This window comes from Amycolatopsis sp. NPDC024027 (genome assembly GCF_040638975.1).
Lineage (GTDB): Bacteria > Actinomycetota > Actinomycetes > Mycobacteriales > Pseudonocardiaceae > Amycolatopsis.
Genome location: NZ_JBEZYY010000019.1, coordinates 167,131 through 223,814, shown reverse-complemented (window position 1 = coordinate 223,814; position 56,684 = coordinate 167,131). Strand labels below are relative to the sequence as shown.

50 protein-coding genes and 1 riboswitch (2 of these 51 only partly in view) are annotated in these 56,684 nt (G+C 71.2%); of the genes, 22 read left to right on the top strand and 28 right to left on the bottom strand.

The window, feature by feature from the left end; genetic code table 11:
• From AB0F52_RS37240 to cutA, 6 genes are all read right to left on the bottom strand, one after another.
• Positions 1-1,347, bottom strand: partial view of a PAS domain-containing sensor histidine kinase gene (locus AB0F52_RS37240; protein WP_360181096.1) — the 5' portion only. 75 nt of this gene lie to the left of the window's left edge; 1,347 of the gene's 1,422 nt are visible here — the first part of the coding sequence; the start codon lies at positions 1,345-1,347; its stop codon lies beyond the left edge, outside the window.
• 51 nt (positions 1,348-1,398) lie between these two features.
• Positions 1,399-1,797: an ATP-binding protein gene (locus tag AB0F52_RS37235; protein ID WP_360181093.1), complete on the bottom strand. Its 399-nt coding sequence runs from the start codon at positions 1,795-1,797 to the stop codon at positions 1,399-1,401.
• Positions 1,798-1,868: 71 nt separating this feature from the next.
• On the bottom strand, positions 1,869-2,516 hold the full coding sequence (locus AB0F52_RS37230; protein WP_360181090.1) for a response regulator transcription factor: 648 nt from the start codon (positions 2,514-2,516) through the stop codon (positions 1,869-1,871).
• A gap of 52 nt (positions 2,517-2,568) precedes the next feature.
• A complete protein-coding gene (locus AB0F52_RS37225) occupies positions 2,569-3,033 on the bottom strand; it encodes a DUF6292 family protein (RefSeq protein ID WP_360181087.1) in 465 nt (154 codons plus the stop codon).
• 67 nt (positions 3,034-3,100) lie between these two features.
• Positions 3,101-3,808, bottom strand: a complete 708-nt coding sequence (locus tag AB0F52_RS37220) for an RraA family protein (protein WP_360181085.1) — start codon at positions 3,806-3,808, stop codon at positions 3,101-3,103.
• Positions 3,809-3,817: 9 nt separating this feature from the next.
• A complete protein-coding gene (gene cutA / locus AB0F52_RS37215; RefSeq protein ID WP_360181083.1) occupies positions 3,818-4,147 on the bottom strand; it encodes a divalent-cation tolerance protein CutA in 330 nt (109 codons plus the stop codon).
• Positions 4,148-4,250: 103 nt separating this feature from the next.
• Between cutA and AB0F52_RS37210 the strand changes: the two genes are divergently transcribed.
• Positions 4,251-5,657 carry a hypothetical protein gene (locus AB0F52_RS37210; protein WP_360181082.1) on the top strand — a complete coding sequence of 469 codons (1,407 nt, stop codon included), beginning with the start codon at positions 4,251-4,253 and terminating at the stop codon, positions 5,655-5,657.
• Positions 5,658-5,791: 134 nt separating this feature from the next.
• Positions 5,792-6,943, top strand: a complete 1,152-nt coding sequence (locus AB0F52_RS37205; protein ID WP_360181080.1) for an FAD-dependent monooxygenase — start codon at positions 5,792-5,794, stop codon at positions 6,941-6,943.
• Here the strand turns inward: AB0F52_RS37205 and metH are convergent.
• Complete coding sequence (gene metH / locus AB0F52_RS37200; RefSeq protein WP_360181078.1) at positions 6,925-10,569, bottom strand: methionine synthase; 3,645 nt, start codon at positions 10,567-10,569, stop codon at positions 6,925-6,927. The two genes, AB0F52_RS37205 and metH, sit on opposite strands and share 19 nt — an antisense overlap.
• Before the next feature lie 14 nt (positions 10,570-10,583).
• Positions 10,584-10,662, bottom strand: a riboswitch (S-adenosyl-L-homocysteine riboswitch).
• A 333-nt stretch (positions 10,663-10,995) separates the two neighbouring features.
• On the opposite strand from metH, the gene AB0F52_RS37195 reads away from it, so the two are divergent.
• Positions 10,996-11,859, top strand: coding sequence for an LLM class F420-dependent oxidoreductase (locus AB0F52_RS37195; RefSeq protein ID WP_360181076.1), 864 nt, complete (start codon positions 10,996-10,998; stop codon positions 11,857-11,859).
• 64 nt (positions 11,860-11,923) lie between these two features.
• Here the strand turns inward: AB0F52_RS37195 and AB0F52_RS37190 are convergent, their stop codons facing one another.
• Positions 11,924-13,324, bottom strand: coding sequence for a sugar porter family MFS transporter (locus AB0F52_RS37190; protein ID WP_360181074.1), 1,401 nt, complete (start codon positions 13,322-13,324; stop codon positions 11,924-11,926).
• Positions 13,325-13,624: 300 nt separating this feature from the next.
• Here AB0F52_RS37190 and AB0F52_RS37185 point away from each other — a divergent pair, with 300 nt between their 5' ends.
• Positions 13,625-16,396: a cellulose binding domain-containing protein gene (locus AB0F52_RS37185; protein ID WP_360181072.1), complete on the top strand. Its 2,772-nt coding sequence runs from the start codon at positions 13,625-13,627 to the stop codon at positions 16,394-16,396.
• Between the two features lie 341 nt (positions 16,397-16,737).
• Here the strand turns inward: AB0F52_RS37185 and AB0F52_RS37180 are convergent, their stop codons facing one another.
• The 5 genes from AB0F52_RS37180 to AB0F52_RS37160 are packed head-to-tail and all read right to left on the bottom strand — an operon-like array spanning position 16,738 to position 21,531.
• Positions 16,738-17,739, bottom strand: coding sequence for an NAD(P)-dependent alcohol dehydrogenase (locus AB0F52_RS37180; protein ID WP_360181070.1), 1,002 nt, complete (start codon positions 17,737-17,739; stop codon positions 16,738-16,740).
• Positions 17,740-17,767: 28 nt separating this feature from the next.
• Positions 17,768-18,469, bottom strand: coding sequence for an HAD family hydrolase (locus AB0F52_RS37175; protein ID WP_360181068.1), 702 nt, complete (start codon positions 18,467-18,469; stop codon positions 17,768-17,770).
• Positions 18,466-19,281, bottom strand: coding sequence for a carboxymuconolactone decarboxylase family protein (locus AB0F52_RS37170; RefSeq protein WP_360181066.1), 816 nt, complete (start codon positions 19,279-19,281; stop codon positions 18,466-18,468). Before AB0F52_RS37170 ends, AB0F52_RS37175 begins: the two co-directional genes overlap by 4 nt.
• A gap of 40 nt (positions 19,282-19,321) precedes the next feature.
• Entirely contained in the window at positions 19,322-20,122 is an 801-nt protein-coding gene (locus AB0F52_RS37165) for an AfsA-related hotdog domain-containing protein (RefSeq protein ID WP_360181064.1), read from the bottom strand.
• A gap of 32 nt (positions 20,123-20,154) precedes the next feature.
• The gene (locus AB0F52_RS37160) at positions 20,155-21,531 is read right to left on the bottom strand and encodes a hypothetical protein (protein ID WP_360181062.1); all 1,377 of its coding nucleotides are present in this window, start codon (positions 21,529-21,531) and stop codon (positions 20,155-20,157) included.
• A gap of 598 nt (positions 21,532-22,129) precedes the next feature.
• On the opposite strand from AB0F52_RS37160, the gene AB0F52_RS37155 reads away from it, so the two are divergent.
• Positions 22,130-23,314: a cellulose-binding domain-containing protein gene (locus AB0F52_RS37155; protein ID WP_360181060.1), complete on the top strand. Its 1,185-nt coding sequence runs from the start codon at positions 22,130-22,132 to the stop codon at positions 23,312-23,314.
• A 28-nt stretch (positions 23,315-23,342) separates the two neighbouring features.
• Here the strand turns inward: AB0F52_RS37155 and AB0F52_RS37150 are convergent, their stop codons facing one another.
• Together AB0F52_RS37150 and AB0F52_RS37145 are read right to left on the bottom strand one after the other, a co-directional pair.
• Positions 23,343-24,338 (bottom strand): aldo/keto reductase, encoded by a 996-nt coding sequence (locus AB0F52_RS37150; RefSeq protein WP_360181058.1) that lies wholly within the window; start codon positions 24,336-24,338, stop codon positions 23,343-23,345.
• A gap of 50 nt (positions 24,339-24,388) precedes the next feature.
• Positions 24,389-25,582, bottom strand: a complete 1,194-nt coding sequence (locus tag AB0F52_RS37145) for an AGE family epimerase/isomerase (RefSeq protein ID WP_360181056.1) — start codon at positions 25,580-25,582, stop codon at positions 24,389-24,391.
• Positions 25,583-25,750: 168 nt separating this feature from the next.
• Here AB0F52_RS37145 and AB0F52_RS37140 point away from each other — a divergent pair, with 168 nt between their 5' ends.
• Positions 25,751-26,875, top strand: coding sequence for a lytic polysaccharide monooxygenase (locus tag AB0F52_RS37140; protein ID WP_360181054.1), 1,125 nt, complete (start codon positions 25,751-25,753; stop codon positions 26,873-26,875).
• Positions 26,876-26,939: 64 nt separating this feature from the next.
• Here AB0F52_RS37140 and AB0F52_RS37135 read toward each other — a convergent pair whose 3' ends face one another.
• A complete protein-coding gene (locus AB0F52_RS37135) occupies positions 26,940-27,890 on the bottom strand; it encodes a LacI family DNA-binding transcriptional regulator (protein WP_360181052.1) in 951 nt (316 codons plus the stop codon).
• A 212-nt stretch (positions 27,891-28,102) separates the two neighbouring features.
• On the opposite strand from AB0F52_RS37135, the gene AB0F52_RS37130 reads away from it, so the two are divergent.
• Both AB0F52_RS37130 and AB0F52_RS37125 read left to right on the top strand, forming a co-directional pair.
• On the top strand, positions 28,103-29,374 hold the full coding sequence (locus AB0F52_RS37130; protein WP_360181050.1) for an ABC transporter substrate-binding protein: 1,272 nt from the start codon (positions 28,103-28,105) through the stop codon (positions 29,372-29,374).
• Between the two features lie 48 nt (positions 29,375-29,422).
• Positions 29,423-29,950: a GNAT family N-acetyltransferase gene (locus AB0F52_RS37125; RefSeq protein WP_360181048.1), complete on the top strand. Its 528-nt coding sequence runs from the start codon at positions 29,423-29,425 to the stop codon at positions 29,948-29,950.
• A gap of 188 nt (positions 29,951-30,138) precedes the next feature.
• Here AB0F52_RS37125 and AB0F52_RS37120 read toward each other — a convergent pair whose 3' ends face one another.
• From AB0F52_RS37120 to AB0F52_RS37105, 4 genes are all read right to left on the bottom strand, one after another.
• A complete protein-coding gene (locus AB0F52_RS37120) occupies positions 30,139-31,875 on the bottom strand; it encodes a glycoside hydrolase family 6 protein (protein ID WP_360181046.1) in 1,737 nt (578 codons plus the stop codon).
• A gap of 124 nt (positions 31,876-31,999) precedes the next feature.
• The gene (locus tag AB0F52_RS37115; RefSeq protein ID WP_360181044.1) at positions 32,000-33,532 is read right to left on the bottom strand and encodes a cellulase family glycosylhydrolase; all 1,533 of its coding nucleotides are present in this window, start codon (positions 33,530-33,532) and stop codon (positions 32,000-32,002) included.
• A 10-nt stretch (positions 33,533-33,542) separates the two neighbouring features.
• Complete coding sequence (locus AB0F52_RS37110) at positions 33,543-36,461, bottom strand: glycoside hydrolase family 48 protein (RefSeq protein ID WP_360181042.1); 2,919 nt, start codon at positions 36,459-36,461, stop codon at positions 33,543-33,545.
• A 513-nt stretch (positions 36,462-36,974) separates the two neighbouring features.
• Complete coding sequence (locus AB0F52_RS37105; protein ID WP_285993850.1) at positions 36,975-37,970, bottom strand: LacI family DNA-binding transcriptional regulator; 996 nt, start codon at positions 37,968-37,970, stop codon at positions 36,975-36,977.
• Between the two features lie 249 nt (positions 37,971-38,219).
• Here AB0F52_RS37105 and AB0F52_RS37100 point away from each other — a divergent pair, with 249 nt between their 5' ends.
• The 6 genes from AB0F52_RS37100 (at position 38,220) to AB0F52_RS37075 (ending at position 45,085) form a co-directional block, all read left to right on the top strand.
• Positions 38,220-39,524 carry an extracellular solute-binding protein gene (locus AB0F52_RS37100; protein WP_360181040.1) on the top strand — a complete coding sequence of 435 codons (1,305 nt, stop codon included), beginning with the start codon at positions 38,220-38,222 and terminating at the stop codon, positions 39,522-39,524.
• Positions 39,525-39,528: 4 nt separating this feature from the next.
• On the top strand, positions 39,529-40,524 hold the full coding sequence (locus tag AB0F52_RS37095; protein WP_360181038.1) for a sugar ABC transporter permease: 996 nt from the start codon (positions 39,529-39,531) through the stop codon (positions 40,522-40,524).
• Positions 40,521-41,393 carry a carbohydrate ABC transporter permease gene (locus AB0F52_RS37090; RefSeq protein ID WP_360181036.1) on the top strand — a complete coding sequence of 291 codons (873 nt, stop codon included), beginning with the start codon at positions 40,521-40,523 and terminating at the stop codon, positions 41,391-41,393. Before AB0F52_RS37095 ends, AB0F52_RS37090 begins: the two co-directional genes overlap by 4 nt.
• Positions 41,390-42,802 carry a GH1 family beta-glucosidase gene (locus tag AB0F52_RS37085; RefSeq protein WP_360181034.1) on the top strand — a complete coding sequence of 471 codons (1,413 nt, stop codon included), beginning with the start codon at positions 41,390-41,392 and terminating at the stop codon, positions 42,800-42,802. The genes AB0F52_RS37090 and AB0F52_RS37085 overlap by 4 nt, the downstream gene beginning before the upstream one ends.
• A gap of 148 nt (positions 42,803-42,950) precedes the next feature.
• Positions 42,951-44,717 carry an IlvD/Edd family dehydratase gene (locus AB0F52_RS37080; RefSeq protein WP_360181032.1) on the top strand — a complete coding sequence of 589 codons (1,767 nt, stop codon included), beginning with the start codon at positions 42,951-42,953 and terminating at the stop codon, positions 44,715-44,717.
• 65 nt (positions 44,718-44,782) lie between these two features.
• Positions 44,783-45,085: a DUF3040 domain-containing protein gene (locus tag AB0F52_RS37075; protein WP_360181030.1), complete on the top strand. Its 303-nt coding sequence runs from the start codon at positions 44,783-44,785 to the stop codon at positions 45,083-45,085.
• A 69-nt stretch (positions 45,086-45,154) separates the two neighbouring features.
• On the opposite strand, the gene AB0F52_RS37070 is transcribed toward AB0F52_RS37075, so the two are convergent.
• On the bottom strand, positions 45,155-45,571 hold the full coding sequence (locus AB0F52_RS37070) for a CBS domain-containing protein (RefSeq protein WP_013227025.1): 417 nt from the start codon (positions 45,569-45,571) through the stop codon (positions 45,155-45,157).
• A gap of 87 nt (positions 45,572-45,658) precedes the next feature.
• Between AB0F52_RS37070 and AB0F52_RS37065 the strand changes: the two genes are divergently transcribed.
• Positions 45,659-46,291 (top strand): UdgX family uracil-DNA binding protein, encoded by a 633-nt coding sequence (locus tag AB0F52_RS37065; RefSeq protein WP_360181028.1) that lies wholly within the window; start codon positions 45,659-45,661, stop codon positions 46,289-46,291.
• Between the two features lie 7 nt (positions 46,292-46,298).
• On the opposite strand, the gene ligD (AB0F52_RS37060) is transcribed toward AB0F52_RS37065, so the two are convergent.
• The 4 genes from ligD (AB0F52_RS37060) to AB0F52_RS37045 are packed head-to-tail and all read right to left on the bottom strand — an operon-like array spanning position 46,299 to position 49,246.
• Positions 46,299-47,162, bottom strand: a complete 864-nt coding sequence (gene ligD, locus AB0F52_RS37060; RefSeq protein ID WP_360181026.1) for a non-homologous end-joining DNA ligase — start codon at positions 47,160-47,162, stop codon at positions 46,299-46,301.
• Positions 47,159-48,103: a non-homologous end-joining DNA ligase gene (gene ligD / locus AB0F52_RS37055; RefSeq protein ID WP_360181024.1), complete on the bottom strand. Its 945-nt coding sequence runs from the start codon at positions 48,101-48,103 to the stop codon at positions 47,159-47,161. The genes ligD (AB0F52_RS37060) and ligD (AB0F52_RS37055) overlap by 4 nt, the downstream gene beginning before the upstream one ends.
• On the bottom strand, positions 48,100-49,032 hold the full coding sequence (locus AB0F52_RS37050) for a Ku protein (RefSeq protein ID WP_360181022.1): 933 nt from the start codon (positions 49,030-49,032) through the stop codon (positions 48,100-48,102). The genes ligD (AB0F52_RS37055) and AB0F52_RS37050 overlap by 4 nt, the downstream gene beginning before the upstream one ends.
• A gap of 16 nt (positions 49,033-49,048) precedes the next feature.
• Positions 49,049-49,246, bottom strand: coding sequence for a hypothetical protein (locus AB0F52_RS37045; protein ID WP_360181020.1), 198 nt, complete (start codon positions 49,244-49,246; stop codon positions 49,049-49,051).
• Between the two features lie 178 nt (positions 49,247-49,424).
• Between AB0F52_RS37045 and AB0F52_RS37040 the strand changes: the two genes are divergently transcribed.
• Positions 49,425-49,637, top strand: coding sequence for a hypothetical protein (locus AB0F52_RS37040; protein ID WP_360181019.1), 213 nt, complete (start codon positions 49,425-49,427; stop codon positions 49,635-49,637).
• A gap of 24 nt (positions 49,638-49,661) precedes the next feature.
• Here the strand turns inward: AB0F52_RS37040 and AB0F52_RS37035 are convergent, their stop codons facing one another.
• A complete protein-coding gene (locus AB0F52_RS37035) occupies positions 49,662-50,393 on the bottom strand; it encodes a GAF and ANTAR domain-containing protein (RefSeq protein WP_360181017.1) in 732 nt (243 codons plus the stop codon).
• Positions 50,394-50,685: 292 nt separating this feature from the next.
• On the opposite strand from AB0F52_RS37035, the gene AB0F52_RS37030 reads away from it, so the two are divergent.
• Entirely contained in the window at positions 50,686-51,051 is a 366-nt protein-coding gene (locus AB0F52_RS37030; protein WP_360181015.1) for an STAS domain-containing protein, read from the top strand.
• A gap of 31 nt (positions 51,052-51,082) precedes the next feature.
• On the opposite strand, the gene AB0F52_RS37025 is transcribed toward AB0F52_RS37030, so the two are convergent.
• A complete protein-coding gene (locus AB0F52_RS37025) occupies positions 51,083-52,048 on the bottom strand; it encodes an LLM class F420-dependent oxidoreductase (protein ID WP_360181013.1) in 966 nt (321 codons plus the stop codon).
• A gap of 187 nt (positions 52,049-52,235) precedes the next feature.
• Here AB0F52_RS37025 and AB0F52_RS37020 point away from each other — a divergent pair, with 187 nt between their 5' ends.
• The 3 genes from AB0F52_RS37020 to AB0F52_RS37010 all read left to right on the top strand — a co-directional run bounded on the left by AB0F52_RS37020 (position 52,236) and on the right by AB0F52_RS37010 (position 53,865).
• A complete protein-coding gene (locus AB0F52_RS37020) occupies positions 52,236-52,565 on the top strand; it encodes a plasmid stabilization protein (RefSeq protein WP_360181011.1) in 330 nt (109 codons plus the stop codon).
• A 62-nt stretch (positions 52,566-52,627) separates the two neighbouring features.
• Positions 52,628-53,077 carry an ATP-binding protein gene (locus AB0F52_RS37015; RefSeq protein ID WP_086844481.1) on the top strand — a complete coding sequence of 150 codons (450 nt, stop codon included), beginning with the start codon at positions 52,628-52,630 and terminating at the stop codon, positions 53,075-53,077.
• Positions 53,074-53,865: a SigB/SigF/SigG family RNA polymerase sigma factor gene (locus AB0F52_RS37010; protein ID WP_360181009.1), complete on the top strand. Its 792-nt coding sequence runs from the start codon at positions 53,074-53,076 to the stop codon at positions 53,863-53,865. Before AB0F52_RS37015 ends, AB0F52_RS37010 begins: the two co-directional genes overlap by 4 nt.
• 226 nt (positions 53,866-54,091) lie before the next feature.
• Here AB0F52_RS37010 and AB0F52_RS37005 read toward each other — a convergent pair whose 3' ends face one another.
• Positions 54,092-55,609 (bottom strand): CYTH and CHAD domain-containing protein, encoded by a 1,518-nt coding sequence (locus AB0F52_RS37005; protein ID WP_360181007.1) that lies wholly within the window; start codon positions 55,607-55,609, stop codon positions 54,092-54,094.
• Positions 55,610-55,733: 124 nt separating this feature from the next.
• On the opposite strand from AB0F52_RS37005, the gene AB0F52_RS37000 reads away from it, so the two are divergent.
• Both AB0F52_RS37000 and AB0F52_RS36995 read left to right on the top strand, forming a co-directional pair.
• Complete coding sequence (locus tag AB0F52_RS37000; RefSeq protein ID WP_360181005.1) at positions 55,734-56,255, top strand: hemerythrin domain-containing protein; 522 nt, start codon at positions 55,734-55,736, stop codon at positions 56,253-56,255.
• A 41-nt stretch (positions 56,256-56,296) separates the two neighbouring features.
• Positions 56,297-56,684: the beginning of a GAF and ANTAR domain-containing protein gene (locus tag AB0F52_RS36995; RefSeq protein ID WP_360181003.1), read on the top strand. Its footprint extends 413 nt past the window's final position; the window shows 388 of its 801 coding nt (coding positions 1-388); it begins with the start codon at positions 56,297-56,299; its stop codon lies off the right edge, out of view.

The window sequence follows — 56,684 nt, the reverse complement described above, 5'->3', positions numbered from 1 at the left end:
GTCCACGGAGAGCCAGCCGTGCGCGGCTTCGGCGCGCTCGTGCATCTCGACCAGCCCGAAGTGGCCGGTACCGGCGTCGCCGCCGGCCGTGCCGACGCCGTCGTCGCTGATCCGCACCAGGGTGCCGTTGTCCACAGTGGACAGCGTGACGCCGACCCGGGTGGCGCGCGCGTGCTTGTGGACGTTGCTGAGCGCCTCCTGGCAGATCCGGTAGACGGTGATCGCCGCTTCGGGGGACGGCTCGGCGGTGAGCTCGTCCCGCACCTCGTGCGCCAGTCCCCAGCGGCCGGCGACGTCGTCGGTGTAGGCCGAGACCGCTTCGACCAGGCCTTGCTGGTCGAGTTCCGGCGGTCGCAGCCGGGAGACCAGGCCGCGCAGCCGGGCGACCGCGGCGGTGACCGACTCGTCGAGGGTGCCGATGGCGCTCGCGTGCGGTTCCGGCAGCCGGGAGGCCAGCAGCTGCAGGCGCATGCCGACGGCGACCATGGACTGGATCGACTCGTCGTGGACGTCCCAGGCGATCCGGCGCCGCTCCACCTCCTGGGCCTCGACGAGGTGCCCGACCAGCCGGCGGCGTTCGCGCAGGGCCTGCTCGGCGTTGCGGCGTTCGGTCATGTCGCGGGTGACCTTGCCGAAGCCCTGCAACCGCCCCTGCTCGTCGTACAACGCCGTGATCACCACGTTCGCCCAGAACCGCGTGCCGTCCTTGCGCAGCCGCCACCCCTCGTCCTCCAGCCGCCCCTGCTCGACCGCGACCTCCAGCTCCCGCGCCGGCTTCCCCGCCGCCACATCCTCAGCCGGGTAGAACACCGAAAAATGCTGCCCGATGATCTCCTCGGCCGCATACCCCTTGATGCGCTGCGCGCCGGCGTTCCAGCTCGAAATGTGTCCCCTGGTGTCCAGCATGAAGATCCCGTAGTCCTGGACGCTCTGAACCAACAGGCGGAACCGTTCTTCGCTCTCCCGCAGCGCCAGCTCGGCCGCGCGGCGTTCGGTCACGTCCCGGGTGACCTTCCCGAACCCGTGCAACCGCCCCTGCTCGTCGTACAACGCCGTGATCACCACGTTCGCCCAGAACCGCGTGCCGTCCTTGCGCAGCCGCCACCCCTCGTCCTCCAGCCGCCCCTGCTCGACCGCGACCTCCAGCTCCCGCGCCGGCTTCCCCGCCGCCACATCCTCAGCCGGGTAGAACACCGAAAAATGCTGCCCGATGATCTCCTCGGCCGCATACCCCTTGATGCGCTGCGCGCCCGCGTTCCAGCTCGAAATGTGTCCCCCGGTGTCCAGCATGAAGATCCCGTAGTCCAGTACTCCCTGCACCAACAGGCGGAACCGGTCGTCGTCCATGCGGCAACTCTGCCGGATCGCCGCCCGCCCGGCACGACCACCGGCCGCGGCTCAGCCCACGAACTCGGCGGCCGTGGCGGGCAGGACACACCAGACCACCTTCCCGCGGCCGTGACGCGCGGTCCCCCGCACCGAGGACAGGCGGTCGACGAGGACGAGACCCCAGCCGCCGTCGGCCCCCGCCGGCCGCCGGACCGGCGGCGCCGGGTTGTCGTCGAAGACCTCGACGCGGACGTCCGCGCCGTCCACGCTCAGCCGCAGGACCGGGTCACCACCGCCGTGGCGCAGCGCGTTGGCCGCGAGCTCGGTGACGACCAGCAGCGCGTCGTCGATGGCGACGGCGGCGGTCCAGGCGAGCAGGACGAGCCGGGTGAACCGGCGAGCGACGGCCAGGCCCCCCGCCGAGTCGGTCAGCACGCACTCCGCGGTCAGCGGGCCAGGAATGTTCACGCTGCCAGCCTGCGCGAAGAACACCGGGCGGCGCGAGATGCAAAAGCCCCCACCCGGCTGATGCAGGTGCATCAGCCGATGAGGCCCTCCCGGCGGGCCACCGCGACGGCTTCGAGCTTCGACCGCGCGCCGAGCTTCTCCAGCACGCGCTGCACGTGGTTGCGCGTGGTGTTGCGGGAGACGCCCAGCCGGCGGCCGATCTCGTCGGTGGTCGCGCCTTCGGCGAGCAGGTCGAGGGTTTCGCGTTCCCGCGCGGTGAGCGCCGCGCCCGCGCCGAGACCCCGGCCGGCGAGCCGGTCGAAGACGCCGGGCAGCAGCTCCGGGTCGAAGACCACGCCGCCGGCGGCCACGTCCCGCACCGCGGATTCCAGCACGCCGAGCTGGGAGGACTTCAGCAACAGCCCCGCGCCGCCCGCCTTGGCGACCTGCACGGCGACCGCGGGCGTCGCGTCACCGGTCAGCACCAGCACCCGCGCACCACCCGCATCGAGCTGCGCGATGACGCCGATGGCGTCGCCGTCGGCGAGCCGCCGGTCCAGCACCACGACGTCCGGGGCGTGCTCGCTCGCGTAGGTCACCGCCTCCGCCCGGGAACGCGCCCGGCCGACCACGGTGATCCCGTCGGCGCGGTCGAGGGCCAGCTGCAGCGCCTCCGCGACCATGTCGTGGTCCTCCACCAGCAGGACGCGGACGGGACGGGGCTCATCGGCGCTGCTCACGGTGTTCCCTCACTCCGGTGGTGACTGACCGCCCATCCTAGGCGCCCGCCGGTCACCAGGCGGCGGAACTCGGCCGCAGCAGTCCTTCGGGCCCGGTGACCGGCAGCCAGTCGACGAGGTCCTCGTGGTGGCCCGCCGCGCGGAACACCGGCGGCCGGAACGAGCCGGCGGGCAGCCCGGCGACCCGCAGCACCTCGAGGAACCGGGCGACCGTGCGCGGCGGGGGCAGGACTTCCGGGCCGCCGAGGTAGGCGAGCGCCTTCGCCGCACCTCCGCCCACCGGCTCGACGACCGCCGACCAGCCGTGCACCTCGTCCCAGATGAGGGCCAGGTCGTGCCCCGGCAGGTCCGGCAGTGTGCGGTCGAGGGCGACGTACCCGGAGGTAGGCACGTCGAGGTCGAGCGAACACGATTCGAAGCCGACACCGACCGCCCGGGCGACCCGGGCGAGGTAGGCACGCAGCCCTCGGGCGAAGTGGTATTCGATGTCCCTGCCGAAGCCGATGAGCGTGTTCATGGTTCCGCCTCCCGCACCCGCTGCAGGCGCGGAATACCCGATTCGGGCAGCGATCACACTTTCGTGGTTATTCTTCGATCGCCCCGCCCACGGCCCGGAGGTGCGCACGGAAAGTCAAGGACGGATCCGTTTCCCGCGCCGCAAGGAATTCACCGAACCGCACCTGCTGCCGCAACGGTTCGCCGCCGCGGATCCGGTCGGCCTGGCGGCGTTCGGTGTCGCGGATTCCTTCGGCGAGGGTGAACAATTCACCCGCGCGGGCGAGCGGGACGAAGAGGACGCCGTCGTCGTCGCCCAGCACGAGGTCCGGTGGGCCGATCCGCCAGGTCCCGACGATCGCCTCGGCCAGCCCGCCGTCGACGCGGGGGCCCAGGCTGAGCGGGCCGGTGGGCAGGGAGCCGAGGCTGAACACCGGCAGCCCGATGGCGCGGATGTCCGCGGTGTCGCGGTGCAGGCCCCAGATCACCACCCCGGAGAGCCCGGCGGCACGCGCCTCGAGGACGACGAGGTCGCCGACGCAGCTTTCGTCGAGCCGGCCGCCGTTGTCGACCACCAGGACGCCGCCTTCGGGGCAGTCCTCGAAGGCTTCGAGGAAGACGTCGACGCTGCCGACGTGCCGGGCCGGGACGGCCGGGCCGAACAGGCGGCTGCCCGGCACCACCGCGCGCGTCGGCGCCGGTGCGCAGCGCACCGGGAGCCCGGCGCGGATGCACGCGTCGGCGAGGTGGGCGGTGGTCAGCGTCGCGAAGCGCTGCCTGAGTCCTTCGTGGTCCATGCGCCGAATCTAGCCAGCGTCCCGGGTCTCCCCGGTCAGCCACGCCAGGTACTCCGCGCTGCCGCCGACGATCGGGGTGGCGATCACCTCCGGCAGGTCGTAACCGTGCAGCTGCCGCAGGCGTGCGGTCAGCGCGGGCACGCGGTCGGCGGTCGTCTTGATCTCGACCCGCCACTCCTGATCGGTCCGCACGGCGCCCTCCCACCGGTAGACGCTGGTGATCGGGCCGACGACCTGGGCGCAGGCGCCGAGCCGGGCTCCCACCGCCTGCGCGGCCAGCTCCCGCGCCGCCGCTTCCGAGTCCGTCGTGGACGTCACGATCACGTGTTCTGCCGCCATGGCGCCGAGGTTACCGACTAGGGGTTCACCCGGAATTCGAGACAGCGCCACCGCCCGGCCGCCAGGATGGGCGGCGCCCCGCCGCCGACGTGAGGACCCGAGGATGCGCCGTCTGCCCGCACTCGCCACCGCCGTGCTCACCGCCTCCGGGCTGCTGACCGCCGGAACCGCGCACGCCGCGAGCCCGCCGTTCCCCGCGTCGGTGTTCCGCGCGACCCACAACAGCTATTCGGGCAACGTCGACGGCGCCAAGAACTCCCTCGCCTACCAGCTCGACCACGGCGTGCGCTTCCTGGAACTCGACGTGCACGACAACGGCTACACGACGTCACACGACTACGCCATCGGGCACGACTCCCCCGGCAACCTCGTGGACCACGGCGGCGGCAACCCGGCGTCGAACGACCTCCGCGACTGGCTGACCGTCGTGAACACGTGGTCGGCGCAGCACCCGGCCGCCGCGCCGATCGTCGTCATGCTCGACCTCAAGGACGACCTGACCGACAACCCGTCGTTCGCCGCGGGCAACCTGACCGCGCTGAACCAGGAGCTGGAGTCGGTGTTCGGCGCGCGGCTGCTGCGGGCGCAGGACTACCCGGCGGCGCAGCCGGACGTCGACGCGCTGCGCGGGCGCGTGCTGCCGCTGCTGTCCGGCGACGGCGGCTCCCGCACCGAGTACAAGCGGGACGTCGGCTACCACCCGGCGGTCGCGCTGAACGGCCGCGGCCAGGTGGTCGAGGTGCACGACTCCGGGGCCGGCGCGCTCTGGTACTGGACCGGGACCTACGGCGCCGACGGGCGGGTCACCTGGCTGCGGCACGGCAAGTACGACAGCGGGCAGACGCCGGCCGTCGCGCTCGACGACAACGGCGACCTGGTCGAGGTGCACCAGTCGCCGGGCGCGACCACGCTCTGGTACCACGTCGGCAAGCTCGGTGCGGACGGCGAGATCACCTGGCAGGCGAGCCACCAGTACGACAACGGCGTGCTGCCGACGGTCGCCTTCACCGGCGCGACGCACCTGCGGGAAATCCACCAGAGCCAGAGCGGCAGCCAGAACTGGGCCTGGAACGGCGTGCTGGCGGGGCCCACGGTGTCGTGGACGGGCAACGCCAAGACCTCCGACGCGCGGTTCGCCAAGGCGACGGCGGCCAGCGCCGGCCGCACCGTGTCCGTGTGGACCGGCGCCGACGGCCCGACCTCGGCGCAGACGCTGCGCGCCGACACCGACCGGGTCGGCGGCGACCGGATCCGCTACCGCCAGGTCGCCTTCGACGAGTTCCAGAAGGGTGACAGCGCGGAGCTGCAGCAAGGTGCGCTGTTCTACGGCGCCCCGGCGACGGAGCCGGCGTTCATCACCTCGGCCCGGCAGGCGGGCAAGCTGGTCCGCGGCTGGGACTTCGATTCGGCGAGCCAGGCCACCACTCCCCTGGCGAACTACCCGGCGACGAACCACCCGTACGACGCTTGGTACCAGAACCTGCTCACCCAAGCGGGCGCGGTCGAGTAGCGGGCCCACCGGCGGAGATCCGGAACTGTCGGTGCCCTCCGGTAGCGTGGAAAACGGGGGGCGCCCCCGCGACTGACGGCGGTTGTCAGCGCTTCGCCAGGGAGCGGTAAGCGGCCCTGGCGAAGCTCGGCCGCATGAAGAACCCGACCGTCCTGATCTCCGGCGCGAGCATCGCCGGCCCCGCCCTCGCCTGCCTGCTGACCCGCTACGGCTGCACCGTCACCGTCGTCGAACGCGCGCCCGCGCTGCGCCCCGGCGGCCAATCCGTCGACTTCAAGGGCGCCACCCACCGGACCGTGCTGGACCGGATGGGCATCCTCGACGACGTCCTGGCGCGGCAGACCGGCGGGCAGGACCAGACGATCGTCGACGCCGCCGGACGCGAGCGGGCGGTGATCCCCGGCGAGTTCACCGGCGGCGACGTCGAAATCCGCCGCGGCGACCTCGCCGAAATCCTCTACGCGCACTCCGGCTGCGAGTACCTCTTCGGCGACACCATCACGTCCCTGACCGAGGCCGCGGACGGGGTCGACGTCACCTTCGCCCACGCCGAGCCGCGCCGGTTCGACCTCGTCGTCGGCGCCGACGGCATCCACTCGAACGTCCGGCGGCTGGCGTTCGGCCCGGAGCGCGACTACGTCCGGTACCTCGGCTACCACTACGCCTTGGCCGAGCTCGGCGAAGACATCGCCGACGGCGACGCGGTGATGTACAACGAGCCGGGCCGGATGGCCGCCGTCGGCGGTCCGAAGGCGTCGGCGTTCTTCGTGTTCGCCTCGCCCCAGCTGGACTACGACCGCACCGACACCGGCAAGCAGCGGCAGCTGCTGATGGACGCCTACCGGGGCGGCGGCTGGCGGCTGCCCGACCTGATGGCGAAGATCCCGGGTGCCGGCGAGTTCTACCTGGACTCGCTCAGCCGCGTCACGATCGACCGCTACTCCCGCGGCCGGGTCGTGCTGCTCGGCGACGCGGCCTACGGCAACACCCTCGGCGGCTTCGGGACCGGCCTGGCGGTCGTCGGCGCGTACGTGCTCGCCGGGGAACTCGCCGCCGCCGGCGGCGACCACCGGGTCGCCTTCGCCCGCTACGAGGAGCTGATGCGGGACTACGCGAAGGTCTCGCAACGCGGCAGCGCGGGCCCGTTCCTCGCGCCGCCGTCCCGGCTCCGGATCAAGCTGCGGGACCGGACGTTCAAGTCCCGCTTCCTGCTCGGCCTGATGCTCAAGGCGACCGACAAGTTCGCCACGGACATCGAGCTGCCGGACTACGCCCCGGGCTCGTAGGCCAGGTTCGGCCGCAGCCACTGCTCGACCTCGGCGATCTCGACGCCCTTGCGGCGGGCGTAGTCCTCGACCTGGTCGCGGCCGAGCCGGCCGACGGTGAAGTAGCGGGAGTCCGGGTGGGCGAAGATCAGCCCGGACACGCTCGCCGCCGGCGTCATCGCGTACGACTCGGTCAGGGCCATGCCCAGCTCGTCCGCCTCCAGCAGCTCGAACAGCTCACGCTTCTGGCTGTGGTCGGGGCTGGCCGGGTAGCCGAGCGCCGGGCGGATGCCGCGGAACCGCTCCGCGTGGAGGTCTTCCAGCTTCGGCTGCGCGTCGGGCTCGAACCAGTCGCGGCGGGCCCGCAGGTGGATGTGCTCGGCGAACGCCTCGGCGAGCCGGTCGGCCAGCGCCTTGACCATGATCGCGCGGTAGTCGTCCTGCTCGGCTTCGTACCGCTTGGCCAGCGCCTCGGCGCCGTGGATGGCCACCGCGAAGCCGCCGAGGTGGTCGCCGACCGGGGCGATGTAGTCGGCCAGGCAGCGGTTCGCGCGGTCGGCGGGCTTCGCCGTCTGCTGCCGCAGCATGGGGAACTTAACGTGCGCGAAGTCGCCTTCGAGCACGATGTCGTCGCCTTCGCTGTGCGCCGGCCAGTACGCGTACGCGCCCTTCGCGGTGAAGCTGCCCTCGGCGATGATCTGGTCGAGCAGCGTGTTCGCGTCGTCGAACAGCTCGCGCGCGACCGGCTGCTCCAGGATGGCCGGGTACTTGCCCTTGAGCTCCCAGGCCAGGAACAGGAACTGCCAGTCGACCATCTCGCGCAGTTCGGCGATGCTCGGCTCGAGCACGCGGACGCCGGTGAACTCCGGCGTCGGCAGGCCGTCGAACGCCACCTTCTCGGGGTTCGCGCGGGCCTGTTCGAGGGTGAGCATCGGACGGCGCTGCTTGTTCGCGTGCTGCTCGCGCAGCACCTCCTGATCGGCCCGGTTCTTCTCGGCCAGCACGATCGACCGGTCCGGGTCGAGCAGGTCGGACACCACGCCGACCACGCGCGACGCGTCGAGCACGTGCACGGTGGCGTTGTCGTAGGCCGGGGCGATCTTGACCGCCGTGTGCTGGCGGGACGTCGTCGCGCCGCCGATCAGCAGCGGCAGCTTCAGCCCGCGCCGCTGCATCTCGGTGGCAACGTTGACCATCTCGTCGAGCGACGGCGTGATCAGCCCGGACAGCCCGACCGCGTCGGCGCCCTCGGTGACCGCGGTGTCGAGGATCTTCGCCGCCGGCACCATCACCCCGAGGTCGATCACCTCGTAGTTGTTGCAGCCCAGCACCACGCCGACGATGTTCTTGCCGATGTCGTGGACGTCGCCCTTGACCGTGGCGAGCACGACCTTGCCCTGGCCGTTCGACACGGCGGCGCGGCCCGCGAGCCGGGCCTCCTCCTTCTCGGCCTCCATGAAGGGTTCGAGGTAGGCGACGGACCGCTTCATCACGCGCGCGCTCTTGACCACCTGCGGCAGGAACATCTTGCCGGAGCCGAACAGGTCTCCGACGATCTTCATGCCGTCCATCAGCGGGCCTTCGATGACCTCGAGGGGCCGCGCCATCGTCAAGCGCGCCTCTTCGGTGTCTTCCTCGATGTAGTCGACGATGCCGTGCACGAGGGCGTGCGACAGCCGCTCGGCCACGGTGCCTTCGCGCCACGACAGGTCCACGACGCGCTTGGTGCCGCTGCCCTTGACGTTCTCCGCGAAGCTGACAAGGCGGTCGGTGGCGTCTTCGCGCCGGTCGAAGAGCACGTCCTCGACCAGTTCGAGGAGGTCCTTGGGGATGTCTTCGTAGACGGCGAGCTGGCCGGCGTTGACGATGCCCATGTCGAGGCCGGCCTGGACGGCGTAGAAGAGGAACGCCGAGTGCATGGCCTCGCGCACCACGTCGTTGCCGCGGAAGGAGAACGACAGGTTCGAGATGCCGCCGCTGGTCCGCGCGCCGGGGCAGCGCTCCTTGATCCGGGGCAGCGCCTCGATGAAGGCCTTGGCGTAGCCGTTGTGCTCGGAGATGCCGGTGGCGACGGCGAGGACGTTGGGGTCGAAGATGATGTCCTCGCCCGCGAAGCCCGCCTTCTGCGTCAGCAGGTCGTACGCGCGGCCGCAGATCTCCACCTTGCGGTCGGCGGTGTCGGCCTGGCCCTGTTCGTCGAAGGCCATCACGACGACGCCGGCGCCGTAGTTCCGGATCGTGCGGGCCTGGGCGAGGAACGGCTCCTCGCCCTCCTTGAGGCTGATCGAGTTGACCACGCCCTTGCCCTGAAGGCAGCGCAGCCCGGCTTCGAGCACGCTCCACTTGGAGCTGTCGACCATCACCGGGATCCGGGCCACCTCGGGCTCGGTGGCGATCAGGTTGAGGAAGGTGGTCATCGCCTGCTCGGATTCGAGCAGGTCGGCGTCCATGTTGACGTCGAGCAGGTTGGCCCCGCCGCGGACCTGCTCCAGCGCGACGTCGACGGCGCCCTGGTGGTCGCCGGATTCGATGAGCCGCCGGAACCGCTTGGAGCCGGTGACGTTGGTGCGCTCGCCGATCATGACGAACCCGGTGTCGGCGCCGATGGCGAACGGCTCGAGGCCGCTGAAGCGCATGTGCGTGGGCGGTGCCGGCACCTCCCGCGGCCCGACGGCCTTCGCCGCCTCGGCGATCTTCGCGATGTGCTCCGGGGTGGTGCCGCAACAGCCGCCGACCAGGTTGACCAGGCCGTCGCGGGCGAACCCGCCGATCAGCCCGGCGGTCTCCTCGGGCGTCTGGTCGTAGCCGCCGAACGCGTTCGGCAGCCCGGCGTTGGGGTGGCAGGCGACGTAGGTGCCGGCGATCCGCGAGAGCTCCTCGACGTGCGGGCGCATCTCCTCGGCGCCCAGCGAGCAGTTCACCCCGACGACCAGCGGTTTCGCGTGCTCGATGGAGCTCCAGAACGCCTCGACGGTCTGCCCCGACAGCGTCCGGCCGCTCAGGTCCACGATGGTCACGGAGATCCACAGCGGCAGGTGCGGGGCGACCTCGCGGGCGGCGGCGATCGCGGCCTTGCAGTTCAGCGTGTCGAAGATGGTCTCGATCAGCAGCAGGTCGACGCCGCCTTCGGCCAGGCCGGCGATCTGCTCGGCGTAGGCCGCCTTGACCTGCTCGAACGTGACGGCCCGGTACGCCGGGTCGTCGACCTTGGGCGACAGGCTGAGGGTGACGTTGAGCGGGCCGATCGACCCGGCGACGAACTTGCCACCTGCGTCGTCGGCGGCCTGGCGGGCCAGCTGCGCGCCGCGGACGTTCATCTCGTGGACGTACGCCTGCAGGCCGTAGTCGGCTTGGCCGATGCTGGTCGCGGTGAAGGTGTTGGTCGTGGTGATGTCCGCGCCCGCGGCCAGGTACTGGCGGTGGACGTCGAGGATGACGTCCGGGCGGGTGAGGTTCAGCAGGTCGGGGTCGCCGGTGACGTCGTGGGTGTGGTCGCCGAAGCGATCGCCGCGGTAGTCGGCCGGGGTCAGCCCGGCACCCTGCAGCATGGTGCCCCAAGCGCCGTCCAAGATGGCCACGCGCTGATCGAGCAGCTCGCGCAGGCGTACGGTCGAGCCGAACGCCGTGGACTCGTGCGGGGTGTTCACCGGCAGCCTCCCTCGATCGGGAGGCGCCCTTGGTTGGTCATTCCCGGCCGAGCGTGGCGGACCCCGTGGTCCGTTGCAGCGCCTCTCGGCCTGTGGTCCACGGTATCGGAACCGGGCCCGCGCACGCCATCCCGCCCCGCCGGCGCGTCCACGGACTGGGACTGCGCGAACCGGGACAGCGCGAACCGGGGCACTGTCTGTCCACAAAGGAATGTACTGGCCACGCTGCCTCCTCGTCGCGATCGTTTCGGATCCGTCCACCATGCCGCACCCGGCGGGCGGCACTCTGCTCCCTGCCTGCTCACCCGGACCACTTCCACCATCGCTCGATCGGCGCACAATGTTACTCTCCGCGGTTGTCGTCATCACTTTTCGTACTCCCGAGCCGGCTTGAAAACTGAAACACGTTCTAATACGCTCCCCCGGGTGGACTACGGAACAGTGCTGTTCACCAGCGACCGGGGGATCACCCCGGCGGCCGCGGCGCGCGCCGCGGAAGCCGCGGGGTTCTCGACCTTCTACGTCCCCGAACACACCCACATCCCGGTGAAGCGCGAGTCACCGCACCCGCGCACCGGGGACGCGTCGCTGCCCGACGACCGCTACAGCCGCACGCTCGACCCGTGGGTCGCGCTGGCGACGGCGGCCTCGGTCACTTCGCGCATCCGGCTCTCGACCGCCGTGGCCCTGCCGGTGGAGAGCGACCCGATCACCCTCGCCAAGACGATCGCCAGCCTCGACCACCTCTCCGGCGGCCGGGTCACCCTCGGCGCCGGCTTCGGCTGGAACGTCGACGAGCTGACCGACCACGGCGTGCCCGGGAACCGCCGCCGCACCGCGCTGCGCGAGTACCTCGAGGCGATGAGTGCACTGTGGACGCAGGAGGAAGCCGCCTACGACGGGGAGTTCGTCTCCTTCGGGCCGAGCTGGGCCTGGCCGAAGCCGGTCCAGGCGCACATCCCGGTGGTGCTCGGCGCGGGCCCGACCGAGAAGACGTTCCGCTGGATCGCCCGCCACGCGGACGGCTGGCTCACCACGCCGGCCGACACCGACCTGGACGGGCACGTGGCGCTGCTCAAGGAGATCTGGGGCGCCGAAGGGCGCGAAGGTGCTCCGCTGATCTACGCGCTCGGCGAGCGGCCGGACCCGGAACGCCTGGCACACCTGGATTCCCTGGGCGTGACCGAGACGATCTTCGGCCTCCCCGACCGCGCGCCGGACGAGGTCGAAGCCTGGATCGGGCGGCTGGCGGGCAAGCTCGGCTTGGTCCCGACCCACTCCCGAACGTAGTGAATGACTCATTCCTGTCGTCAGACGACAGGAATGAGTCATTCACTGCAGCGACCCCCCGGGGTCAGCTCTTGGCCGCGACGCCCTGACGCGCCCGCAGGTCGAGTTCGATCTGCTCCAGGCTGCGGCCCTTGGTCTCCGGGACCAGCCACTTGGTGAGCACGAACAGCACCACGTTCACCCCGGCGAACAGGAACATCGAGCCGCCGATGCCGAGGGACTTCGGGTCGGAGATGATCGGGAACACCGCGCTCACGATCCCCGTCGCCGCCCACAGGACCACACTACTGACGCCCATGCCCGTCGCCCGGTACTTCAGCGGGAACACCTCGGACATCATCACCCAGACGACCGCGCCCCAGCCCAGTTCGTACCCGACCAGGTAGAGCACCATCATCACCAGCATCAGCAGGCCGCGCGTGCCGGTGTCGTGGACGTTCAGCACGACCAGGCCGGCCGCCACCAGCGTCACCACCATGATGACGTTGCCGATGAGCAGCAGCGGCTTGCGGCCCCAGCGGTCCACCACGAACACGACCCACGCGGTGAACAGGAACTTCGTCACGCCCAGCAGCACGCCGGACAGCAGCGCCGCCTGGGTGGCGAAGCCGAGGCCGATCAGCATCGTCGGGAAGTAGGCGTTGATCGCGTTGACGCCGCTGAACTGCTGGCCGATCGCGAGCAGCAGCGCCACGACGATCATCGGCCGCACGAAGCCGGAGAACAGGTCGCGGATGCGCGGCTTCTCCTCGGTGTCGAGCCGGATGACCTCGTGGATGGTCGCGATCTCCTCGTCCAGGTTCACGGTGCTGCCGTGCGCGCTGGCCAGCACCCGCCGCGCCTCGTCCTCCTGGCCGTTCTTGACCAGCCAGCGCGGCGTCTCCGGCAGGAACACCAGCCCGATGAGCAGGATCACCGCGGGCACGATCGCGCCGGCGAACATCCAGCGCCACGCCGAGATCGGCCCGAGCCAGTAGCTGACCAGGAACGCGATCAGGATGCCCAGCACGATGAAGATCTGGTTGAGCGCCCCCATCGCGCCCCGCCACTTCGCCGGGGCCAGTTCGGACAGGTAGGTCGGGACGGTCGACGACGAAAGCCCGATGCCCAGCCCGATGATCAGGCGCGAGAGCACCAGCAGCAGGAACGTCGGCGAGAAGCTCGCCGCCAGCGTGCCCACGATGACGATGCCCGCGGCGACCATGATCGTGCGGCGCCGGCCGAGGGCTTCGTTGGTGCGGCTGGACAACAGCGCGCCGACGATCGCACCGACCGACAGGCTGGCGGTGATCACGCCCTTGTCCCAGCTGGTCAGCGCCCACAGTTTCCCGATGAACGGGAGCACCCCGGAGATCACGCCGAGGTCGTAGCCGAAGAGGATGCCGCCGAGCGCGCCGAAGAAGTACAACGTTGTTCGGCCGATGTGCCGTGCCGATGCTGTCTGTGTACTTGACTGATCGGTCATTGCCGGGTCGCCTCTTTCTTGAGTGCAGTCGAGCGTAGGTCCAGTCCAGCCAGCGGCCACCACACTCACACGCCGGAAAATGGCGGGCAAGAAGATCCGCGATAACAATTCAGACACCTGATCGTCATTCATGTATGTGATTCCGACAAAACCGACACACATCGAACGCGAAGCCTGGCCCCGCCCCACCACTGCTCCACTGTGGACAGTGCGGATCGCCGAAATCGTCGAACGCTTTACAACGCTCCGAACACTGGTTTACCGTCCCTCTGGAAGCGCTCCCAGAGTGTGGAGGCAGAGGTGCACAACGTCGTGCCAGAAACTCGTTCCCCCGTCGGGTTCCGGTCAGCGAGACGGCTGCTCGCCGGCGCGCTCGCCGTTCTCGTGCCCGCCGCCGTCGCGGTCGTCGCGGGCGCCCCGGCCTCCCCCGCCGCACCGGCGGCCGCCACCACGACGTGGCGCAACGCCGAGATCGCCGGCGGCGGGTTCGTCCCCGGGATCGTCTTCAACCAGACCGAACCCGGGCTGGTCTACGCCCGCACCGACATCGGCGGGGCGTACCGGTGGAACACCGCCACCGGCCGCTGGCTCCCGCTGCTGGACTCGGTCGGCTGGACCGACTGGGGGCACAACGGCGTCGTCAGCCTCGCCACCGACGCGGTCGACCCGAACCGCGTCTACGTCGCCGCCGGGATGTACACCAACAGCTGGGACCCGAACAACGGCGCCATCCTGCGCTCGGCCGACCGCGGCGCCACCTGGCAGGCGGCCGCCTTGCCGTTCAAGCTCGGCGGCAACATGCCCGGCCGCGGCATGGGCGAGCGGCTGGCGATCGACCCGAACCGCAACAGCGTCCTCTACCTCGGCGCGCCGAGCGGGAACGGGCTGTGGCGCAGCACGGACTCCGGCGTCACCTGGGCGAAGGTGACCAGCTTCCCCAACCCGGGCAACTACGCGCCCGACCCGAGCGACACGACGGGCTACTCCAGCGACAACGAGGGCGTCACCTGGGTGACGTTCGACCCGTCCACCGGCACCCGCGGGAGCACCACACAGACGATCTACGCCGGTGTCGCGGACAAGCAGAACACCGTCTACCGCAGCACCGACGGCGGCACGACGTGGGCGCGGCTGGCCGGTCAGCCCACCGGGTTCCTGGCGCACAAGGGCGTCGTCGACCCGGCCGGCGGCTACCTCTACCTCGCGACCAGCGACACCGGCGGCCCCTACGACGGCGCGAAAGGCGACGTCTGGAAGTACGCCACGAAGACCGGCACCTGGACGCGGATCAGCCCGATCCCGTCCGACAGTTCCGACGACTACTTCGGCTACAGCGGGCTGACGATCGACCGGCAGCACCCGAACACGCTGATGGTGGCCACGCAGGTGTCGTGGTGGCCGGACGTGATCTTCTTCCGCAGCACCGACGGCGGTGCCACCTGGACCCGGATCTGGGACTTCTCGAGCTACCCCGACCGGTCGCTGCGCTACACGCAGGACGTCTCCTCGGTGCCGTGGCTGACCTTCGGCGTCCAAGCCGCTCCCCCGGTGCCCTCGCCCAAGCTCGGCTGGATGACCGAGTCGGTGGAGATCGACCCCTTCGACTCGAACCACCTGCTGTACGGCACCGGCGCGACGATCTACGGCACGTCCGACCTCACGAAGTGGGACAGCGGCGGGAAGATCACGATCAAGCCGGTCGTCGGCGGCCTCGAAGAGACCGCGGTGCTCGACCTGATCAGCCCGCCCTCGGGCGCTCCCCTGCTGTCCGGCCTCGGTGACATCGGCGGGTTCCGGCACGACAGCCTCGACGCGGTTCCGGCCACCATGTTCACGCAGCCGGTGTTCACCACGACCACCAGCCTCGACTACGCCGAACTGAACCCGGCGACGATCGTGCGCGCCGGCACGCTCGACCGGTCCGCGCGGCCGAACGACAACCGGATCGCCTTCTCCACCGACGGCGGGAAGAACTGGTTCCAGGGCGCGGAGCCGGGCGGGAACGCCAGCGGCGGCACGGTGGCCGCGGCCGCCGACGGCAGCCGGTTCGTCTGGAGCCCGGACGGCGCGAACGTCAGCTACTCCGTCGGCTTCGGCTCGTCGTGGACGGCGTCGGCGGGCCTCCCGGCCGGCGCGGTGGTCGAGTCCGACCGGGTCGACCCGAAGCGGTTCTACGGGTTCGCGGCGGGCAAGTTCTACGTCAGCACCGACGGCGGCGCGAACTTCACCGCGACCGCGGCCACCGGGCTGCCCGCCGGCTCCGTGCACTTCAAGGCGATGCCGGGCGTGGCCGGGGACGTCTGGCTGGCCGGCGGCTCCGGTACGGCGTACGGCCTGTGGCACTCCACCGATTCCGGAGCGTCCTTCACGAAACTGGCGAACGTCGCCGAAGCCGACAACATCGGGTTCGGCAAGGCCGCGCCCGGCCGCACGTATGCGGCGTTGTACACGATCGCCGGCGTCGGCGGGGTGCGCGGGATCTTCCGCTCGGACGACGCGGGAGCTTCGTGGACGCGGATCAACGACGACCGGCACCAGTACGGCAACATCGGGGCGGCGCTGACCGGCGATCCGCGCGTGTACGGCCGGGTGTACGTGGGCACGAACGGCCGCGGCGTGATCGTGGGCGAGTCCGGGGGCAGCGAGCCACCGCCGCCGACGAGCACCACGCCGACCACCACCACGACCCCGACGACCACGACTCCGACGACCACCACCACGCCCACGACGACCACCACGCCGGTGCCGTCGGGGTCCTGCACCGCGGCCTACACGATCACCAACCACTGGCAGGGCGGGTTCCAGGCCTCGGTGAAGGTGGGCAACACCGGCACCGCCGCGGTGACCGGGTGGACCGTCACGTGGACCTACGCCGACGGGCAGCGGGTGACGCAGGCGTGGAACGCGCAGGTCACCCAGAGCGGCGCGGCGGTGACGGCGCTGGACGCGGGCTGGAACAAGACCATCCCCGCGGGCGGGAGCGCGGAGTTCGGGTTCACCGGGACGGCGGGGACGACGAACGGCAAGCCCGCGGCGATCTCGCTCAACGGGAAGGCCTGCACGACGTCCTGAGCAGGTGCCGCGAATGACTCATTCGGGACCGCCAAGGTCCCGAATGAGTCATTCGCGACCTTGGGGAACGCGGGCGGGAAGGGGGTTTCAACCCACCCCCAGGCGGTTGAAACCCCCTCCCCGCGCCCCCAGTCCGGGGCCTCCGCCCGAGCAGCCGCAGCCTGCTCGGGGCGACGTCCCCGGTGAGGTCCACTCTTCCCGGTGCCGACGGCAGCCGCCATTCCTGCCCAAAGGGGACTTTTTCGGCGGTTCACAACCCTGCTGAGCTGCGAAAACACGCTGAAGAGGTACCGAAAATACCCACCCGGGCGGGCAAAAGTTACCCGGCGGACAGCGGCGGCTCAGGCACTCTCCAGCACGACCTTCCCGACGTGGGTCCGGGACTCCAGGTGCTTGAGCGCCTCGGCCACCTCGTCGAAGGCGTACCGGCGGTCGATCACCGGCTTCAGGCCGGTCCGCTCGATCGCCCGGTTCATCGCCCGGAACGTCTCGCGGGAGGCGTTCGTGAGGCCGCGCAGGGTCAGCTGCTTGACCAGCACCAGGATCGGGTCGGCGGCGCCTTCGTGGGTCAGGACGCCGGCGACGCTGACGTGCCCGCCGTACCGCGCGGCGAGCATCGACTGGCCGATCGTGCCACCGCCCCCGACGTCGACGACGTGGTCGACACCGCCGCCGGTCAGATCGGCCACCGCGGCTCCCCACTCCGGGGTGGTCGCGTGGTTGAGCGTCTCGGCCGCCCCGAGCGCGCGCAGCCGCTCGAGCTTCTCGTCCGAGCCGGACGTCGAGATGACGTGGGCGCCGCCGAGCGCGGCGAACTGCAGGGCGAACGTGGACAGGCCGCCGCTGCCGAGGGTGAGCACGGTCTGCCCCGGCGTCAGCCGGCCTTCCTCGACGACGGCACGCCAGGCCGTCACGCCGGCGCTGGGCAGCGTGGCGGCTTCGGCGTAGTCGAGGTGCGCGGGCACCGCGACCAGGGCGTCCTCGGCGAAGACGGCGTACTCCGCGAGCACGCCGTCGAGCGTGCTGCCCAGGTCGTCCGCGGTCTTCTCCGGCGTGCCGGGACCGGCCAGCCAGTCCGGGAAGTACGTCGCCGCCACCCGGTCACCCGTGGTCCAGGCCCGCACCCCGGCCCCGACCGCGACGACCTCGCCCGCGCCGTCGGACAGCGGGATCACGTCGGGCTTCACCGGCTTCGGGTAGAACCCCTTGAGGATCATCAGGTCACGGGCGTTGACCGCCCACCCGCGCAGCCGGACCAGGACCTGGCCGGGACCGGGCTCGGGAACGTCCCGCTCGCCCAGGACGAGCCCGGCGCCGGGGCGGGGCAGGGAAAAGAACTTCACAGCAGCTCCAAGAGGTCGGGGACACTCCTCAACGCGGCCAGTGTGTCGAAGCCGCGAGCTCGCCGTCGACGGTCGCCAGCAGTTCCGGGGTGAGTCCGGCGAGCGACGTGGCGAAGTGGCGGACGCCGCGGGCGGCCATGAACTCCCGCTGCCGCGCGTGGGCGGGGCTCGACGGGAACCCGACGAACCCGGCGCCGTGCGCGCGGGCGTCCTCGGCGACCCGGCTGACGTCGTCGACGAACACGATTTCGTCGAAGGCGACGCCGAGCACGGTCCGCGTGATGTGGTCGACGCCCGGGCGGTGCTCGTTGATGCTCACGTAGCCCACCTCGGGATCGAGGAGGTCCGCGAAGTCACCCAGGTACCGGTCGAAGGTGTGCTCGCGGGTCCGGCCGCCGTAGCAGACCAGCCGCGCGGGGAGCTTCGCCAGCGCCTCCAGGCAGTCCCGCGCGCCTTCGGCCACCCGGATCGGGTGCTCGGCCAGGTAGTCCTGCCGCGCGGCCCACAGCTGCTTCAGCGTCTGCTCGGCCGGCTGGTCCAGACCGCAGAGGCGGGTGATCTTTTCGGCGACGACGATGTCGCGCAACCCGATGACGTCCCGCTCGGCCGCGGCGTCGTAGCGCCCGCCGTGCTCGGTGACGAACCGGGCGATCATGGCCAGGTAGGTGTCGTCGATGAGCACGCCGTCGCAGTCGAGCGCGACCACGCGCAGCTTTTCGAACCGGCTCACCGCTGTGCGAACACTTCCCGCGCGGCCGCGATGGCGTTGAGCGCGGCCGGGAAGCCGCAGTAGAACGCCAGGTGCAGCACGGTTTCCACGGCCTCCTGCTCGGTGCCGCCGACGTTGAGCAGCCCGTGGATGTGCACCTTCAGCTGCGGCAGCGCGGTGCCCAGGGCGACGCAGGCGGCGATCGTGACGATCTCGCGGTGGCGCAGGCTCAGGTGCGGCCGGGTGTAGATCTCGCCGAAGGTGAATTCGACGATGTAGGCGGCCAGGTCCGGGGCGATGTCCCGCAGTCCCGCGGCGACCTTCTCCCCCGCCTCGCCGTCGACGGCCCGCATCGCCGCCAGGCCGCGCTCGTAGCGGTCCTCGATGCCCGCCCACGGCACTTCGGCGGCCTCTTCGGCCGGTGCCGGCTCCTCGTCGGGCAGCCCCGCGAAGGCCGCCTTCAGCGCCGTCAGGGCGTTGAGCGTGGCCGGGAACCCGGCGAACGAGCTGACGTGGATCACGGCCTCGATCAGCTGACGGCGGGTGCAGCCGACGTTGAGTGCGGCCTTGGCGTGGAACTGCAGCTGCGAACCGGCGTAGCCGAGGGCGGTGAGCGCGGCGACGGTCGCCAGCTGCCGCTCCGGCAGCGGCAGGCCGGGCCGGTGGTAGACGTCGCCGTAGATGAACCCGACGCACTGCTCGCCGAACTCGGCCTCCCCGATGCTCTCGAACAGGTCCAGCACGGCCGGCCGGTCGGCCCCGCCGAGCTGCTGGATGAGTTTCAGGCCCTGGGCGAAGGACGCGGAGCGGTCCTGCTGCTGCAGGTCGGACATCGTGGAGTGGTTTCCCTTCCGGTTCGGGGCCGGCCGCGGCTCAGCCGAGGTAGGCCCGGGTGGCCTGGCCGGCCTTGCGGCGTTCGAGGGTGCCGACGCGCCCCTGGGCGATCATCGAGTACTCGATGCCGGCGGTGGCCACGGTGCGCCCCTGCTGGCGCACCGACGTCGTGGCGCGGAACTTGAGGTGGGTGTCCCGGCCGAGGTCGGATTCGACGATCAGCGACTCGACCGTGGCCGGCAGCGGGAACAGGAAGTCCTGGAAGGACAGGTCGATCCGTTTCCACACCCCGGCGTAGGCCACCGGGGAGAGCCCGGGGCGGATCGCGGTCTCGAACTGCGCGATGCAGATCTGCCGCATCGCCTCGATGATCACGATGCCCTGCACGTGCTCGCCGGTGTGGTGGTCGAGGACCAGCTCGTTGTCGCGGTGGATCCGCAGCTCGGCCCGGCAGTGCGTGGGGGCCGGGCTGTGCACGCCGGCGAGCAGGACGTTCTCCGGCCGGTCCTTGTGGACGACGACGGGTGGTTCGGACGGCCGCCGGAACATCGCCGGGTCCGCGAGGCACGCCGTTCCTTCGCTCTTCTCGCAAGCGGTTTCGAGCAGCTCGGCGTCGGTCGCATCGATGCCCTGGCCGAAGTGGACGATCCAGTGGCAGCCCGGTACCACCGGACCGCCGGGGCCGAGCAGGGCCAGCAGACCCGACAGCGTGAACACCCGGTCCTCCCGGGCGAACTGCGCGAAGCGGTCGGCCACCACGACGACGTCACGCCGGGTGTGCCCCTCGAACGCCCAGGCCGCGCACGGGGTCATCGGGCACGAGACGTCGTGCGGTGCCACCTCGGGCGCCTCCGTCCGGGTCGGGTCTGGCGTCACGGCCGCGCCGAAGCGTGGGCGTCCAGGAGTGCTTCGGCGATGGTGCGGGCCGTCGTGGCCGACCGCCAGCGCGGCGCGGCCAGCTCGGTGACCATCAGCTTCAGCATGGCGCGCACCATGTCCGGCTGCTTGCCCACCCCCGCCTCCAGCAGCGGTCCGACCTGCGCGGCGGCGCCGTCGAGGTCGTCGAGCCGCAGGTGGGCGCGGCCCGTGTCGATCCGGATCATCGGATCCATGGCTTCCCAGCGGTTTTCCGTCGACAGCTTTTCGAAGGCTTCGCGCGCGGTGGAGAACTCGCGCAGCGCGGTCGAGGCCTGGCCGACCGAAAGCAGTGCGTTGCCCGCCATGTAGTGCCGCCGGTCCTTCGTGATGTTGAAGAAGCTGTCCTCCCCGCCGGCCCCCAGGTCCGGGTCCTCGATGGCCGTCCAGCGCGCGATCGCGTCCAGCACCTGCCGCTCCGCCCGCACCGACGACCAGCCGCGCGCCTCGGCGAGGATGAGCGGGGCGTCCGTGAGGCGCCCGCCCACTTGGTAGTTGAGCCCGTCGGCGGCGAGCTTAGCGGACTCGATGCCGTTCCCGGCCCAGAACGCCACGCGGGCCTGGGACGTGCGCACCCAGCGCCGGGCGAGGAAGTCGTCGGCGTACTGGGTGTAGAGCCAGGCGGCGGAATTGAGTTCGCGCGAGAGCCGGTACCGGCCCAGGTCCCCGGCGATCCAGGCCATCATCGCGCTCGACTTGGCCCCGACGAGCAGGAGGTCCTGCGTCTGCTTCGGCCGCTGACGCCCCTTCAGCAGGAACGCGGTCCGGTCGGCGATCACCGCGAGCTGGCCGAGGATCGAGTCGGGCGCCATGCGCGTGTAGGCGCCGCCGAGGAAGTCGAGGTCCGCCCACAGGTCGTCGAGCTGGGCGTCGTCCACGTTGGTGTTGGTGAGCAGCATGGCGTCGCCGAGGGCGCCGGCACCGATCTCCTCGTCCGCCCGGGCCGCGATGCGTGCCGGCGGCGACGCGGGCTCGGAGGCCGCGACGACCGCGGGCTCCGGATCGGCGTGGTACTCGGCGAGGTCCTTGGCCGGCAGCTGCTCGAGATCACGCAGGCCCAGCAGGCACTTCCAGCCGGTGCCGTAGACCTTGGCCAGCACCCGCAGCGCCGCGACGGTGGGCCGGACCCCGCGGTCGGGCCACTGCTCGTACTCCCAGATCCGGGTACCTCGCATGCCCGCCCGGGGGTCTCCGGTGACGGCGTTGTACTGGTGCGCCGCGACGTCCAGGGAGAGCTCGGACGCCAGCCGCCACGCGGTGCGCGGCGGGATCCGGCACTCGACGATCAGGTTCTTCGCCACCTGGGCCGGGATCGCCTCCTCGGGAAAACCCAACGCGGTCAGCCTGTCCCGCAGTTGTGCTCGGTAGGGCTTGCTCCCTGGTTTGGCCTGTCGACTCATCGTTCATCCAACGATTTCCGGAGTACGGGGGCTCCCCAGGTCGACCCTACCGCAGCGTGACGGCGGCGGCCCAGTTCGTCACGCCGGCGGGAACCGGGTGATTTCCGAGAAGTTGAGTACGCAACAAGGATTCCGCCGGGCAAGCCCTCGCCCCCTGACTGAGAGCGCTCCCAATTCCGGCCTCCGACGTCCGTTCGCGATCTTGGGAAGGATTTTTCGGAATCCACCCCAACGGCGGCGTCCCGGCCCGTGGACCGGTGGCGCACTGCGACCGGGACATGTCCTGCACCCCAACGAGTTCGGCCGTTCAGGAGCGTTCAGTGGCGAGGCCGGGCGCACCGGCTGCGGAAAACGGACCACCGGATGGGCCCGCGTCCGGGTCCCTCTTTACAAGCGCGACACACCGGGGTTACCTTTCCCGCGGCTGGAAGCGCTCCCATGCCAGGTCGCCTCGCCAGAACGCGGCCACCACCCAGGGGCGTCGTGGTGCAGGCCACGGCGCCCCTGTCCGCGTCCCCGGAGGAGCCATCCCATGAACAGGACCGCCGGCGCACTGGCCGCGCTCTGCCTCGCCGCGGCGGGCACCACCGCGATCGTCGTGGCCGGTCCGGCCGCCGCCGCGCCCGCGTGCTCGGTCGCCTACCGCGTCAACCAGTGGCAGTCCGGGTACACCGCCGACCTCACGGTGACCAACGGCGCCACCGCGGTCTCCTCCTGGACGCTCACCTGGCACTACGCCGGGAACCAGTCCGTCACGTCCGCGTGGAACGCCACCGTCCGCCAGAGCGGGACCGCGGTCACCGCGCAGAGCCTGTCCTACAACGGCGCGCTGCCGGCCGGCGGCTCGGTTTCCTTCGGCCTCCAGGGCACCTACAGCGGGACGAACGACCCGCCCACGGACTTCGCGCTCAACGGCGTCTCGTGCGGCGACCCCGCGCCCCCGACCTCGACCACGCCGACCACCCCCACGACGCCGACGACACCGACGACGCCCACCACCCCGACCACCACGACGTCCGGGCCGCCGCCCGCCGGCTGCGCGAGCGCCGCGATCTGCGACGACTTCGAGCAGCAGACCGGCAGCACCCCGGGCGGCCGCTGGACCGTCGGCGCGGCCAACTGCACGGGCACCGGCACGGTCGCCGTCGACACCTCGGTCGCGCACTCGGGTGGCCGCTCGGTCAAGGTCGCCGGCCAGGGCGGCTACTGCAACCACGCCTTCCTCGGCACCAGCCTCACCGGCGTCGGCTCGAGCCACCTCTTCGGCCGGTTCTGGGTCCGGCACACGACGGCGCTGCCCACCGGGCACGTCGCCTTCATGGCGATGCGCGACTCCGCTGACGGCGGCCGCGACCTGCGCGCCGGTGGGCAGAACCGGGCGCTGCAGTGGAACCGCGAGTCCGACGACGCGACGCTGCCCGCGCAGAGCCCGGCCGGGGTGGCCCAGAGCGTCCCGCTGGCCACCGGCACCTGGTCGTGCTTCGAGTTCGAGGTCAACGGCGGTGCGGGACAGCTGCGGACGTGGCTGAACTCCACCGAGGTGCCCGGCCTCGTCGTCGACGGCGTGCCGACGCCCGACATCGACCAGCAGTGGCTCGCCAAGTCCTGGCACCCGGCACTGACCGACCTGCGGCTCGGCTGGGAGAGCTACGCCGGCGACGCCGACACGCTGTGGTTCGACGACGTCGCCGTCGGCACTGCGCGGATCGGCTGCTGAGGCGGATCGGCTGCTGAGGCGCCCCCGGCTACCGGCCGAGGACCTTCTCGATCCCGGCCAGCTCGTCGTCGGTGAACTCGAGGTTCGCGGTGGCGGCGACGGTGTTCTCCAGCTGGGCGACGCTGCTCGCGCCGATCAGCGCGGAGGTGACGCGGCCGCGGCGCAGGACCCAGGCGATGGCCAGCTGGGCCAGCGTCTGCCCGCGCTGCTCGGCGACTTCGTTCAACGCGCGGACGGTCGCCAGGGTGTCCTCGGTCAGCCGGTCGCTGGTGAGGAACGGGCTGGCGCCGGCCGCGCGGGAGCCGGCCGGGATGCCGTCGAGGTAGCGGTCGGTCAGCAGGCCCTGGCTCAGCGGCGAGTACGCGATCGAGCCGACGCCGCGGGAGTCGAGGGTGTCGAGCAGGCCGTCTTCGACCCAGCGGTCCAGCATCGAGTACCGCGGCTGGTGGATCAGCAGCGGCGTCCCGAGCTCCTTCAGCGCGGCGAGCGCGGCCTCGGTCTGCTCCGGCGAGTAGTTCGAGATGCCCGCGTACAGCGCCTTCCCCGACCGGACGGCGGTGTCGAGCGCGCCCATCGTCTCCTCGATCGGCGTGTCCGGGTCCGGGCGGTGCGAGTAGAAGATGTCGAAGTGGTCCAGCCCGGTGCGGGCCAGGCTCTGGTCGAGGCTCGCCAGGAGGTTTTTGCGGGAGCCCCACTCGCCGTAGGGGCCGTCCCACATCAGGTAGCCCGCCTTGGACGAGACCAGGATCTCGTCGCGGTGGGGGCGGAAGTCGGCGGCGAAGTGCCGCCCGAAGTTGGCCTCGGCCGAGCCGGGCGGCGGGCCGTAGTTGTTGGCCAGGTCGAAGTGCGTCACCCCGAGGTCGAACGCCCGGCGCAGCACGGCCCGCTGGACGTCGAGGGGTTTGTCGTCGCCGAAGTTGTGCCACAGGCCGAGCGACACGGCGGGCAGCTTCAGCCCGCTGCGCCCGGCCCGCCGGTAAGGCATGTCCGCGTATCGGTCTTCGGCCGCGGCGAAAGGCGACATGGTGCTCCTTCTCGGAGGGGGGCGGCGAGCGGTGGTGAGTTCGCCCGAGTCTAGCCGCGGGTGATCACCGCGCCGGCGAACGACGCCGCGGGCGGCAGGTCCGGCAGCACCGTCGCCTGGTAGGCGTGGTAGACGTCCGGCTTGCCGGCCCACACCGTCGCGGCGGGACGGTTGTCCGGGTCGAGTTCGTGGTGCCACGAACCGAGTTCGCGGTCGACGAAGCAGGCTTCGGCGTGCGCGCACCATTCCTCGAAGCGGGCGAGGTAGGCCGGGTCACCGGTTTCCTGGTGCAGCGTCCACGCCGCGGCCATCGCCTCGGTGACCACCCAGTGCAGCCGGGTGCGCACCACCGGCGTCCCGGCGAAGTCGGTCGTGTAGACGAACCCCGGCCGCCCGTCGACGGCCCAGCCGTACCGGACGCCCGCCTCGAAGAGCGCGGCGGCGTCGGGCACCAGCCACGGCGGCGCGCCGTCCCCGAGCGCCCGTCCGAGGTGGACGGCCAGCCGCGCCCATTCGAAGAGGTGCCCGACGGTCGCCCCGAACGGGCGGAACGGGTGAGCGGGTTCGCCGCGGTTGAACTCCAGCCGGACGCGCCAGTCCGGGTCGTAGTGCTCCGGGAGCAGCCAGCCGTGCGCGCGGGCTTCACCGTGGACCAGACGCTCCACAATGGACAGCGCACGCGCCGCCCACACCGGGTCGCCGGTGACGTCGGCGGCGGCCAGGAAGGCCTCCACGGTGTGCATGTTGGCGTTGGCGCCGCGGTAGTCCTCCAACCGCGTCCAGCCGCGGTCCCAGACGTCGGCGACGAGCCCGGCCGACGGCTCCCAGAACCGGCGTTCGACGACTTCGAGGGCTTCGGCCAGGAGCCGTTCCCCGCCTTCGGCACCGGCCGCGGTGGCGCTCGCGGCCGCCAGCACGACGAACGCGTGCTCGTAGGCCCGCTTCTCGGTCAAGGCCGTCGAGGCGTACCAGCCGCCGTGCTCGGCGTCCCGCAGCGGGCCGGTCAGCGCCGCGACGCCGTGCGCGACCTGCTGGCCGGTGTCCGCTCCCCGCAGCGACGCGAGCGCGAAGACGTGCGTCATCCGGCAGGTGATCCAGGTCTCGACGGGCCGGTCGAGCACCGGCCGCCCGGCGTCGTCGAGCCAGGCGAACCCCCCGGCCGGGTGCGCCGCGCCGCGGGCGAAACCGAGCAGCCGGGCGGGTTCGGCCCGCACCCAGGCGGGCACCGAAGACGGACTGTCCACTCTCTGCCTTTCTCCACCGGCCCGCCCCGATCGAGGAGCCCCCGCCAACGTAGGCCAAGGCCCCCGCCCCGGCCATCGCGGGCTGTTCCGGAAGTGACCCCCACCGCGTATCCTGACCTTGGAAGCGCTCCCAGTCTTCGACGCACGCAACCCAATGAAGGGACTGACGTGACCAGGAGACGAAGTACCATCCTCGCCGCCGTCACCGTGCTGCTGGCGAGCCTGACCGCGATCCTGCTGAACACCGGGACGGCCGAGGCGCACGGTGCCATGATGAAACCGGGCAGCCGGACCTTCCTGTGCTGGCAGGACGGGCTCAGCTCGACGGGCGAAATCAAGCCCCAGAACCCGGCCTGCGCGGCCGCGGTGGCAGTCAGCAGCGCCAATTCGCTGTACAACTGGTTCGGCGTGCTGCGCTCCGACGGCGCCGGGCGCACCCGCGGGTTCATCCCCGACGGCAAGCTGTGCTCGGGCGGGAACCCGAACTACGCGGGCTTCGACGGGGTCGGCAATTGGCCGCTGACCCACCTCACCGCCGGTGCGCAGTTCGACTTCTCGTACAACGCGTGGGCGGCGCACCCGGGCTGGTTCTACACGTACGTGACCAAGGACGGCTGGAACCCGAACCAGCCCCTCACCTGGGACTCCCTGGAGGACCAGCCGTTCCTGACGGTCGACCACCCGCCGGTGACCGGCCAGGTCGGCACGGTCGACGGCCAGTACAAGTGGAGCGGCGCACTGCCGTCGAACAAGTCGGGCCGGCACATCATCTACTCGGTGTGGAAGCGCTCGGACAGCGCCGAAACCTTCTACGGCTGCTCGGACGTCACCTTCGACGGCGGCCACGGCGAGGTCACCGGCGTGAAGGACCCGGGCACCGGCTCGACGACCACGCCCACGACCCCGACGACCCCCACCACCCCGACCACGCCCACGACACCCACCACCCCGACGACGCCCACCACGCCGACGACCCCGACGACTCCGGCGGGCTCGTGCATGGCGATGTTCGAGATCACCAACACCTGGAGCGGCGGCTACCAGGCCACGGTGACGGTGATGAACCACGGCACGCGGGCGTTCACGAGCTGGCAGGCCGGGTGGACCCTGCCCGCGGGCCAGACGGTCGCCAGCGTGTGGAACGGCACGCTGAGCCAGTCCGGTTCGGCGGTCACGGTCCGCAACGCCAACTGGAACGGCGCCGTCGCGGCCGACGGCACGACCACCTTCGGGCTGGTCGTCAACACCACGGGAGGCAGCGCGGCACCGTCGCCGACGTGCCAGGGCACCTGAATCGTCCTGAGTGGACAGTCCAGGAAGGCCACCTCGGGGGACGCCAAGTCCCCCGAGGTGGCCTTCACGGGTTGGCCGGGCCGGTGCTGCCGCGGGTGATCAGCCGCGGCCGCGAGGCGCAGACGTCGCCGGGGCGCTCCCCCGCCAGCACGTCGTGCAGCACGGAGGCCGCGAGCGTGCCGAGTTCGGCCAGCGGCCGCCGGATCGCGGTGAGCGCGGGGCGGACCAGCCGGCAGAGCGGGGTGTCGTCCCACGAGACCACCGAGAGGTCCTTGGGCACCGCCAGGCCGAGTTCGCGCGCGGCCGCGAGCGCGGCCACCGCCAGGTCGTCGGTGTCGCACAGCAGCGCCGTGGGCCGGGGGCGCGCGGCCAGCACCCGGCGGACCGCGTCGGCCGACGGTTCGGGGTGGACGGTGCCCGGGTACGGGAGGCCGGTCGCCGCCGTCGTGAACGCCCGCCGCCGCGCCGCGGGGTCGGCGAACACCGCCGCGCCCGCGATGCGGACCACGTGCCGGTGCCCCAGGGCCGCCAGGTACGCCAGCGCTTCGGCGGCCCCGGTCACGTCGTCCACGAGCACCGAAGGCACCCCCGGCACGCCGCCCGGCCCGCCGAGCACGACCGCCGGCAGGCCGATCCGCACCAGCTCGGCCGCACAGCCCGGCGTGGTGAGCAGCACGCCGTCGACCTTCCGCTCGGCACGCCACCGGCGGTAGACGGCCAGCGCGGCGTCGCGCCCGGCGGCGACCTGCACCAGCAGCTCGCCCTCGAACCCGTCGAGCAGGGCCGGGACGAACACCTCCGGGGGCCGGTCGAGCACCAGGCCGAGCGCCCCGGACCGGCCGCCGGACAGCGCCCGCGCGGTGCTGCTGGGTGCCCACCCGAGCTCCCGGGCGATCTCGGTGATCCGCCGCCGGGTGGCCTCCGAGACGCCGGGGCGGCCGTTGAGGGCGTAGGAGACCGCGCCTTTGGAGACGCCGGCCTCCTTCGCGATGTCGGTGATCGTCGGACGCTTCATCGCAGCCTTCCTTCACACCACGGGTCTGGGCTCCACGGGTCTGGGCTCCCCGAGCCTCGGAACCACCGCGGCCGGAGCCCGCGGTCCGTGTCCGCGCGGACACCCGCTGTCGCGCACCTTGACACCCGCCGCACCGGGAAACGAGACTCGCCCCGGGAGCGCTCCCAGCCAACGGGGGCCGGGAGCGTGCCGCGGATGGGGAGTGCGCGCGCATGAGGCAGATCCGAAGACAACCGGCCTTCGCCGCCGTCGTCGTCCTGCTCTTCCTGATCGGGGGATGCGGACCGGGCACGCCGGAGCGGATCACGCTCACGGTGTCGACGTTCGGCCAGTTCGGCTACGAGGACCTCATCCCCGGTTACGAGTTCACCCACCCCGGGCTCACCATCCGCCAGGTCCGGACCGAGCAGGGCGGACCGTACCACCAGGACCTGCTGGACAAGCTGCAGAAGGGCCAGGAGCTCGCCGACATCCAGGCCGTCGAGGAGGGCCACCTCGCCGACGTGCTCGCCCACGCGGACAAGTTCGCCGACCTGGCCGAGATCGGCCCGCCCGACGTGAAACCCGGCCGGTGGCTGGAGTGGAAGTACGAGGCCGGCCGCAGCAAGGACGGCAAGCTCGTCGGCTACGGCACGGACATCGGCCCGCTGGCCATGTGCTACCGCAAGGACCTGCTCGAAGCGGCCAACCTGCCCACCGACCCGGGCTCGGTGAAGACGATGTTCGCGACCTGGGACAGCTTCTTCAAGGCCGGCGAGAAGTACGTCCAGCGCTCGCACGGCAAGCCCTGGTTCGACTCCTCGGCGCAGATCTTCAACGCCAAGGTCAACCAGCTCCCGGTCGGCTACCTCGACCGCGAAAACCATCCGACGCTGGAGACGAACACCGCGCTGAGGGACGCCTGGAACCAGGTCACCGCCGCGGTGAAGCAAGGGCAGTCGGCCGGGCTCACCGCCTTCGAAGACGACGGCAACAACGGCCTGCGCACCGGCGCCTTCGCGACGAAGGTCTGTCCGTCGTGGATGCTCGGCATCATCGAACAGCAGGCCGGGGTCGGCAACGCGGGCAAGTGGGCGATCACCGACGCCTTCCCGGACGGCGGCGGCAACTGGGGTGGTTCCTACCTCACCGTGCCGGCCTCGAGCCCGCACCAGAAGGAGGCCGCCGCGCTCGCCGCCTGGCTGACCGCGCCGGAGCAGCAGCTGCACGCGTTCCGGGTGAGCGGCAACTTCCCCAGCCAGGTCGACGCCTTCACCTCCCCGGACCTGCTCAGCGAGATGAACGGCTACTTCGGCGGGGCGCTGAGCGGCCAGGTCTTCGTCGCCCAGGCCCGCAAGGTCGGGAAACCGCAGTACAAGGGTCCGGGCGACGGCAAGATCCAGGAGACGGTGATCGCGCCGGCGCTCAAGTCGGTCGAGCAGGGCGCCGATCCGGCCGCCGTCTGGCAGCAGGTGCTGATCGGGGTGCACCGGCTCGTCCCCTGACCGGAAACCCGCTCGTCGGAGCGTGCGGGAACGGGCAAGGTGACGGGCATGGTCACTCCCCTGCCCGACCCCTGGCGGCACCACACGATCCGGCACCCCGGCCCCGGCGACCACCTCCCGGTGCTGGCCGTCCTCGACCGCTGGTGGGGCGGCCTCGGCGGCGAGGCGGGCTCCCGCCAGCGCGCGCTGCTGCTGCCGAAGCTGATGTTCCAGCACTTCACCGACAGCAGCTTCCTGGTCACCGCGGACGAGCGGATCGTGGCGTTCCTGATCGGCTTCCTCTCGCCGTCGCGGCCGGCCGAGAGCTACATCCACTTCGTCGGCGTCGAGCCCGCCGAACGCGGCCGCGGGCTGGGCGCGGCGCTGTACGAGCGCTTCTTCGCCTACAGCGCCGCGCACGGGCGCTCGGTGGTCCGGGCGATCACGTCGCCGGAAAACAAGGGTTCGCACGCGTTCCACACCCGGATGGGGTTCGTCACCGAACCAGGGCCGAAGGACTTCGATGGGGTGCCGGTCCAGCCCGACTACGACGGGCCGGGCCTGGACCGGCTGAGCTTCCGCAAGGACCTCGGCTGAGCCGCCGGAGGTGCGCGCCGCGGGATCCGGCCCGGGGTCACCCCCGGCCGGATCCCGCTGTCCCGCCCGGGCGGTCAGGCGTCCGGGCGGGACCAGGGCGGCGGGCCCGGCGGGACGGGCCGCGGCCGCCGTGGTGGAGGCCGGGCCGGGCGGCGGCTGCGCGGCACCGCCCGGCCCGGGGTCTTGTCTTACTGCACCGCCGGGTAGGCGTTCTGGACCAGCTCTTCGAACTGGGCCTCGAACCACTTGCCGGACAGCGGGGCGTTCGGCAGGGCACCGGTCAGGTTGCCGCCGTTGGCCTGCTGCGTCCCGTGGAACGTCGGGTCGCACATCGGGTCCGCGCCCTTGCCCTCGTCGTTCGGGATCTGCTGGCTCGCGCCGTCGGACTCACCCGGCGGCTTGATCCAGACGTAGGCGTCGAAGTGCGCCGCCGGCGACGCCGTCGGCCGGACACCCAGGCCCGCACCACTCTGGTTGCACCAGTTGCCGCGGTGCAGCCGCCGGTCGATCCGGCCCGAGTTCACGTAGGCGTCCACAGTGGACCCCGACGCCCCGCTCGGCCGGGCCGCGCCGCCCCAGCCGTTGCGGGAGGTGTCGACCAGCATGCCGATGCCGCTGGGCAGGCCCGCCGACACGAACGCGTTGTACATCGCCGTGGCGAAGGGGATCTCGGCGAAGTACGGGTTCCACTGGTAGAACGTCGCCGACTTCAGCTGCTGCCCGCCGACGTTCAGGTTCGGGTCGGGCAGGTTCGGCTCGGTCAGCGGCGTGTAGTTGGCCGTGGAGCTGATGAAGCCGTCGACGCTGTTCACGCCGGCCGTGGTGCCCTGCAGCACCTGCTTGACCAGGTTGACGAACGGCTGGAAGTTGCTGTCCCAGCCGAGCCACGCCGAGTGCGCGATGTCCAGGTAGTTGTAGACGTTGGAAATCGCGTGCAGCTTGTTCAGCGCGTACTGGATGCCCTGCGTGTACACCCCGCTGGACTGCGCTTCCGCACAGGTCGCCATCGACGTGTTCGTGATCAGGTTCGGCAGCGAGTCCGGCTCCACGACCGTCACGATCCGCAGCGACGAGTACTTCGGGTCGGACATGATCGACGCGATCGGGTCGATGTACTCGCTCTTGTACCGGGCCAGGCCGTTCTGGGCGGCCTTCAGCTCACCGTTGGACGCCAGCGCCGCGCAGTCGCGGTTCGGCAGGTCGTAGACGACGATCTGGATCGTCACCGGCGTCCCGCCACTGGCCTGGGCCAGCGCCGCGTCGAGGTGCCCGCGCAGGCCGCGCGAGTCCGCCGTACCGGCGATCGCCGCGATCCGGTCCAGCCAGACCGCGGTCGAGGTGTTGGCCACCTTGGCCATCTGGGCGCCCAGTGTGCCGCCCTTGGCCGCGGCCGCCGCGGACACCTGACCCGACCAGTCCGGGTTCACGTACCCCTTCGCCCCGGCGTACGGGTTCTCCACGTGCGTCCCGGGTTGGGGCGTCGTGGTGACCGTCGTCGGGGTGGTGGGCGTGGTCGGTGTCGTCGGGGTGGTCGACGTCGTCACGGTCGTCGGCCCCGTCGGTGACGTGGTCGTGGTCGGGGTCGTGCCATCGCAGTGGGCACCGTTCAGCGAGAACGACGTCGGGATGTCGTTCGTGCCCGAGTACGAGCCGTTGAAGCCGAAGGTGGCCGTGGCGTTCGAGCCGAGATTGCCGCCCCACGAAGGGTTCTTCGCGCTCACGTGCTTGCCGCTCTGGCTGAACGTGGCGCTCCAGCCCTGCTGGACCTTCTGGGTGCCGCCGAAGTCCCATTCGACGTTCCAGGACGAGACGGCGTCACCCAGGTTGGTCACGGCGACGTTGGCGGTGAAGCCGGTGTCCCACGAGTTGACGGTGTAGGTGACCTTGCAGCCGGTGGCGGCGCCCGCCGGACTGCCCCCCGCCACCAGTAGTCCAGCGGTGACCGCTGCCGCCGTTACCGAGGACGCCACGGCGAACCGTGATTTCCTCTTCGCGGACCAGAATTCACTCCTCATTGAGTGCGCTCCTCAGTGTTCTTCGTTGGATGGGTCAGGTGGTGCAGGCGGTCGCGCCGACGGCGAAGCCGCCGGGCGTGCCGGTCGAGGCGCCGGTCGCCTGGATGCCGATCGACACCGAGGCCCCGCCGGCCAGGTCGGGCGCCCAGGTGGGCGCCTTGGCGCTCGCCTGCTGCCCGGTCTGCGTGACGGTCGCGTTCCAGCCGCCGGTGATCTGCGTCCCGGACGGCACGGTCCAGCCGAGCGCCCAGTTCTTCAGCGCCGAGCTACCGGTGTTCTTCAACGTCACCGTGGCGGTGAAGCCGCCTTGCCAGGTGTTGTCGACGTGGTAGGTGACCGCGCAGCTCGCCGCGGGCGGCGGGTCGGTCGTGCCGCCGCCCGAACCCACCGGCGGGATCAGGTACGGCTGCAGGATCGCCTGCTTGGTCTGGTTGACCGTGGTCCAGTCGTCGTTGAGGATGCCGCCGGTGTCGCCCGAGTTCGGGTTCCACGACCAGTAGGTGAAACTCATCCCGCTCGTCCCGGTGCCCGCGTACTTCATCAGCTCCTGCAGCCAGACCTTGTCGCGCGGGTCGGCGAGCGTGGAGCCGAACTCGCCGAGCAGCACCGGCGCGATGTTCTGCTTGTGCAGGTAGCCGAAGAAGTGGTCCCACAGCGCGGGCAGGTTCGCCGGGAACGCCGGGTCGGAGAACCAGGTCTGGGCGAACACCGAAGTCGCGTACTCGTGCGCCGAGTACACCAGCTTGTCCGGTTTGGACAGCCGCACCGGGAACTGCCTGGCCCCGGAGAGGTTGCCGCCCCACCAGCCGCACTGCGGGTCGCCGGTGCCGCTGGCGCAGTCGACGCCTTCGACGACGATCAGCCAGTCCGGGTTCGCCGCGAGCACCGCGTTGCCGGCCCGTTCGGCGGCGAGCCGCCAGTCGGTCGCGGTGTCGCCGCAGCCCCAGCAGGCCCCGCCGCCACCCTGGATGGAGTGCGGCTCGTTGTGCAGGTCCGCGCCGATCACCGTCGGGTTGCCCTTGTAGTGCTGGGCCAGCATCGTCCAGTCGGAGATCCAGCGGCTTTCGGAGTACGCGCTGGTGTACCACAGCGGGGACTGCGCGCCGGAGTCCGGCCGGTGCCGGTCCAGCAGCACGCGCATGCCCTTGACACCGGCGTAGGCGACGATCTTGTCGAGCACCTGCAGGCCGGACAGGCCCTGCAGGTCCGGGTTCTGCACGGCGTCGATGCTGACCGGCTTGGACCCGGCGTCGAACAGCTGGTTCGAGTACGGCAGCCGGAGCGTGTTGTACCCGAGCCCGGCCATCTGGTCGAGCATGTCCTTGTAGTTGCGGCTCCACAGCCCGTGCGGCGAGTAGTTGCCGGTCTCGGCGCCGAACCAGTTGATCCCGGTCATCCGCACCGGCGCACCGGTCGCGTCGACCAGCTGGGAGCCGGCGGCGTGCCAGAACCCGGTGCCGGTGCCGGCCGCAGCCTGCGTGAGCGGCGGGGCCGCGGTGGCCGGGGACGCCGTGAGAACGGCGCCCCCGACCAGTGCGGCGACCACCAGTGAAAGCAGTCGCTTCATCAAGTGCCTCTCAGCCGAACAGGGCGACGTGCGCGGCGAACGCCGTGGCGATCTCCGACTGCGCCCAGAACCGGTGGTAGGTGAACGTCGGCGCGGCGCCGCCGTCCAGGTAGGCCTGGACCTTCGGCCACTGCGGGTCGCTCTTGTAGAACGAACGGATCGACAGGAACGTGGAGTTCGCGTTGATCGGGTCGCCGTTCGGCATCGTGCCCGTCCAGCCCGAGGGCACGTAGAGCCCCTGGTCCGTGGTGGCGTTGTACTTGTCGTCGAACCGGTCGTAGTCCGACCGGGTCTCCGGCACCGCGATGCCCTTGGTGTCCGTGTTCGCCGAAAGCGCGTTCAGCAGCTGCTCCCCGACCGTCTTGGCCTGGGCGTTGCTCGACCCGGACGCGTAGTAGAGCAGCGTCTTGGCCAGCGAAGCCGCGACACCCACGTCCTGGCTGTAGTTCTTCACCGAGACGTGCAGGCCGGTGTTCGAGCCCGGGCTGGTGGCGCTCCAGGTGTCCGGCGCGCCGCTCCAGGTCAGGTCGGACGGGATCTGGAAGCTCCCGCCGGCACCGACCGTGGTGTTCGCGATCGCCCAGGGCACCCACTTGTCGAGGATCTTCTTCGCCCGGGAGTCGTTGGTCGCCTGGTAGTACTCGGCGATCCGCTCCATGCCCCAGGTCTGGAAGCCGAACCACTGGTTGCTCGGCGGGTCGTGCCAGACCGGCTGCCAGTCGTAGTACATCCCGTAGAAGGTCGGCGTCCCCGAGGGCGGCGTGCCGTACTGGCCTTCCCAGCTGTTGGTCGCACCGCCGGCGAGACCGCCTTCGGAGGACTGCAGCCACTGCAGGAACTCCATCTGCCGGCCGAGGCTGGTCGCCCAGTCGGTCGCGCCGGTCGCCGAAGTGACCTTCAGGCCCGGATCCGCCGACAACGCATACGCGGCCAGGGGGTTCTGGTAACCCTGGTGCGCCGCGCCGTCACCGATCCGCCACGCCCAGGCGCTGGACGAGTCCATCGACCCGCCCCAGGCGTAGTACCACGAGATCAGGTAGTGCTCGCTGTCCTTGCCGGTCCCGGCCGGGCAGCTCGACGGCCCGACGCAGTTGCCGATCTTCTTGAAGTACTTGTCGAACAGCGAGTACCGCAGGTAGTCGCCCATCTTCGAGGCCTTCTTCAGCACGGCCGCGACATCGGCGCTCTTGCCCTGCTCCTGGGCCCACTTCTCGGCCTGGAAGGCCACCTGCACCACGCGGGCGTCCGCGTCCGGTGCGTCGGTGTACTTCCACTGCTTGGCGTAGGAGGAGTCCCCGGTGAACAGGTCGAGGTAGCCGTTCTTGCCGCCGAACTTCAGGACGTCGCAGCTGGGCTGGGTGACCGTCTCCCAGACCGATTCCTGCGAGCCGCGCTGGAAGGTGTTGATGAACGCCGGCGCGGTGTTGGTGCCGTCCTCGCAGTGGCCGAACTTGTAGATGTTGTCCACGTCCAGCAGCCAGTGCATGCCGTAGACGTCCGGCGAGCCGTAGGCCGCCTTCAGCTCCGCCGCGATCGGGTCGCTGCCGACCGAAACGTTGCTCTGCAGCGGCGACGGGTAGGACTTCGGCGTCGGGTACTCCGCCGCATAAGTCGCCGGCTTGCTCGCGTTGTAGCCGGAGTTGCCCGGCTGGTCCGCCGCCGACGGGATCGCGTACGTCTCGATCGAGGTCCACGCCTGGTTGAACGGGGCCCAGTCACCGGTCACCCGGCCGTAGGACGCTTCCAGCCACAGGTAGTAGCTGAACGCCTCCGACGTCGTCTCGTGCCCGTGGTCCGGGGCCTCGACGATCAGCGTCTCGATCGAGTGGTAGGGCACCAGGATGTTCCCGAACTTGCGGAAGTAGCCGTTGTTCGGGTCCTTGATCTTGTTGTACTGCGTCAGGAACGCGAGCTGGTAGTCCGAAGTGGACGACGAGATCTCGTTCACCGTCACCGTGGCCGCGGTGTAGCCGCTGCTGGTCGCGGTGAAGGTCGCGCTGCCCAGCGCTCCCCCGTTGTCGGCGCTGGTGACCGTGACGTTCTGCGGCACGTTCCAGTTCGCCGCCGTGAACGTCAGGCTCGCCGGGCTCGCCGTGAGGTCCGTGCTCCCCGCCGTCCTCGCGACGGCGACGGTGACCGGTGCGGTCGGTGCGCCGGCGAGGCTGACGGCGAACGTCCCGGTGCCACCCTGCTTGACCTGCGCGGTCGCCGGGGAGGCGACGATCGTCGGCCCGGACAGGACCTTGACGCTCACCGGGCTCGACGTCGTCGACGCGTTCTTGTTGTCGTACGCCTTCGCCGTGATCGAATACGTCCCGGCCGGGACGTTGCCCCAGCTGCCTTCGAACGGCGCCGCGGTGTCGGTGGCCAGCAACGTGTCGCCGGCGTAGAACTCGACCTTGCTCACCGTGCCGTCGCTGTCGGCGGCCGTCGCCGCCAGCGGGATCGTCGCCGGGGCGTAGTACGTGCCGGTTGAACTCGGCGCGGTCAGGCTGACCGTCGGCGCCTTGTTGGCGCCGGTGCACGAGCTGCCGTTCACCGAGAAGTCCGTCGGCGGCCGGTTGGCCGAGCCCTTCGAGCCGTTGAACCCGAACGACGTGCTCGCCCCGGTGCCGAGGTGACCGTTGTAGGACAGGTTCGTCGCGGTGACCGCGGCGCCGGTCTGCGCGAACGTCGCGCTCCAGCCCTGCTGGACCTTCTGGCCGTCGAGGAACGTCCAGCCGACCTTCCAGCTGTCCAGCGGCGCCCCGTCGTTGCGCAGCGAGACGTTGGCGGTGAACCCGGTGTCCCAGTCGTTGGAGGTGTAGGTGACGGAACAGGCGATGTCGGCGCCGAGCGCCGGAGGTGGGGCGACCACCGCGCCCGTGACCGCCAGCACGGCCGAAGCCAGTGCCAGCGCACGCGCGCGCTTTCGGGGAGAGGAACGCATGGCTGCGGAACTCCTTTGTCCGTAGGGAGCCAGCGATCTGGGAGCGCTTCCAGGCGCAGACGGTAGCCAGCCGGAAACCTGGATGTAAAGAATCGAGTCAGAAGGACACCGCGACTCCGGGTGTCACACCTGCGCGCCCGGCGAACACCGGCTCACTGAACACTCCTGAACAGCCGTACCCGATAGTTGTACGACCACCCGTTCGGCCTAATCGACCGGTCACACACGGTATCCGGAAAACGCCGTTTAGCGCCAAAGGCGTGCATCTCGGACCGGAACGTTCCCACCCATCGAGCCACGGACGCCGAGCCGGTTTTCACACCACGCGTGTCGACCCCTGAAACACACGAGTCGACCTTCCAGACACGCGAGTCGACCCTTCAGACACGCGAGCCGACCCTCCAGACACGCCGAGGGGTGCCGCCGAGGGCCGGCTGACGTGATCGGAGAGCCGGCACGCGTGATCAGCGGGTCGACACGCGTGATCGGGAGGTCGACACGCGGGTCGCGGGGTCAGCTCGAGGCGCGGACCGCCAGGGAGACCGGGAGGATGTGCTGGCGCGGCTTCAGGTTCTGGTCGTCGAGCAGGCGCATCAGGGTCTCGACCATCGCGTGGACCTGCTCGCGGGGGTCCTGGTGGACCGACGTCAGGGGCGGGTCCATGGCCGGGGCCAGGGTCGCGTTGTCGTCGAAGCTGACCACCGCGACGTCGCCCGGGATGCGGCGACCCGCCGCGTCGAGGGTGCGCAGCGCACCCACGGCCATCATGTCGCTGGCGACGAACACCGCGTCGAGGTCCGCGTGCCTGGCCAGCAGCGCCGACATCGCGTTCGCGCCGCCCGAAAGCGTGAAGTCGGCCTCTTCGGCCAGGTCGGCGGGGTCGAGACCGGCGTCGAGGAGGGTTTTGCGCCAGCCGGCGAGGCGGTCTATCGGGGCGCTCTGGTCCTGCGGCCCGGCGATCGTGGCGATCCGCCGCCGCCCGGCCGCGACCAGGTGCTGGACCGCCAGCCGGGCGCCGCCCTCGTTGTCGAAGTCGACGACGTGCACGCCGCGGCGGATGCCGGCGGCCTGCCCGCCGAACACGACCGGGATGCGCAGCAGCCGCAGCGCCTTGGGCAGCGGGTCGGCCCGGTGCGGCGCGAACACCAGCGCGCCGTCGACGTGGCCGCCTTCGAGGAACCGGACCGTCCGGCTCAGGTCCTCGCGGATGTCACTGAAGATCAGCACCATCTGCCGGCCGACGTCGGCGAGCTCCCGGTAGCCGGCGCGCATGACGGCCGCTCGATAGGGGTCGTCGAGCAGCCGCGACTCCGGCTCCGACAGCACCACCGCGATCGCGCCGGTGCGGCGCGTGACCAGCGACCGCGCCGCCTGGTTCGGGGAATAGCCCAGGTCACGGGCCGCGGCCAGCACCTTCTCCCGCGCCGCCGCACTGACGTACGCGTCGTCGTTCAACGCACGTGACGCCGTCGACCGCGACACGCCGGCGAACGCCGCGACGTCCTCCAGTGTCGGCCGTTCTTCATCCCCTGCTCGAGGCCCCACGGCACCGCCCTCGCTCACCACAACCACCCGGACCTGGACAGCTTAACGGTCACGCTGGGCAATGTCCGGGAGCGCTCCTCGCAGGAAACACTCCGGTTACGACCCCTTGACACCGGTGAAGGGCCCCAGCAGACTCTGCCACACCTGGGAGCGCTCCCAGATCGGCTCCCAGCAGTGAGAGCGCTCATTCCCGTCAACAAGGTGGTTGGACACGTGAGAACGATCCGGAACGGCCTGGTCCTGGCACTGGGCATCACGATGACGGCGCTCGGCGCCTCGGCCTGCAGCGGGGGCGGTGAACAGCAGCCTCCGGCCGCGGCGAACCCGAACGAGCACGTCGACCTGACGCTGGCGACGTTCACCGAGTTCGGCTACGAGGACCTCATCCCGGAATACGAGCGGCTGCACCCCAACATCAAGATCACCCACCGCAAGACCGGCCAGGGCGGCCCCTACCACGAGGAACTCGTCACCAAGCTGGCCGCGGGCTCGGGCCTCGCCGACGTGACGGCGCTCGAAGAGGGCCACCTCTCGGACTTCCTCGACAAGGGTTCGAAGTTCAACGACCTGACCAAGATCGGGCCGGCCGACGCCTCCCCGGACCGCTGGCTGAACTGGAAGTACGAAGCCGCCAAGACCAAGGACGGCAAGCTCATCGGCTACGGCACCGACATCGGGCCGCTCGCCATGTGCTACCGCAAGGACATGTTCAAGGACGCCGGCCTGCCGGACGACCCCGAAGCGGTCAAGCCGCTGTTCGCCACCTGGGACAGCTACTTCGCCGCCGGCGCGGACTTCGTGAAGAAGAGCAACGGCAAGGCGTGGTTCGACTCGGCCTCGCAGAACTTCAACGCCATGGTCAACCAGCTTCCCGAGGGCTACATCGGCACCGACGACAAGCTGGCCGTCGAGAAGAACCAGGGCCTCAAGGACGCGTGGACCAAGGTCACCGACGCGGTCGCCAAGGGCGAGTCGGCCAAGCTCACGGCGTTCAGCCCCGAATGGGAAGCCAGCTTCAAGCAGAGCGCGTTCGCCACGAAGGTGTGCCCGGCCTGGATGCTCGGCGTGATCAAGGAACACGCCGGCCCGGACCTCGCCGGCAAGTGGGCGGTCACCGCGGCGTTCCCCGGCGGCGGCGGCAACTGGGGTGGCTCGTACCTGACCGTCCCGACGCAGTCGAAGCACCCGAAGGAGGCCGCCGAGCTCGCGGCCTGGCTGACCGCGCCCGAGCAGCAGATCAAGGCGTTCCAGGCCAAGGGCACCTTCCCCAGCCAGGTCAAGGCGCTCTCGGACCCGGCGCTGCTGAGCTACACCAACCCCTACTTCGGCGACACGAAGGTCGGCCAGCTCTTCGCCGAGCAGGCCAAGAAGGTCAAGAAGCCGCAGTACAAGGGCCCCGGCGACGGCCAGATCCAGGAAAACGCGTCCAGCCCGGCCCTGCAGGCGGTCGAACAGGGCAAGCCGGCAGCGGACGCGTGGAACCAGATGGTCGAAGCCGCGAAGAAGATCACGCGCTGAGCCGATGACCGTCCTCGACAAGGTCGCGCCAGAAGGGAGTAAGGCCGGGGAGCGCGTGTCTCCCCGGCCCACCTTCCGTCACCGGTTGAGCCGGTGGGACGTCAAGGTCTCGCCGTACCTCTACATCGCGCCGTTCTTCGTCCTCTTCGGGATCGTCGGCCTGTTCCCGCTGCTCTACACCGCGTACGTCTCGATGTTCAAGTGGGAGGCCGGGGCCGACCACCCCGACTTCCTCGGCATCGGCAACTACACGGAGCTGTTCGCCGACACGCAGTTCTGGAACGCGCTGGTCAACACGATCAGCATCTTCCTGCTGTCCAGCATTCCCCAGCTCGTCATCGCGATCCTGCTGGCGGCGCTGCTCGGCGCCCGGCTGCGCGGCGCGACCGGCTGGCGCGTGGGCATCCTGCTCCCGTACGCGGCCAGTCTCGTCGCCATCGGCATCATCTTCGCCAACCTGTTCGGCTCGAAGTACGGGCTGATCAACGGCGTGCTGCAGACCATCGGGCTGGACCCGGTCGACTGGCAGGCCAGCCGCTTCGGCAGCCACGTCGCGATCGCGATCATGGTGAACTGGCGCTGGACCGGCTACAACGCCCTGATCGTGCTCGCGGCCATGCAGGCCATTCCGAAGGAACTGCACGAGGCGGCGGTGATCGACGGCGCCGGCACGTGGCGCCGGTTCTGGAACGTCACCTTGCCGCTGCTCCGGCCGACGCTGATCTTCATCACCATCACCTCGACGATCGGTGGCCTGCAGATCTTCACCGAGCCGAAGCTGTTCGACGCCATGCCGGGGTCGAACAACGGCGGTTCCACCAACCAGTTCCAAACCGTGACGCTGTACCTCTACCAGACGGCGTTCCAGAACGCCGACCTCGGCTACGCCTCGGCGATCGCGTGGGTGCTGTTCCTGATCATCGTGCTCATCGCGCTGGCGAACTACTTCCTCACCAGCCGGATCGCCGGCACTCCGGCGGTGAAGGTGAAGAAAAAATGACAACACTCCAGAGTGACTCCCCGAAAACGGGACTGCGCAAGAGCGTCGCCACGCTCGGCAAGCCGCGCAAGGCGACCTACGTCGTGCTGGCGATCTTCGTGCTCGGTTCGCTGTTCCCGTTCTACTGGTCGTTCCTGGTGGCCAGCCGCGACAACGGGATGCTCACCGAGCGCATCCCGCCGTTCGTGCCCGGCGGCAACTTCTTCGCCAACGCCGCGCGGGTGTTCGACACCGTGCCGTTCTGGAAGGCGCTGGCCAACAGCGTCATCGTGTCCGGCACGGTGACGCTGACGACCGTGCTGTTCTCCTCACTGGCCGGGTTCGCCTTCGCGAAACTGCGGTTCCGGGGGCGCAACAAGGCGTTCGTGTTCATCGTCGTCACGCTCGCGGTGCCCACCCAGCTGGGCATCATCCCGCTGTTCATCGCGATGTCCGAACTGGGCTGGACGGGGAGCCTGGCGGCGGTGATCGTGCCCAACCTGGTCACCGCGTTCGGCGTGTTCTGGATGCGGCAGTACACGCTGGACGCGCTGCCGTACGAGCTCGTCGAGGCCGCGCGCGTCGACGGCTGCAGCATGATCCGGATCTTCTGGAACGTCTGCATGCCCGCCGTGCGCCCGGCCGCGGCGATCCTCGCGATGTTCACGTTCATGATGTCGTGGAACGACTTCCTGTGGCCGCTCGTCGTGCTGGACGCCGGCAACCCCACCGTCCAGGTGGCCCTGGAAAAGCTGCAGAGCGGCTACTACGTCGACTATTCGCTCGTCCTGGCCGGCACGACCCTGGCCACCATTCCCATCCTCATCGTCTTCGTCCTCCTCGGCCGCCAGATCGTGGCCGGGATCATGCAAGGTGCCGTGAAAGGGTGAACATGTCCGTACATCCCGACAGCGTTCGGGCGGAGACCGCGTTGATGTTCCCGCCTGGCTTCGTCTGGGGCGCCGCCACCGCGGCGTTCCAGGTGGAAGGAGCCACGACGGCCGACGGGCGCACCGACTCGGTCTGGGACGTCTTCGCCCGCCGCCCGGGTGCGGTCCGGGGCGGCGACAACGGCGAACCGGCGGCCGACCACTACCGGCGGTACTCCGAAGACGTCGGGCTGATGCGCCGGCTCAACCTCGGTGCCTACCGCTTCTCGCTGGCCTGGCCGCGGGTGCGGCCGGACGGCGGCCAGGCGAACACCGCCGGGCTCGGCTTCTACGACCGGCTGGTCGACTGCCTGCTCGAGTCCGGGATCCAGCCGTGGGCGACGCTGTACCACTGGGACCTGCCGCAGGCCCTGGAGGAGAAAGGCGGCTGGACCAACCGGGACACGGCCTACCGGTTCGCCGAGTACGCCGAGACCGTGCTGGAGCGGCTGGGCGACCGGGTCGCCAGCTGGTCGACGCTCAACGAGCCGTGGTGCGCGGCGATGCTCGGCTACGCGGGCGGCATCCACGCGCCCGGCCGCGCCGACCACCCGGCGGCCGTGGCGGCCACGCACCACCTGCTGCTGGGCCACGGCCTGGCGATGGACGTCATCCGGCGGCACGCCCCGGAGACCGCGGCCGGCATCACGCTGAACCTGTACCCGGTCGTCCCCCACGACCCGGCGAACGTCGCCGACGTCGCCGCGGCCCGGCGGATCGACGGCCTGCAGAACCGGTTGTTCCTCGACCCGGTGCTGCGCGGCGGCTACCCGGACGACCTGGTCGCCGACCTCGAGCCGTTCGGGCTCGGCTCGGTCGTGCGCGACGAAGACGCCGCGGTCATCGCCGCGCACGTCGACTGGCTGGGCGTGAACTACTACCGCGACTACCGCGTCGCGGGCCGTCCGGTGCCGGGCAGCGAGCCGGCGGGCCCCGAGTGGGTCGGCGCCGCCGACGTGCACTTCGTCCCGGACCCGGCGGCGCCCCGCACCGACTCCGGCTGGGAGGTCCAGCCGGCCGGGCTGACCGAGTCGCTGCTGCAGGTGCACCGCGGCTACCGGCCGGTGCCGCTGTACATCACGGAGAACGGCGCGGCCTACCCCGACGTCATCTCCGACGGCGGTGACATCGTCGACACCGACCGCGTCGCGTTCCTCGACTCGCACCTGCGGGCCGCGCACGAGGCCATCGAGGCGGGCGTCGACCTGCGCGGGTACTTCTACTGGTCGCTGCTGGACAACTTCGAGTGGGCCGAGGGCTACGCGAAGCGGTTCGGCCTGGTCCACGTCGACTACGAGACGCAGCGGCGGACCCCGAAGCAGAGTGCCCACTGGTATTCGCGGGTGATCGGCCTCAACGGCCTCGGCTGAGGGCTTGCCGTGGCGGGCACCGGCGCGGGTGCCCGCCACCGCTCGCATGCAGTGAATGACTCATTCCTGGCGTCGGACGCCAGGAATGAGTCATTCACTGCGCCTCCGGGGCGTGCATTCCGCGGGGCGCGTTGCCAGACTGGCCGGCATGGGACTGCGCAGCGAAGCTTGGTTCGACAACCCCGCCGACCCCGGGATGACCGCCCTCTACCTCGAGCGGTACATGAACTGGGGCATCACCCGGGAGGAGCTGCAGTCCGGCAAGCCGGTGATCGGCATCGCGCAGACCGGCTCCGACCTCACGCCCTGCAACCGCCACCACCTGCAGCTGGCCGACCGGACGCGGGAGGGCATCCGCGAGGCCGGCGGGATCGCGATCGAGTTCCCGGTGCACCCGATCCAGGAGACCGGCAAGCGCCCGACCGCCGCCCTCGACCGGAACCTCGCCTACCTCGGCCTGGTCGAGACGCTCTACGGCTACCCCATCGACGGTGTCGTGCTCACCACCGGCTGCGACAAGACCACCCCGGCGTGCCTGATGGCCGCGGCGACCGTCGACATCCCCGCGATCGTGCTCTCCGGCGGCCCCATGCTCAACGGCTGGTTCAACGGCGAGCGCACCGGGTCCGGCACCATCATCTGGAAGGCGCGTGAGCTGCTCGCCGCCGGCGAGATCGACGACGCCGGGTTCATGGAGCTCGTCGCGTCGTCCGCGCCGTCGCCGGGGCACTGCAACACGATGGGCACGGCGTCCACGATGAACGCGCTCGCCGAGACGCTCGGGATGAGCCTGCCCGGCTGCGCGGCCATCCCGGCCCCGCACCGCGACCGGGCGCGGATGGCCTACCGGACCGGGCTGCGGATCGTCGAAATGGTCCGCGAGGACCTCAAGCCGTCGGACGTCCTGACGCGCGAGGCGTTCGAGAACGCCATCGTGGTGAGCTCCGCGATCGGCGGCTCGACCAACGCGCCCATCCACCTCGGCGCGATCGCCCGGCACATCGGCGTCGACCTGCCCCTCGACGACTGGCAGCGGCTCGGCCACGGCGTCCCGCTGCTGGTCGACCTGCAGCCGGCGGGCAAGTACCTCGGCGAGGAGTTCCACCGCGCGGGCGGTGTCCCGGCCGTGGTGCACGAGCTGATGCGCCACGGGCTGATCCACGAGGACGCGCCCACCGTCAACGGCCGCACCCTCGGCGACAACTGCCGCGACGCCGAAGCCGGCGACCGGGACGTCATCCGCACCTTCGACACCGCCCTCACCCCCGACGCCGGGTTCCTGGTGCTGAAGGGCAACCTCTTCGACGCGGCGATCATGAAGGCCGGCGTCATCTCGCCGGAGTTCCGGCAGCGGTACCTGGCCGGGGGCGTCTACGAAGGCACCGCGGTCGTCTTCGACGGCCCCGAGGACTACCACGCCCGCATCGACGAACCGGACCTCGGCGTCGACGAGCACTCGCTGCTGGTGATGCGCGGCACCGGCCCGCTCGGCTACCCGGGCTCGGCGGAGGTGGTCAACATGCGGCCGCCCGCGGAGCTGATCAAGCGGGGCGTGCACGAGCTGCCGTGCCTCGGCGACGGCCGCCAGTCGGGCACGTCCGGCTCGCCGTCGATCCTCAACGCCTCCCCCGAAGCCGCCGCGGGCGGCGGTCTCGCCGTGCTGCGGACCGGGGACCGGGTCCGGATCGATCTGGGCGCCGGCACCGCGGACGTGCTGATCTCCGACGAGGAACTCGCGCGGCGCCACCGGGCACTGGCCGAGGCCGGCGGCTACCCGGTTCCGGAGTCGCAGACGCCGTGGCAGGAGATCCAGCGGTCGATGACCGACCAGCTGTGCGACGGCATGGTGCTGCGTCCCGCCGTGGCGTACCAGCGCATCGCGGCGACCAAGGGAATCCCCCGCGACAACCACTGATTCCCGTGCTTCGCCCGCGGAAAAAACGGGTATCCCCAGCGGTAGCCCGAGGCGAGGAGGCCCCCATGCTCCCGGATCGAGAACGCCACGCCCTACGCGAAATCGAGGCGGAGCTGCGCGCGAGTGATCCCGCGTTCGCCGCCGCCTTCAGCGGCCGGAAGCTACGCTCGCCCCAGCGCTGGAGCCTGCTGCTGGTGCTCTGCGACGTCACGGCGCTGGTGATGCTGATCGTCGGGCTGTTCGCCCGCGACGCGGCGCTGGTGCTCTGGGGCACGGTGAGCGCGGGCGCGCTGGTGGCCTGGCACATCGCCCGCGCCGAGTCGATCCGCGAGTCCACTGAGGACGGTGCGACGGCCGGCTCGTCCTGATCCGCCCGACGCGGTACGGCCGCCCCCGGAACTCGCGCCGGGGGCGGCCGTACTGCGTCGGAGCGTCACTCAGTCGTAGGACAGCGCCTCGACCAGCTCGCCGGCACTCGGGTTGGACAGCGCCCGGGCCACGTCGGCCTGGGCGACGATCCCGACCAGGTCGTGCCCGTCGATCACCGGCAGCCGGCGGACGCGGTGCTCGGACATCGTGCGCAGGATCTCCTGGGCGTCGTCGTCCGCGCCGATCGTCACGACCTCGCCCTGGGCGAGCTCGCCGACGTGGACCGCCCGGGGGTCCTTGCCCTCGGCCAGGACCTTCACCACGATGTCGCGGTCGGTGATCATGCCCTTCAGCCGGTTGTCCTCGCCGCAGATCGGCAGGGCACCGACGCCCTTGCGCGCCATGGTGACCGCGGCGTCGTGCACGGTGTCGGACTCCCGCGCGCAGGTCGCGTCCGACGTCATGATGTCGCGTGCGGTGGTCATCGCGAACTCCTTTCTCCGGGTGGTGGCGTTCCGGCTACCCGCCCGGGGCAGGTTTACCCGTGCCCCGGGCGGGGAATTTCCGGGCACATGCCGGATTCCCGCGGTGCCGAGCCGCCGGACACCACCGACCTCGACCGGTTGCGGTCGGCGGCGTCCGGCTGCCAGGGGTGCCACCTTTACCAGGACGCCACGCAGACCGTTTTCGGCGAAGGCACGGCCGGGGCGAAGGTCCTCGTCGTCGGCGAGCAGCCGGGCGACAAGGAGGACCTCGCGGGCGAGCCGTTCGTGGGGCCCGCCGGGAAGCTGCTGGACCGCGCCTTCGAAGAAGCCGGCTTCGACCGGCGGTCGCTGTACGTCACCAACGCGGTCAAGCACTTCAAGTTCAAGCGCGACGAACGCGGGAAGCGCCGGATCCACCAGAAACCGGGCCGCACCGAGGTGGTCGCCTGCCGCCCGTGGCTGCTGGCGGAACTGCGCGCGGTGCGCCCGGAGCTGGTGCTGCTGCTGGGCGCGACGGCCGCGCAGTCGTTGCTGGGCCCGAAGTTCCGGCTGACCGCGCACCGGGGCGAGCCGCTCGAACCGCCGGCGGAGCTGGCCGAGCTGGTGCCCTCGGCGATGGCGACGGTGCACCCGTCGGCGGTGCTGCGCGCGCCGGACCGGGACGACGCGTACGCCGGCTTCGTCGCCGATCTGCGGGCCGCGGCGAAGCTGCTCGGCTGAAGCCCGCTCAACTCAGCTGCTTCAGCGCCGCCTCGGCCGAACCCGCGTGCTCGTCCAGCTCGCGCCAGGGGTCCTGCTTCCGGGCCAGCCGCTGCTTCTCCTTGCGCAGCCCCCAGCCGGCCGGGTCCGCCTTCCCCAGCTCGCGCCAGTCCAGCGGGGTCGCGGCGGCCGCACCCGGGCGAGCGCGCAGCGAGTACGGCGCCACGAACGTCTGCGCGTACCCGTTGCGGTTGGCGTCCAGGAAGATCCGGTCGCCGCGCTTGTCCTTGCGCTGGGCCGTGGTCAGCCGATCCGGGGCGTCGCCGGCGACCCGGTCGGCGAGGGCGCGCGACAGCTCCAGCACCACCTCCGTGTCCGACTTCGCGTCCAGCGGCGCGAGCACGTGGAAGCCGCGGCCGCCGGTGGCCTGGACGAACGCCGTCAACCCCGCCCGCTCGTAGTGGTCGCGGATGCGCCGGGCGACCGCGCGCAGCTCGGCGACCGGGGTGCCGTCCGGCGGATCGAGGTCGAGCACCAGCCGGTCCGGCCGCTCGGGGGCGTCCACGGTGGACAGCCAGACGTGGAACTCCACCGTCCCCTGGTTCGCCAGGTATTCGAGCGTCGCGGCGTCCTCGCACACGACGTAGTCGTCGGTGCCGCCGTCGCGGCGGGGAACGCGCTCGACGCGGATCGAGTCCGGGAAGTGCTCCCCGGGGTGTTTCTGGAACCAGCCCGGCTTCCCGATGCCGTCGGGGAAGCGCCGCAGCGTCAGCGGGCGGCCGCGCAGGTGCGGCAGCATGACGTCCGCGACGGCGCGGTAGTACTCGACGACGTCGCCCTTGGTGAGCCCGTCTTCGGGGTAGAACACCTTGTCCGGGTGGGAAGTCTTCACGCGCGCTCCCGTACGACGTCCGCGGCCTTCTTGTCTTCGCGCAGCCCGGCGAACCGCGGGTGCCGCAGCCGCCCGTCGCGCGTCCACTCGGAGAAGCCGATCTGCGCGACCAGCTCCGGCCGCACCCAGTGCGCGCCGGGTTCCCGCACCGGTCCGGCGAACGGCGACCGCGCCGTCTCCCGCTCTCGCAGCCGCGCGTGCAGCGACGTCAGCAGCTGCTCGCCGAAGCCGGTGCCGACCTTGCCGGCGTACTTCAGCACGCCGTCTTCGTGGTAGCCGAGCAGGAGCGCGCCGAAGCCGTGGCGGGCCCCCTGGGGATCGGTGAAGCCGCCGATGACGAGCTCCTGGCCCTGCGCGCACTTGAACTTCAGCCAGTCGGGTGACCGGCCGTGGTGGTACGGCGCGTCCGCCCGCTTGGCGATGACGCCCTCCCAGCCGCGCCGGCACGCCTCCTCGAAGAACTTCTCCCCTTCGGTGTTGCGGTGCGACGACAGCCGGAGCGGGTCCGCGAAGCCGAACGCCTCCCGCAGCAACGCCTTCCGCCGCCGCAGCGGCAGCCCGGTCGTGTCCTGGTCGCCGAGGTACAGCAGGTCGAACAGGTAGTAGTAGACGCGCACGCCGGTCGCGCGGGCCCGATCCGGGTCGCTGACGTGGATCCGGGGCTGCAACGCGGCGAAGCTGGTGTCGGCCCCGTCGAACGCCACGATTTCGCCGTCCACGACGAACCGCGGGCCGCCCTGGGCGGCGAGAGCCTCGACGATCTCCGGGTAGGCGTTGTCCATCACCTTGTGGTTGCGCGAGTACAGGGTCGGCCGGCCGGCGTCGCGCACGCAGATCGCGCGGACGCCGTCCAGCTTGCGCTCGAAGATCCAGCCCTCGTCGGAGAACCGCCGATCGGTGAGCGTGGCCAGGGTCGGCTCGCGCCAGCCGGGGCCGGTCACGACGCCTTCAGGGCCTTCTCGAGTTCGGCGCGCGTCATCTTCGACCGGCCCTTCACGCCCTGCTCGCGGGCCAGCTTGTCGAGGTCCGCCTTCGGGAGCCCGGACAGGTCGGGCTTCTTCGCGGCCTTCTTCTTCGGCTGCTTGCCGCCGCTCTTGCGGCTCTTCACGCTCCGCGAGAGCGCCTCGAACAGGTCCACCACGTCGGCCGAGGGTGCCGGCTCCTCTTCGTGGGCGATCTCCTTGCCGGCCTCCTTGGCCTTGATCAGCTCTTCGACGCGCTTCGAGTACTCGTCGCGGTAGTCCTCGGGCTTCCACGGGGCGGTCATCTCGTCGACCAGCGCGAGTGCCATGTCGAGTTCCTTGGGCCGCGGTTTCGGCAGGTCCGGCAGCTTGCCCATGACGTCCTTGGGCTTGCGCAGGTCCGCGACGAAGTGCAGCGTGTTGAGCACCATGACGTCCTCGCCGGCGCGAACGGCGGCGAGGTACTCCTTGCCGCGCAGCACGAACTTCGCGACGCCGGCCTTCTCGCTGCGGTCCATCGCCCGCAGCAGCAGCCCGTACGCCTTGGCGAAGTCCTCTTTGGCGGGCTTGAGCCAGTAGGTCTTGTCGAAGAACCACGGGTCGATCTCGTCGAGCTCCACGAACTGCTCGATGTCGATCCGGCGCGATCGCTCGGGCGCGATCTCGTCCAGTTCGTCCGGTTCCACCAGCACGTGGTCGCCGCCGCCGACGTCGTAGCCCTTGACGATCTCGTCCTGGGTGACCTCGTCGCCGGTGCGCTCGTTGACGCGGCGGTTGCGGATCCGGTCCGACGTGCCGCGTTCGAACTGGTGGAAGTGGATCGTGTGGTCCGCCACCGCCGGGTACAGCTCCACCGGCACGGTGACCAGCCCCAGGCTCAGCGCGCCGCTCCACACCGGTCGGGCCATGTCGTCCTCCCCGCCTTCAGGCGACGTCGGTGCTGCGCCGGCCGGCCCGGTGCAACCCCAGCATGTCCAGCAGCCGCGCGCAGTCCTCGGGGTCCTTGGCCCGCGCCGCCACGGCCAGCGCCGCCTTGTGCCGCGTGCGCTCCAGCTCCGCCGAGTCCCCGCCGTCGACGAGGAGGTCCGCCACCGGCCGCAGGTCGTTCCGCTTGTCTCGCATGTTCGCTCCCCTCCGGCAATCCGTTCGCGGGCGGGTTACCCAGGATCACCGCACGCGACACAGCCGGCACCGAGAGAGCCACGGACGACCCGCTCCACTGGGCCGAACGAGTGAATTCGGCCGGCTCCGGCCGCGGACACGGCAAGGTGGTGAGACCCACGTCACAGCAGGAGGCCGGATGGGCACCCAGATCCGCATCAGCCGGGAGGACGGCTCACTGCCCTGCGAGGTCTGCGGCTTCCCGACGATGCACGTGGCCCAGGTCGTCGCCGACGACGGCACGGTGCTGGGCCGCACGCTGGTCTGCACGACGTGCCAGCGCAGCAAGCCCCGCCCGGAGCCGGCGCCCGTCGAGTCCCAGGCGCCCCCGGACGAGGTCCCGGCCGGCTGAGACGCCGGCTGGGACACGGCCGGCTCACGCTTTCGTCGTCGCCACCGCCGTCACGAACTCCGCCGCCACCTCGTGGAGCTTCCGGTTGCCGTCCTGCGACCGCTTGACCAGGCGCTGGAAGGCTTCCTCGGCGGTGATCCGGTGCGCCGCCATCAGGATGCCCTTGGCCTGGTCGATCACCGCGCGGGTCTCCAGCGCGCGGTTGAGCTGGTCGACCAGTTCGCGGGCCGCGAAGTACCGCCGCGCGCTGCGCAGGCCGATGACCACCGTCGCCGTGTACAGCTCGAGGATCTTGGTGCCCAGCTCGCTGAAGCCGTGCTCGCCGAACCCGAAGAGGTTCACCGCACCGGACATGTCCTCGTCCACCGTCAGCGGCGCGGCGAGGAAACTGGCCACGCCCAGCTGCTCGGCCGCCGTGACGAACTGCGGCCAGATGTCCCCGACCGCGCCGACGCCGACGCGGACCGGCTGGCCCGTCTCGGCGGCGCGCAGGCACGGCCCGTCCCCGATGCGGTACTGCTCGCGGTCGAAGTTCACCGCCCGCTGGTCGGTGCTGGCCACCGTCTCCGGCACCCCCTCGCGCACCAGGGTGATGCTGGCCATGTCGGCCCCCGGCACCACCTGCACGGCGTGGTCGCACACCGCTTGGAGCATCTGCCCGAGGTCGAGTTCGCTGTCCAGCATCGCGGTCAGCGACTCCATCGCGAGCGTGACTTCGTCCAACCGCGCGGTCAGCTGCTCATGGCCGCCCGTCATCCTGGTGACGCCCCTCCTTCTTCCGACAGGGCGCTCTCAACCAGGGAGGACCCGGGCGCGCGCCACTAGTGGGCCGCTAGCGCTTTAACGGGTCCAGCGCGAGATTACTGCATCCCGCCCGGGCCGGGCACGAGCGGTCACCGCCGCGGCGCGCCGCACGCCCGTTCGGAGCAACGGCGGTTGCGAGCCGTGGGCACGGGGTTAGGCTCGGTGTCACGGTTCAACCAGCAGCCGCTCGAACCCCCAGGGCGCGGCGCTGCGGCCGCGCCGCACCAGGACGGCGGCGATCGGCATGAACCTTCCTCGGGCCCGGCACCCCAACCTCCGGCTGCGCACGGCGTGGCCCGCCCCGCACGCGGTCCTCGTCACCGCACGCGGTGACCTCGACAGCGCGACGGCGGCCGACCTGGCCTCGCTGCTCTCCGACCGCCTGTGGGCGACGCCGGAACAGCTGGTCGTCGACCTGTCCGAAGTGGACTTCCTCGGTGTGGCCGGGGTCCGGGTGCTGCTGCACGCGGCCCTGCAGGCCGGGCAGGGCGGCACCGCGCTGCTCGTGGTCACCGGCGCCAACGCGGGGGTGCGGCGGGCCCTGCGGGTGACCGGGGCAGACCGGAGCCTCGCGCTGGCCGAACGCCGGCCCGCCCCTGCGCCGGCCTGATCCCGGCGTCGTGCCGTCGGCCACGCAGCAGCTACCCCCGCAGGGCCGGGAGCAGCTCCTTCTCGGCGAAGTCGAGGAAGCCTTCCTGCTGGTCACCGCCGATTTGGACCAGCGCCACGTCGGTGAAGCCCGCCTTCTCGAACTCCCGCACCGCCTCGGCGATCGGCTCGGCGTCCGGGCCGCACGGGATCGAGCCGGCGACGTCGTCCTCGCGGACGAACTGCGTCGCCCCGGCGAACCCGGCCGGCCCCGGCAGCTCGGCGTTGACCTTCCAGCCGCCGGCGAACCACCGGAACTGCTCGTGCGCGCGTTTGACGGCGGCGTCGCGGTCGTTGCCCCACGAGACGGGCAGCTGCCCGATCTTGCGGCTCGGCGCCCCGCCCAGCTTCGTCGCGTCCCACTCCTGGGACAGCTCCGCCTTCGGCTCGACGGCGATCATCGCGTCGGCGACCGGGGCGAACCGCCGGACCGACTGCGAGCCGGACACCGCGACGCCGATCGGCGTCCGCTTCTCCGGCAGGTCCCACAGCTTCGCCGAGTCGACGCGGAAGTGCTTGCCGTCGTAGTCGAAGTAGCCGCCGTCGAACAGGCCGCTGATGATCTGCACGGCCTCGGAGAGCATCTCGTGCCGGACGTTGGCCGGCGGCCAGCCGCGGCCGATGACGTGCTCGTTGAGGTTCTCCCCCGCACCGAGGCCGAGGGTGAACCGGCCGCCGGAGAGCGCCTGCACGGTCGCCGCCTTCTGCGCCACCACCGCCGGGTGGTAGCGCATGGTCGGGCAGGTCACGTAGGTCATCAGCTCGGCGCGCTCGGTCACCTGGGTGACCGCGCCCAGCACGGCCCAGGCGTAGGGCGCGTGGCCCTGCTCGTCCAGCCAGGGCGAGTAGTGGTCGCTCATGACCTCGAAGTCGAAGCCGGCCCGTTCCGCACCGGCGGCGTACCGGACCAGGTCGTTCGGGCCGGCCTGCTCGGTCATCAGGGTGTAGCCGATCCGCATCGGCGCCTCCTCTCGCATCGGCTGCTCTCGGGGGGGGGCCGGGTGGCGGAGCCCCCGGCCCGGGGCGAAGCCCCGGTTGTCACAGCTCTTGGCGTACCCCTGCACCTCGGCGGGTAACCACCCCCGGTCGTGACGTTTACGCCGTGATCAACCGGGTACTCGACGCGCGAGACGAAGGGAGCGGAAAATGCCTCAGTCGTGGAGCGGAAAGCGCGAACGCCAGTACGAGCACGTCAAGGACTCGGCCGAGGACCGCGGGGCGAGCACGAAACGGGCCAAGGAGATCGCGGCCCGCACGGTGAACAAGAACCGCGCCCAGTCGGGTGAGTCGCGGCAGGCGAGCAAGACGTCGCTGAAGGACAAGTCGCCGCAGCAGCGCGGCGGCGAGCGGTCCGGCAACCGCAAGGGCCCGGGCGGCCCGACGAAGGACCAGCTGTACAACGAAGCGAAGAAGAAGAACATCGACGGCCGCTCGAAGATGACCAAGAAGGAGCTCGAACGGGCGCTGGGCCGGTGACGAAACCCGAAATCCCTGATCACGAAGTGTCAGCATTACACCGGATGGGTAGTACCTCCCGCATGGAAGAAACTCGAAGCGACAGCTCGTTCGGCGGCAAGCCGACCGTCGACGAGCTGCTCGACGAACTCGTCGAGCTGCGGCTCCCCGCCATGGCGGAGCAGATCCCCCTGGTCCGGATGCTCACGCACGGCGTGGTCTCGCGCGCGGACTTCGGGCTGGACGCCATCGCCGACGCCAAGATGGCCGTCGACGAGGCGTGCGCGCAGCTCGTCCAGCTGGCCGAACTGGGCTCGCAGCTGCAGTGCCGCTTCCGGCTCGCCCCCGACGGCTTGCACGTCATCGTTTCGACCCGATCGAGTGATCCACGGCCGCCGAGCGATCGCACGTTCGGCTGGCACGTCTTGACGACCCTGAGCCGGTCGGTGACCGCGCACTGCGACGCGCTTCCCGGTGGGGGTGCGGGCATCGTCACGATCGAGCTGGTGCTCAACCCGGGAACGAGCGCGTGAGCAGCGAGCGAAAAACCCTCCTCCACCGCCCGGACGAATATGCCCACTGCGAGCCGCTGTTCAAGGAACTGGACGGCCTCGAAGCCGACGACCCGCGCCGGGAGGGCATCCGGAGCAAGCTCGTCACCGAGCTGCTCCCGCTGGCCGAGCACATCGCGACCCGGTTCTCCGGCCGCGGGGAGCCGCGGGAAGACCTGGTCCAGGTGGCGCGGATCGGCCTGATCAACGCCGTCGACCGGTTCGACCCCGCCCGGGGCCACGACTTCCTGTCCTTCGCGGTGCCGACGATCATGGGCGAGGTCCGCCGGCACTTCCGCGACACCGGCTGGTCCGTCCGGGTCCCGCGCCGGCTCAAGGAGCTGCACCTTTCGCTGAGCCAGGGCTCGGCGGTGCTCTCCCAGCGCCTGGGCCGCGCCCCCACGCCGACCGAGCTGGCGGAACACCTGAACCTCGACATCGACGAGGTCCGCGAAGGTCTGCTCGCGGGCAACGCCTACCAGGCGCTCTCGGTCGACAAGCCGGTGCACGACGACGCCGAGGCGTTGTCGCTGGCGGACACCATGGGGGAACCGGACCACGAGATGGCCATGGTCGAGAACCACGAGGCCCTCCAGCCCCTGCTGCAGGAACTGCCCAAGCGCGAGCGCGCGATCCTGGTGATGCGGTTCTTCGGCGGGCTCACGCAGACCCAGATCGCCGACCGCGTCGGGATCTCCCAGATGCACGTCTCCCGGCTGCTTTCGCAGACCTTGGAGCAGCTGCGCGGGAAGCTGACCGGCGAAGGCTAGCCGGCCCGGCCCCGGACGGCGAACCGCCGGGGCCCGCGGCCTCGACCGCCACCTCCCGGCACACCCGGATCGAGGGCGACACTGCCCAGGCGAGGTGCGCCGGCCGGCCGGCGTGAGCCGGGCTGGTGCCCCAGACCGACGAAGAACCGCGCCACGCGGGCTGCCGAGGCCGTCCCGCCCCGGCTGCCCGCGACCCGCAGCTCCGGAGGGGGTGCGGGGAGGGGGCTCAGCCCAGCCAGCCGGGACGCCCGCCCTTCCACAGCCGCCGCCACTCCCGCGCGAACGTCTCGCGCAGCTCCGCCGCCCGTGCCGCGTCCTGGGCGTGGAGCAGCCCGAAGGTGAAGGTGTTCTGCCCCTCGCCGTGGCCGGCGATGGCGAGGTGGTGCAGGACGTCCCGGCCGACCACGGTGTCCTGGTGCTCGCCCAGCGTGCTCTGGACGGCCTTGACGTTCTTGCGCCACTCCCGCAGCTTCTTCCCGTACACCGGCTTCACGGTGTCGGCCGCGTAGCGGGCCCGCTTGGCCTTCTTGCGGACGTCGTGCAGGGCTGTCTCCAGCTCGTCGCCGGTCAGGCCGCGGGCCGCCGCTCGGGCGCGGCTGAGCTTCTTCGCGGCCTTTCGCAGCGGCTTGCGCAGACCGGTCTTCGCGGGCTTGCGTGCCTTCGCGGTCAGCGGCGGCTCTTCCAGCAGGGCGTCCAGTTCGCGCAGCAGCTGCAGGTAGCGCTTGCCGGTCAGCACCGCCAGCGCGCGAGTCCGTCCCTCCTCGGCCTCACGGGCGAAATGACGGGTGAGGAACTGGCGCAGCGGTCCGAACACGAGCTCCGAAGGCACTTCGCCGAGCTGTTCGCGCAGCCGCTCCTCGGTGACCTCGGTGTCCCTGGCCGGCGACAGCTGGCGGCCGAGCCACTGCAGCTCGGCCACGAGGGCCGCCGTCTGCTTCTCGTCGATGAGAGAGCCGAAGGTGCGAAACGTGCTTCGCAGCTTCCGGATCGCGACGCGCATCTGGTGCACCGAATCCTCGGCGTCCAGCCGCACCCCGACGTCCGCACGGCGCAACCGGCCGTAGTGCTCGCGCACAGCCGCCAGCACGACGTCACCGGCGGACGGCTTCTTGCCGGGCCGGGGCGGCGCCGAGACGCGGTCACCGACGAGGCGGCGCAGTTTCGACGGCCACGGCGCCACCGAGGCACCGGCCTCGGCCAGCGCGCGGTCGAACTCCCCGAGCAGCGCGGGTTCGGCCGCGGGGTCCAGCTCGAGTTCCAGTTCGCGCCACTCGTCCAGCCGGGCGGTGGCACCGCCGGCTTCACCGGTCACGTGGTCGTCGGTGAGGATCGCGATGGTGCGGCCGCCCGCGCCGGCGAGCCGGTGGGCGAAGCGGTCGGTGCGCAGGTGCGCGATCGGCACCAGCTTCTCCCCCAGGGTGTACGCCCGCACCAGGCGCCGCAGCCGGCCGGGCACCTTGTGCGGGTCGCCTCCCAGCGGCAGCTGCAGTTCCTGCCGCTCGTCGGCCGACACCGGGAGCTTGAGGTGCCAGCCGGCATCGGGGCCGCCGACGCGCCGCCGCAGTGTGATGCCGCTGCGGGCCAGCCGGAACGTCGCGGTGTCGTAGTAAGACGCGTCCAGGACGTGCTCCACGGGGTCGTCCTGGGTTTCGACACCTCCGACGCCGACCAGGCGGGGCACCCCGCTGCCGGCGACGATCTCGTACTTGCGTTCGCGCTCGGTCACGCGCGACGGCGCTGCCATGGTTCGTCCTCCTCGAGGCCGGTTTGCCCGTTGAGTACCCGGCTGGCGCGCCGCCGACACGGGATTCGGCGCCGGAGCAGCGGGTATCCCATGCGGTGAACCCGAGCCCGGACCAGGAGAGTGCATGAACGGCAACCAGTCCGCAACCGACCTGACGACCGTCCTCGACGGCGACCACCGCGAGCTCGACCGGCTCTGCACCGAGCTCGAGCTCGGCCAGGGCAGTCCGGAGAACCGCAAGGACCTCGCCGATCACCTGATCGCGGAGCTGGTCCGGCACGCCGTCGCCGAAGAGCCCTACCTCGACGGCGACGGCGACCTCGCCGAAGCGGACGGCCTGATGCGGCAGCTCGAAGGCGCCGGGCCGCAGGAGACGCGGTTCGAGCGCCTGCTGGGCGGGCTGATCCGCGCCGTCCGGCGGCACGTCCGCGAGGAGGGACCCGCGGCCGTGCGCGAGATCCGGCGCACCTGTTCCGCCGACCGGCAGGCCGAACTGGGCCGGGAGGTCCTCGAGACCCGGGAAGCCGCGCCGCGGCTCCCGCACCCCGACCTCGCCGACCGGATGCCCCAGGCCGACCAGCTGTGGCCGGGGCCGGGGTTCGTCGACCGGGCCCGTGCCGCCCTGCGCGCCCCGGCATCGGGTTGAATGGGAAGCCTGCCCCTCGATCCGGAAGACAGTGAGGACCCATGAGCGTCGGCGAAGAGGAGTGGGCCCGGGAACGGGCCTGGTTCGGGCGGGACGGTGAACCGGAGCCGGGGCCGCTGGCCCGGCAGTTCGCCGACCTCACGCGGACCCTGCTCGACGTGACGCCGACCGTCGCCGGCGTGCTCAAGCTCGTCGTCGGGGCCGCGATCGCGCTCATCCCGGACGCCCACCTCGTCAGCGTCACCCTGCGGGACACCGACGGGACGTTCCACACCCCCGTCGAGACGGACCCGGTCGCCGAGCGGCTCGACCAGGTGCAGTACGACCACGGCGAAGGCCCGTGCGTGGAGTCGGCCCGCCCGGACGGCCCGGCCGTCGGCTGGTCGCGGGACCTGGGCCGCGACCCCCGCTGGCCGGCGTTCGGCCCGG

What these genes read in the sequence shown, in the direction of transcription:
- AB0F52_RS37225 (WP_360181087.1), bottom strand. Translation starts at nt 3,033, where the DNA reads ATGAACACGCTCATCGGCTTCGGCAGGGACATCGAATACCACTTCGCC.
- AB0F52_RS37220 (WP_360181085.1), bottom strand. Translation starts at nt 3,808, where the DNA reads ATGGACCACGAAGGACTCAGGCAGCGCTTCGCGACGCTGACCACCGCC.
- cutA (WP_360181083.1), bottom strand. Translation starts at nt 4,147, where the DNA reads ATGGCGGCAGAACACGTGATCGTGACGTCCACGACGGACTCGGAAGCG.
- AB0F52_RS37210 (WP_360181082.1), top strand. Translation starts at nt 4,251, where the DNA reads ATGCGCCGTCTGCCCGCACTCGCCACCGCCGTGCTCACCGCCTCCGGG.
- AB0F52_RS37205 (WP_360181080.1), top strand. Translation starts at nt 5,792, where the DNA reads ATGAAGAACCCGACCGTCCTGATCTCCGGCGCGAGCATCGCCGGCCCC.
- AB0F52_RS37190 (WP_360181074.1), bottom strand. Translation starts at nt 13,324, where the DNA reads ATGACCGATCAGTCAAGTACACAGACAGCATCGGCACGGCACATCGGC.
- AB0F52_RS37170 (WP_360181066.1), bottom strand. Translation starts at nt 19,281, where the DNA reads ATGTCCGACCTGCAGCAGCAGGACCGCTCCGCGTCCTTCGCCCAGGGC.
- AB0F52_RS37155 (WP_360181060.1), top strand. Translation starts at nt 22,130, where the DNA reads ATGAACAGGACCGCCGGCGCACTGGCCGCGCTCTGCCTCGCCGCGGCG.
- AB0F52_RS37150 (WP_360181058.1), bottom strand. Translation starts at nt 24,338, where the DNA reads ATGTCGCCTTTCGCCGCGGCCGAAGACCGATACGCGGACATGCCTTAC.
- AB0F52_RS37135 (WP_360181052.1), bottom strand. Translation starts at nt 27,890, where the DNA reads ATGAAGCGTCCGACGATCACCGACATCGCGAAGGAGGCCGGCGTCTCC.
- AB0F52_RS37130 (WP_360181050.1), top strand. Translation starts at nt 28,103, where the DNA reads ATGAGGCAGATCCGAAGACAACCGGCCTTCGCCGCCGTCGTCGTCCTG.
- AB0F52_RS37125 (WP_360181048.1), top strand. Translation starts at nt 29,423, where the DNA reads ATGGTCACTCCCCTGCCCGACCCCTGGCGGCACCACACGATCCGGCAC.
- AB0F52_RS37115 (WP_360181044.1), bottom strand. Translation starts at nt 33,532, where the DNA reads ATGAAGCGACTGCTTTCACTGGTGGTCGCCGCACTGGTCGGGGGCGCC.
- AB0F52_RS37110 (WP_360181042.1), bottom strand. Translation starts at nt 36,461, where the DNA reads ATGCGTTCCTCTCCCCGAAAGCGCGCGCGTGCGCTGGCACTGGCTTCG.
- AB0F52_RS37095 (WP_360181038.1), top strand. Translation starts at nt 39,529, where the DNA reads ATGACCGTCCTCGACAAGGTCGCGCCAGAAGGGAGTAAGGCCGGGGAG.
- AB0F52_RS37090 (WP_360181036.1), top strand. Translation starts at nt 40,521, where the DNA reads ATGACAACACTCCAGAGTGACTCCCCGAAAACGGGACTGCGCAAGAGC.
- AB0F52_RS37080 (WP_360181032.1), top strand. Translation starts at nt 42,951, where the DNA reads ATGGGACTGCGCAGCGAAGCTTGGTTCGACAACCCCGCCGACCCCGGG.
- AB0F52_RS37075 (WP_360181030.1), top strand. Translation starts at nt 44,783, where the DNA reads ATGCTCCCGGATCGAGAACGCCACGCCCTACGCGAAATCGAGGCGGAG.
- AB0F52_RS37070 (WP_013227025.1), bottom strand. Translation starts at nt 45,571, where the DNA reads ATGACCACCGCACGCGACATCATGACGTCGGACGCGACCTGCGCGCGG.
- AB0F52_RS37065 (WP_360181028.1), top strand. Translation starts at nt 45,659, where the DNA reads ATGCCGGATTCCCGCGGTGCCGAGCCGCCGGACACCACCGACCTCGAC.
- AB0F52_RS37050 (WP_360181022.1), bottom strand. Translation starts at nt 49,032, where the DNA reads ATGGCCCGACCGGTGTGGAGCGGCGCGCTGAGCCTGGGGCTGGTCACC.
- AB0F52_RS37045 (WP_360181020.1), bottom strand. Translation starts at nt 49,246, where the DNA reads ATGCGAGACAAGCGGAACGACCTGCGGCCGGTGGCGGACCTCCTCGTC.
- AB0F52_RS37040 (WP_360181019.1), top strand. Translation starts at nt 49,425, where the DNA reads ATGGGCACCCAGATCCGCATCAGCCGGGAGGACGGCTCACTGCCCTGC.
- AB0F52_RS37035 (WP_360181017.1), bottom strand. Translation starts at nt 50,393, where the DNA reads ATGACGGGCGGCCATGAGCAGCTGACCGCGCGGTTGGACGAAGTCACG.
- AB0F52_RS37030 (WP_360181015.1), top strand. Translation starts at nt 50,686, where the DNA reads ATGAACCTTCCTCGGGCCCGGCACCCCAACCTCCGGCTGCGCACGGCG.
- AB0F52_RS37025 (WP_360181013.1), bottom strand. Translation starts at nt 52,048, where the DNA reads ATGCGGATCGGCTACACCCTGATGACCGAGCAGGCCGGCCCGAACGAC.
- AB0F52_RS37020 (WP_360181011.1), top strand. Translation starts at nt 52,236, where the DNA reads ATGCCTCAGTCGTGGAGCGGAAAGCGCGAACGCCAGTACGAGCACGTC.
- AB0F52_RS37015 (WP_086844481.1), top strand. Translation starts at nt 52,628, where the DNA reads ATGGAAGAAACTCGAAGCGACAGCTCGTTCGGCGGCAAGCCGACCGTC.
- AB0F52_RS37005 (WP_360181007.1), bottom strand. Translation starts at nt 55,609, where the DNA reads ATGGCAGCGCCGTCGCGCGTGACCGAGCGCGAACGCAAGTACGAGATC.
- AB0F52_RS37000 (WP_360181005.1), top strand. Translation starts at nt 55,734, where the DNA reads ATGAACGGCAACCAGTCCGCAACCGACCTGACGACCGTCCTCGACGGC.